The 57671-nt window shown below is 61.3% G+C and carries 45 protein-coding genes, 14 tRNA genes, 1 pseudogene and 1 riboswitch (1 of these 61 running past the window's edge); of the genes and pseudogenes, 31 read left to right on the forward strand and 29 right to left on the reverse strand.

Going from position 1 to position 57671, the window contains the following annotated elements; all coding sequences use genetic code 11:
* Positions 1-8 precede the first annotated feature (8 nt).
* The 7 genes from ACB030_RS09545 to ACB030_RS09575 all read left to right on the forward strand — a co-directional run bounded on the left by ACB030_RS09545 (position 9) and on the right by ACB030_RS09575 (position 7764).
* On the forward strand, positions 9-2615 hold the full coding sequence (locus ACB030_RS09545) for a TonB-dependent receptor plug domain-containing protein (RefSeq protein ID WP_371159351.1): 2607 nt from the start codon (positions 9-11) through the stop codon (positions 2613-2615).
* 103 nt (positions 2616-2718) lie between these two features.
* Positions 2719-3483: a DUF3450 domain-containing protein gene (locus ACB030_RS09550; RefSeq protein ID WP_371159353.1), complete on the forward strand. Its 765-nt coding sequence runs from the start codon at positions 2719-2721 to the stop codon at positions 3481-3483.
* Positions 3480-4853 (forward strand): MotA/TolQ/ExbB proton channel family protein, encoded by a 1374-nt coding sequence (locus ACB030_RS09555; RefSeq protein WP_371159355.1) that lies wholly within the window; start codon positions 3480-3482, stop codon positions 4851-4853. Before ACB030_RS09550 ends, ACB030_RS09555 begins: the two co-directional genes overlap by 4 nt.
* A 10-nt stretch (positions 4854-4863) precedes the next feature.
* Complete coding sequence (locus tag ACB030_RS09560; RefSeq protein ID WP_139439732.1) at positions 4864-5391, forward strand: MotA/TolQ/ExbB proton channel family protein; 528 nt, start codon at positions 4864-4866, stop codon at positions 5389-5391.
* Between the two features lie 66 nt (positions 5392-5457).
* Positions 5458-5865 (forward strand): biopolymer transporter ExbD, encoded by a 408-nt coding sequence (locus ACB030_RS09565; RefSeq protein ID WP_216979403.1) that lies wholly within the window; start codon positions 5458-5460, stop codon positions 5863-5865.
* Between the two features lie 16 nt (positions 5866-5881).
* Complete coding sequence (locus ACB030_RS09570) at positions 5882-6517, forward strand: energy transducer TonB (RefSeq protein ID WP_106887700.1); 636 nt, start codon at positions 5882-5884, stop codon at positions 6515-6517.
* A gap of 11 nt (positions 6518-6528) precedes the next feature.
* Entirely contained in the window at positions 6529-7764 is a 1236-nt protein-coding gene (locus ACB030_RS09575) for a tetratricopeptide repeat protein (RefSeq protein ID WP_371159357.1), read from the forward strand.
* A 303-nt stretch (positions 7765-8067) separates the two neighbouring features.
* Here the strand turns inward: ACB030_RS09575 and ACB030_RS09580 are convergent, their stop codons facing one another.
* Entirely contained in the window at positions 8068-11106 is a 3039-nt protein-coding gene (locus ACB030_RS09580) for a glycosyl hydrolase family 18 protein (RefSeq protein ID WP_371159359.1), read from the reverse strand.
* 113 nt (positions 11107-11219) lie between these two features.
* Positions 11220-11303: riboswitch (cyclic di-GMP riboswitch) on the reverse strand.
* A gap of 295 nt (positions 11304-11598) precedes the next feature.
* Here ACB030_RS09580 and ACB030_RS09585 point away from each other — a divergent pair.
* Entirely contained in the window at positions 11599-13746 is a 2148-nt protein-coding gene (locus ACB030_RS09585; RefSeq protein WP_371159361.1) for an ExeM/NucH family extracellular endonuclease, read from the forward strand.
* Between the two features lie 149 nt (positions 13747-13895).
* Here ACB030_RS09585 and ACB030_RS09590 read toward each other — a convergent pair.
* The 7 genes and pseudogenes from ACB030_RS09590 to gltX form a co-directional block, all read right to left on the reverse strand.
* Positions 13896-13971: transfer RNA gene (locus ACB030_RS09590), tRNA-Ala, on the reverse strand.
* A 40-nt stretch (positions 13972-14011) separates the two neighbouring features.
* Positions 14012-14087, reverse strand: a tRNA-Ala gene (locus ACB030_RS09595).
* Between the two features lie 72 nt (positions 14088-14159).
* Positions 14160-14235, reverse strand: a tRNA-Ala gene (locus ACB030_RS09600).
* Between the two features lie 63 nt (positions 14236-14298).
* Positions 14299-14374, reverse strand: a tRNA-Ala gene (locus tag ACB030_RS09605).
* Positions 14375-14402: 28 nt separating this feature from the next.
* Positions 14403-14478, reverse strand: a tRNA-Ala gene (locus tag ACB030_RS09610).
* A 237-nt stretch (positions 14479-14715) separates the two neighbouring features.
* Positions 14716-14835 (reverse strand): annotated as a pseudogene (locus tag ACB030_RS09615) (glutamyl-tRNA synthetase); the annotation flags it as partial.
* Between the two features lie 9 nt (positions 14836-14844).
* Positions 14845-16260, reverse strand: coding sequence for a glutamate--tRNA ligase (gene gltX, locus ACB030_RS09620; protein WP_371159362.1), 1416 nt, complete (start codon positions 16258-16260; stop codon positions 14845-14847).
* Positions 16261-16511: 251 nt separating this feature from the next.
* Between gltX and ACB030_RS09625 the strand changes: the two genes are divergently transcribed.
* The 3 genes from ACB030_RS09625 to ACB030_RS09635 all read left to right on the forward strand — a co-directional run bounded on the left by ACB030_RS09625 (position 16512) and on the right by ACB030_RS09635 (position 19863).
* On the forward strand, positions 16512-18614 hold the full coding sequence (locus tag ACB030_RS09625) for a methyl-accepting chemotaxis protein (RefSeq protein ID WP_371159364.1): 2103 nt from the start codon (positions 16512-16514) through the stop codon (positions 18612-18614).
* Between the two features lie 99 nt (positions 18615-18713).
* Complete coding sequence (locus tag ACB030_RS09630) at positions 18714-19382, forward strand: LysM-like peptidoglycan-binding domain-containing protein (protein WP_041205123.1); 669 nt, start codon at positions 18714-18716, stop codon at positions 19380-19382.
* Positions 19383-19653: 271 nt separating this feature from the next.
* A complete protein-coding gene (locus tag ACB030_RS09635; RefSeq protein ID WP_005327092.1) occupies positions 19654-19863 on the forward strand; it encodes a cold-shock protein in 210 nt (69 codons plus the stop codon).
* Between the two features lie 434 nt (positions 19864-20297).
* On the opposite strand, the gene ACB030_RS09640 is transcribed toward ACB030_RS09635, so the two are convergent.
* The 8 genes from ACB030_RS09640 to orn form a co-directional block, all read right to left on the reverse strand.
* Positions 20298-20373: transfer RNA gene (locus ACB030_RS09640), tRNA-Gly, on the reverse strand.
* Between the two features lie 24 nt (positions 20374-20397).
* Positions 20398-20473, reverse strand: a tRNA-Gly gene (locus ACB030_RS09645).
* A gap of 38 nt (positions 20474-20511) precedes the next feature.
* Positions 20512-20587: transfer RNA gene (locus tag ACB030_RS09650), tRNA-Gly, on the reverse strand.
* A gap of 25 nt (positions 20588-20612) precedes the next feature.
* A tRNA-Gly gene (locus ACB030_RS09655) sits at positions 20613-20688 on the reverse strand.
* 38 nt (positions 20689-20726) lie between these two features.
* A tRNA-Gly gene (locus ACB030_RS09660) sits at positions 20727-20802 on the reverse strand.
* 29 nt (positions 20803-20831) lie between these two features.
* Positions 20832-20907: transfer RNA gene (locus ACB030_RS09665), tRNA-Gly, on the reverse strand.
* 24 nt (positions 20908-20931) lie between these two features.
* Positions 20932-21007 (reverse strand) — tRNA-Gly (locus ACB030_RS09670).
* A gap of 177 nt (positions 21008-21184) precedes the next feature.
* On the reverse strand, positions 21185-21730 hold the full coding sequence (gene orn, locus ACB030_RS09675; RefSeq protein ID WP_139436732.1) for an oligoribonuclease: 546 nt from the start codon (positions 21728-21730) through the stop codon (positions 21185-21187).
* Positions 21731-21821: 91 nt separating this feature from the next.
* Between orn and rsgA the strand changes: the two genes are divergently transcribed.
* Genes rsgA through ACB030_RS09700 form a run of 5 tightly spaced genes read left to right on the forward strand, consistent with a single transcriptional unit; the run spans position 21822 to position 24694 of the window.
* Positions 21822-22856 carry a small ribosomal subunit biogenesis GTPase RsgA gene (rsgA, locus tag ACB030_RS09680; protein ID WP_371159367.1) on the forward strand — a complete coding sequence of 345 codons (1035 nt, stop codon included), beginning with the start codon at positions 21822-21824 and terminating at the stop codon, positions 22854-22856.
* Between the two features lie 42 nt (positions 22857-22898).
* Positions 22899-23771, forward strand: a complete 873-nt coding sequence (gene asd, locus ACB030_RS09685) for an archaetidylserine decarboxylase (protein ID WP_371159369.1) — start codon at positions 22899-22901, stop codon at positions 23769-23771.
* On the forward strand, positions 23768-24040 hold the full coding sequence (locus ACB030_RS09690) for a VF530 family DNA-binding protein (RefSeq protein ID WP_371159371.1): 273 nt from the start codon (positions 23768-23770) through the stop codon (positions 24038-24040). Before asd ends, ACB030_RS09690 begins: the two co-directional genes overlap by 4 nt.
* Positions 24030-24293 (forward strand): DUF2960 domain-containing protein, encoded by a 264-nt coding sequence (locus ACB030_RS09695; protein ID WP_025325938.1) that lies wholly within the window; start codon positions 24030-24032, stop codon positions 24291-24293. The genes ACB030_RS09690 and ACB030_RS09695 overlap by 11 nt, the downstream gene beginning before the upstream one ends.
* 2 nt (positions 24294-24295) lie before the next feature.
* On the forward strand, positions 24296-24694 hold the full coding sequence (locus ACB030_RS09700; protein WP_371159373.1) for a hypothetical protein: 399 nt from the start codon (positions 24296-24298) through the stop codon (positions 24692-24694).
* Positions 24695-24844: 150 nt separating this feature from the next.
* On the opposite strand, the gene ACB030_RS09705 is transcribed toward ACB030_RS09700, so the two are convergent.
* Entirely contained in the window at positions 24845-25339 is a 495-nt protein-coding gene (locus tag ACB030_RS09705) for a hypothetical protein (RefSeq protein WP_106887711.1), read from the reverse strand.
* A gap of 166 nt (positions 25340-25505) precedes the next feature.
* Here ACB030_RS09705 and ACB030_RS09710 point away from each other — a divergent pair, with 166 nt between their 5' ends.
* On the forward strand, positions 25506-27476 hold the full coding sequence (locus ACB030_RS09710; protein WP_371159375.1) for a putative bifunctional diguanylate cyclase/phosphodiesterase: 1971 nt from the start codon (positions 25506-25508) through the stop codon (positions 27474-27476).
* A 91-nt stretch (positions 27477-27567) separates the two neighbouring features.
* Here the strand turns inward: ACB030_RS09710 and rraB are convergent, their stop codons facing one another.
* On the reverse strand, positions 27568-27903 hold the full coding sequence (gene rraB, locus ACB030_RS09715) for a ribonuclease E inhibitor RraB (RefSeq protein ID WP_025325934.1): 336 nt from the start codon (positions 27901-27903) through the stop codon (positions 27568-27570).
* 613 nt (positions 27904-28516) lie between these two features.
* Between rraB and ACB030_RS09720 the strand changes: the two genes are divergently transcribed.
* Together ACB030_RS09720 and ACB030_RS09725 are read left to right on the forward strand one after the other, a co-directional pair.
* Positions 28517-28592, forward strand: a tRNA-Phe gene (locus ACB030_RS09720).
* Positions 28593-28597: 5 nt separating this feature from the next.
* Positions 28598-28673, forward strand: a tRNA-Asn gene (locus ACB030_RS09725).
* A 64-nt stretch (positions 28674-28737) separates the two neighbouring features.
* Here ACB030_RS09725 and ACB030_RS09730 read toward each other — a convergent pair.
* Positions 28738-28959: a hypothetical protein gene (locus ACB030_RS09730; protein WP_080675078.1), complete on the reverse strand. Its 222-nt coding sequence runs from the start codon at positions 28957-28959 to the stop codon at positions 28738-28740.
* A gap of 522 nt (positions 28960-29481) precedes the next feature.
* Between ACB030_RS09730 and ACB030_RS09735 the strand changes: the two genes are divergently transcribed.
* From ACB030_RS09735 to ACB030_RS09745, 3 genes are all read left to right on the forward strand, one after another.
* Complete coding sequence (locus ACB030_RS09735) at positions 29482-30759, forward strand: alpha/beta hydrolase (protein WP_371159377.1); 1278 nt, start codon at positions 29482-29484, stop codon at positions 30757-30759.
* A 99-nt stretch (positions 30760-30858) separates the two neighbouring features.
* On the forward strand, positions 30859-34422 hold the full coding sequence (locus ACB030_RS09740; RefSeq protein ID WP_371159379.1) for an ATP-binding cassette domain-containing protein: 3564 nt from the start codon (positions 30859-30861) through the stop codon (positions 34420-34422).
* Between the two features lie 156 nt (positions 34423-34578).
* Entirely contained in the window at positions 34579-35367 is a 789-nt protein-coding gene (locus tag ACB030_RS09745; protein WP_371159381.1) for a helix-turn-helix domain-containing protein, read from the forward strand.
* Here ACB030_RS09745 and ACB030_RS09750 read toward each other — a convergent pair.
* From ACB030_RS09750 to ACB030_RS09760, 3 genes are all read right to left on the reverse strand, one after another.
* Positions 35337-35948 carry a LysE family translocator gene (locus tag ACB030_RS09750; protein WP_371159383.1) on the reverse strand — a complete coding sequence of 204 codons (612 nt, stop codon included), beginning with the start codon at positions 35946-35948 and terminating at the stop codon, positions 35337-35339. The genes ACB030_RS09745 and ACB030_RS09750 overlap by 31 nt on opposite strands.
* A 25-nt stretch (positions 35949-35973) precedes the next feature.
* A complete protein-coding gene (locus ACB030_RS09755) occupies positions 35974-36351 on the reverse strand; it encodes a hypothetical protein (protein ID WP_371159384.1) in 378 nt (125 codons plus the stop codon).
* A gap of 301 nt (positions 36352-36652) precedes the next feature.
* The gene (locus tag ACB030_RS09760; RefSeq protein ID WP_205642364.1) at positions 36653-36862 is read right to left on the reverse strand and encodes a YgdI/YgdR family lipoprotein; all 210 of its coding nucleotides are present in this window, start codon (positions 36860-36862) and stop codon (positions 36653-36655) included.
* An 829-nt stretch (positions 36863-37691) separates the two neighbouring features.
* Between ACB030_RS09760 and ACB030_RS09765 the strand changes: the two genes are divergently transcribed.
* The 6 genes from ACB030_RS09765 to ACB030_RS09790 all read left to right on the forward strand — a co-directional run bounded on the left by ACB030_RS09765 (position 37692) and on the right by ACB030_RS09790 (position 45216).
* Positions 37692-40310, forward strand: coding sequence for an SLBB domain-containing protein (locus tag ACB030_RS09765; protein ID WP_371159386.1), 2619 nt, complete (start codon positions 37692-37694; stop codon positions 40308-40310).
* A 48-nt stretch (positions 40311-40358) separates the two neighbouring features.
* The gene (locus ACB030_RS09770) at positions 40359-41318 is read left to right on the forward strand and encodes a Wzz/FepE/Etk N-terminal domain-containing protein (RefSeq protein WP_371159388.1); all 960 of its coding nucleotides are present in this window, start codon (positions 40359-40361) and stop codon (positions 41316-41318) included.
* An 86-nt stretch (positions 41319-41404) separates the two neighbouring features.
* Entirely contained in the window at positions 41405-41671 is a 267-nt protein-coding gene (locus tag ACB030_RS09775) for a hypothetical protein (RefSeq protein WP_371159390.1), read from the forward strand.
* Positions 41672-41771: 100 nt separating this feature from the next.
* The gene (locus tag ACB030_RS09780) at positions 41772-42383 is read left to right on the forward strand and encodes a YjbF family lipoprotein (protein ID WP_371159392.1); all 612 of its coding nucleotides are present in this window, start codon (positions 41772-41774) and stop codon (positions 42381-42383) included.
* Positions 42380-43129 carry a capsule biosynthesis GfcC family protein gene (locus ACB030_RS09785; RefSeq protein WP_371159394.1) on the forward strand — a complete coding sequence of 250 codons (750 nt, stop codon included), beginning with the start codon at positions 42380-42382 and terminating at the stop codon, positions 43127-43129. The genes ACB030_RS09780 and ACB030_RS09785 overlap by 4 nt, the downstream gene beginning before the upstream one ends.
* The gene (locus tag ACB030_RS09790; protein WP_371159396.1) at positions 43129-45216 is read left to right on the forward strand and encodes a YjbH domain-containing protein; all 2088 of its coding nucleotides are present in this window, start codon (positions 43129-43131) and stop codon (positions 45214-45216) included. The genes ACB030_RS09785 and ACB030_RS09790 overlap by 1 nt, the downstream gene beginning before the upstream one ends.
* 88 nt (positions 45217-45304) lie before the next feature.
* Here the strand turns inward: ACB030_RS09790 and ACB030_RS09795 are convergent, their stop codons facing one another.
* From ACB030_RS09795 to trmB, 4 genes are all read right to left on the reverse strand, one after another.
* Positions 45305-46588 carry a rhodanese-like domain-containing protein gene (locus ACB030_RS09795; protein ID WP_371159448.1) on the reverse strand — a complete coding sequence of 428 codons (1284 nt, stop codon included), beginning with the start codon at positions 46586-46588 and terminating at the stop codon, positions 45305-45307.
* 38 nt (positions 46589-46626) lie between these two features.
* Positions 46627-47547: a glutaminase B gene (glsB, locus tag ACB030_RS09800; RefSeq protein WP_205642366.1), complete on the reverse strand. Its 921-nt coding sequence runs from the start codon at positions 47545-47547 to the stop codon at positions 46627-46629.
* Between the two features lie 97 nt (positions 47548-47644).
* A complete protein-coding gene (locus ACB030_RS09805) occupies positions 47645-47977 on the reverse strand; it encodes a YggL family protein (RefSeq protein ID WP_005348158.1) in 333 nt (110 codons plus the stop codon).
* 42 nt (positions 47978-48019) lie between these two features.
* Positions 48020-48733, reverse strand: a complete 714-nt coding sequence (trmB, locus tag ACB030_RS09810; RefSeq protein WP_371159398.1) for a tRNA (guanosine(46)-N7)-methyltransferase TrmB — start codon at positions 48731-48733, stop codon at positions 48020-48022.
* Between the two features lie 277 nt (positions 48734-49010).
* Here trmB and ACB030_RS09815 point away from each other — a divergent pair, with 277 nt between their 5' ends.
* Both ACB030_RS09815 and ACB030_RS09820 read left to right on the forward strand, forming a co-directional pair.
* Positions 49011-50078 (forward strand): M28 family metallopeptidase, encoded by a 1068-nt coding sequence (locus ACB030_RS09815; protein WP_371159400.1) that lies wholly within the window; start codon positions 49011-49013, stop codon positions 50076-50078.
* A 195-nt stretch (positions 50079-50273) separates the two neighbouring features.
* A complete protein-coding gene (locus tag ACB030_RS09820; RefSeq protein WP_371159402.1) occupies positions 50274-51455 on the forward strand; it encodes a PLP-dependent aminotransferase family protein in 1182 nt (393 codons plus the stop codon).
* A 92-nt stretch (positions 51456-51547) separates the two neighbouring features.
* Here the strand turns inward: ACB030_RS09820 and ACB030_RS09825 are convergent, their stop codons facing one another.
* Positions 51548-53098 (reverse strand): EAL domain-containing protein, encoded by a 1551-nt coding sequence (locus ACB030_RS09825; protein ID WP_371159404.1) that lies wholly within the window; start codon positions 53096-53098, stop codon positions 51548-51550.
* Between the two features lie 284 nt (positions 53099-53382).
* Between ACB030_RS09825 and ACB030_RS09830 the strand changes: the two genes are divergently transcribed.
* Complete coding sequence (locus tag ACB030_RS09830) at positions 53383-54288, forward strand: TIGR01777 family oxidoreductase (RefSeq protein WP_371159406.1); 906 nt, start codon at positions 53383-53385, stop codon at positions 54286-54288.
* A gap of 146 nt (positions 54289-54434) precedes the next feature.
* On the opposite strand, the gene ACB030_RS09835 is transcribed toward ACB030_RS09830, so the two are convergent.
* On the reverse strand, positions 54435-56876 hold the full coding sequence (locus ACB030_RS09835; protein ID WP_371159408.1) for an ABC transporter permease: 2442 nt from the start codon (positions 56874-56876) through the stop codon (positions 54435-54437).
* 97 nt (positions 56877-56973) lie between these two features.
* Positions 56974-57671: the 3' portion of an ABC transporter ATP-binding protein gene (locus ACB030_RS09840; RefSeq protein WP_043132953.1), read on the reverse strand. Its footprint extends 28 nt past the window's final position; 698 of the gene's 726 nt are visible here — the last part of the coding sequence; its start codon lies beyond the right edge, outside the window; it ends in the stop codon at positions 56974-56976.

The raw sequence follows: 57671 nt of genomic DNA on the forward strand, positions 1-57671 counted from the left end.
TACTAACGATGCTTAGGAAAAGCAGACTCTCTGCTGCCGTAGCGTTTGCCTTGGCGAGCGCGGCAGTTGTGGCCACCCCTGTCCTGGCCGAAGAGGGCCAGAATGTCGAAAAACTACAGAAAATCAAGGTCACCGGCTCGCGGATCTCCCGGGTCGATGTGGAAGGCTCCACCCCTGTCGTCTCAGTGACCAAGGCCAAGATCGAACAGTCGGGTCAGCAGACCGTCGCCGATTACCTCAAACAGGCCTCTTACAACTCCTTCGGTGGCGTCTCCCCGGCTTCCGGCAGCTCCTATCAGTCCCAATCCACCGTCGGCCTGCGCGGCCTGGGGTCAGAGCGCACCCTGGTTCTGCTGAACGGCAAGCGGGTCGCCGGTTCTCCCACCATGGGTGGCACCTCCATCAACCTCAACACCATCCCCATGGCCGCCGTTGAGCGGGTCGAAGTCAACCTGGACGGCGGCTCCGCCATCTATGGTTCCGACGCCATCGGTGGTGTCATCAACGTGGTGCTCAAGGAGGGCTATGAGGGTCTGACCTTCCAGGGTCGCCTCGGCTCCCCGACCGAAGAGGGTGGCGACGAGAAGAGCGGCTCAGTCGTGGCGGGCGTCAATGGCGAGAAGGGCTCGCTGATGGCGGTCTACGAGCACGACAAGAAGGACGTCATCTACAGCCGTGATCGTGATTATCTGGCCAAGCAGGGCAACGATGCCCCCAGCGCCTACGGCCGCAACGTGGAGGGGATCACCGGCCTCGACGCCAACGGGGATCCCATCTGGAAATACGGCCCCCTGGCCGGTGCCACCAATGCGGACGGCAGTTGCAAGGAGCCCTTCATCGGCTTCGAGGGCGGCTGCAACTTCAACTACGGTCAGGTCGCGGCCACCACGGCCTCCCGCAGCCGTGACACCCTCTACGTGAACGGTCGCTACCACATCAACGACACCGTCGACTTCGTGCCGCAGATCATCGGCTCCCGGGTCGAGAGCTTCGGCCGCTTCGCCCCCGCCGCCGGCGCCTTCGCCATCGATCCGTCCAACCCGAACAACGCCCAGTTCTTCACCGACAACGGCCTGGACGCCGCCGCCACCCAGGGTCTGGGTGAAGCCGCCTACGCCTACTACCGCTTCAGCAACGTCGGTCCCCGTGACAACTATGTCACCGACATGACCGGCAGCCTGAACCTCGGCTTCGAGGGCACTGTCACCACAGAATCCGTGGGCGACATGCAGTGGAACGCCGGTTACATGTACTCCAAGACCGACAACAAGGAGAACGGCACAGGTTACGTGCTGCAATCCGCCGCCCAGCAGGCCATCGCCGACGGCAAGTTCGTCGGAGGCGAGTTCGATCCCAAGAGCACTGCCGCCATGGCCGCCGACACCAGCCGCCGCTCTACCATGGACTTCTACCAGTGGTACGCCGGTGTCCAGTGGGACATGGGTGAGCTGCCGGCCGGTCCGGTCAGCTGGTATGCGGGCGCCGAGTACAACGACTGGGTCTATGCCGACAAGTACGATGCCCAGTCCGAGGCCGGCAACATCATAGGCTCCTCCGGCAACTCCTCCGGCGGGGTGCGCGACGTCACCGCCGCCTACATCGAGTCCCTGGTGCCCATCACGGATCAGATCGAGCTGAACCTGGCCGGTCGCTTCGATGACTACAGCGACTTCGGCAGCGCCTTCTCCCCCAAGGCGAGCCTGCGTTACCAGCCGCTGGACAACCTGATGCTACGCACCTCCTGGTCCCGCTCGTTCCGCGCCCCCAGCCTGAGCGATCTCTACGCGGCTGACTCCTTCTCGGCCGACTGGGCCAAGGACTATGTCTACTGCGAGGCCAACGGCATCTCGGCGGCGGACTGCCCGAACCGCCAGTACGACACCACCCGTACCTCCAACGAGGAGCTGAAGGAAGAGACGGCGGACACCTGGAACTTCGGGGTGGCCTACAGCCCGCTGGATGACCTGAACCTCTCCCTGGACTACTACACCATCAAGATCGAGGACGTGATCCAGCTGAACTCCCTGCAGTCCGTCATCTATGACGAGCTGAACAACGGCGGCTCCAGCAACATCACCCGCAACAGCCAGGGCAAGATCAGCGGTGCCATCGCCCCCATGGTCAACCTGGGGACCCTGAACACCAGCGGTCTGGATCTCAAGCTGGATTACCGCTACGACCTGAACTCCGCCACCATCCGCTATGACCTCGGCGGCACCTACATCCTGGAGTACAAGGAAGGTTTGTATGCCGGTGGCCCCGTCATCGACAAGATTGGCCAGAACGGTCTGCCGCAGATGCGCTTCAGCTCCGGTGTGGGTGTCAACGTGCCCCAGTGGTGGAACATGGATACCTATCTGAGCGCGAACTACATCGACTCCCAGAGCCAGGACTACATCGCCGACACCGGCGAGGAAGTTGGCCACATCGCGTCCCAGACCACCTGGAACCTGAACGTCGGCGTGGATGCGCCCTGGAACGGCAAGATCCAGGTCGGGGTGAAGAACATGTTCAACGCGGGCCCGTCCCTCGAGAGCGATGGCTTCACCTATGACGAGGAGCTCTACGGCATCGACGGCCGCATCTACTACCTCGACTACGCACAGAAGTTCTGATCCACCAGGAAAGTGACGAGCCGGCCCCCTCGGGCCGGCTCTGCCCCATGCCCCAAGGAAGTCACGGAGATAGGGTAATCCTATGAAAAAAAGGACAATTACAATGAAGAAAGCGCTCCTCGGCAGCCTGGTTTCGGCTGCCCTGCTGACCAGCTTCAATCTGAGTGCCGCCTCTGCCGGTCAGGCAGTGGACGCTCAAGCCGCCACCGACAATGCCTCCAAAGTCTCCCAGCAGAAGATCGACAGCTACGCCGAGTCTGCCGAATCCGCCCTGGCCCAGTACAAGGCCGCCCTGCGCCAGGTCGACAGCCTGCGCAGCTACAACGAGCAAGTGGGCAAGATGGTCGACTCCCAGAGTGCCGAGCTGGCCTCGATGCAGCGCCAGATAGCCCAGATCGATCAGACCAGCACCGAGGTGGTGCCCCTGATGCTCAAGATGATCGACTCCCTCGATCAGTTCGTCGCCCTGGACCTGCCGTTCCAGAAGGTCGAGCGGGAGGACCGCGTGGCGGCCCTGACCGACCTGATGAACCGGGCCGATGTCACCATTTCCGAGAAGTACCGCAAGATCCTGGAGGCCTACCAGATCGAGGAGGGCTTCAGCCGCACCATAGAGGCCTACAAGGCCAGTCTGGACAAGGATGGCAGCGAGAAAACCTACGAGTTCCTGCGTGTCGGCCGCATCGCCCTGCTTTACCAGTCCCCGGATGGTAACGAGACAGGCATGTGGAACAAGAAGACTCGTCAGTGGGAAGCCTTGCCCCAGGAGTATCGCAGTGCAGTCGAACAGGGCTTGCGTATCGCCAAGAAGCAGGCACCGCCCGCGCTCATCAAGCTGCCGGTTCAAACTGCGGAGAAAGCATCATGAAAGGAATCAAACTCGCCATTGCCTCCCTGATCGCGGGAGCCACCCTGATCACCCTGCCGGTGACCGCAGCCGAAAAACCGGTGGATCTCAACGCCCTGCTGAACCAGGTCAAGGCCGCCAGCACCAGCGAATCCCAGCTCAACAAGGAGCGGGAGGCCCGCTTCCTGGCTGACAAGAACGAGCAAGGGGCCCTGCTGGCCAAGGCCAAGGCGGAGCTCGCCGCCGAAACTGCCAAGGGCGAACAGCTCAAGGCCACCTTCGATGCCAACGACAAGCAGCTCACCGAGCTGACCGAGACCCTGCGCCAGCGCTCCGGCAACATGGGCGAGATGTTCGGCGTGCTGCGCCAGTTCGCCGGCGAGTTCAAGGGGATCTTCAACGCCTCCGCCCGCCGGGTCGAACACCCGGAGCAGGCGGCCCTGCTGACCCGTTTGGCGGAGAGCAAGGAGCTCCCCTCCAGCGACGATCTGACCGCCTTCTGGACCACCACCCTCGGCCGCATGGTGGACGGTGGCAAGGTGAGCCAGATCCCGGCGACCGTGGTCTACGGCGAGGGCAACCAGGCCGAGAAGACGGTGACCCAGATAGGCGAGTTCAATACCGTCTCCGAGGGCAAGTACCTCACCTTCGTGCCTGAGACCGGCAAGTTCGAGCAGCTCTCCCGTCAGCCCGAGAACGCCGTGCTGGAGCCCGTCGCCAAGTTTGAACAGGGCAACGGCGCCGTCGAGCCCATCTTTATCGACCCGTCCCGCGGGGTGATCCTCTCCCTGCTGGTGCAGTCGCCGACCCTCAAGGAGCGCATCGATCAGGGTGGTTCCGTGGGTTACGTGATCCTGGCGCTGGGGGTCATAGGTACCCTGCTGGCCATCTTCTGCGGCCTGCGTCTGTCGATGATCGGCAGCGCCATGCGCAAGCAGCTGAAATCCGAGCAGATCGTCAAGGGCAATCCCATCGGCGAGATGCTGGGGGCCTATCAGTCCCACCGCGGTGACAACATCGAGGATCTGGAATCCAAGCTCGACGAGATCATTCTGCGCAACGTGCCCAAGTTCGAGAAGGGCATCAGCATCATCAAGCTGATCGCCTCTGTGGCGCCGCTGCTGGGTCTGCTCGGTACAGTCGTGGGGATGATAGCCACCTTCCAGGCCATCACCTTGTTCGGTACCGGCGATCCCAAGCTGATGGCGGGCGGCATCTCCGAGGCCCTGGTCACCACCATGCAGGGTCTGGTGGTCGCCGTGCCCATGCTGTTCCTCTACACCATAGTGCAGACCCAGAGCCGTCGTCTCATCCAGGTGCTGGAAGAGCAGAGCGCCGGTTTCGTCGCCCGTTATCAGGAACGTCTGCACGCCGCCAAAGCCGCAGCCTAAGGAGTCACCCATGTGGTTCTGGTTGATTGAAGAAGTCGAGTCGGTCCGCCGGTTTCTGGGATTGGGGGGCGACGTGCTGGTCGCCCTGTTCTTCCTGACCCTGATGATGTGGGCCCTGCTGCTGGAGCGCTGGTTCTACTTCATGGCGGTCTACCCCAAACAGGTGAAGCAGACCAAGGCGACCTGGCTGGCCCGCAGCGATCACCTCTCCTGGTCCGCCAGGCAGATCCGCCGCGAGCTGGTCTCCCGGGTCGCCATGGCGGTGGACAAGGGGATGCCGGTCATCAAGGTGCTGATCGCCCTCTGTCCGCTGATGGGGCTGCTCGGCACAGTAGTAGGCATGGTGCAGGTGTTTGACACCCTGGCCATCACCGGCACCGGCTCCCCCAGGGCGATGGCCTCGGGGATTTCCAAGGCGACGGTACCGACCATGGCGGGCATGATTGCCGCCCTTTCCGGCCTGTTTTTTGTCAACCAGCTCGATCACAAGGCCAAGTTGGCGGTGCAGAAGCTGGAAGACAACCTGAAACACGGCTGATGCAGGATGCACATCCCCGGCAGGCTCAGGCCCGCCGGGGCACAGAACAAGCAAGGAGTTTCTGCTATGAGAAAACGTTACAGCGACAGCGGTGCCGATGAGGCGGCTATCGATTTGACCCCCATGCTGGACATAGTGTTCATCATGCTGATCTTCTTCATCGTCACCACCTCCTTCGTCAAGGAGTCCGGTGTCGAGATCAACCGTCCCAGTGCCAGCACGGCCGAGACGGTGAAGAAGGGCAATATCATGGTCGCGGTGCGCGAAAACGGTCAGGTCTGGGTCGACAAGCGGGTGGTCGAGGTGGGGGCGGTACGCGCCAACATCGAGCGGCTGCGGGCGGAGAACCCGGAGAGCGCCGTGGTGATCCAGGCCGATACCGAGTCCCGTTCCGGGCTGGTGGTCCAGGTCATGGATCAGATCCGCATGGCCGGTGTCCAGAACATCTCCATCGCGGCGAGCAAGAGCAGCTGATGCCGGAGCGAGCACCATGAGATACCTGATAGCGATAGCGGTCTCCTGTGTGGTGGTGTTCTTCCTGTTTCTGGGAATGAACAAGCTCATCACACCGGATCACCGGGAGCTGACGGAGAGAGAAGACGTCACCATGACCGACTTCATTCGCCTCAAGCCCCAGGAGACCCTGCAAGAGAAACAACGGGAACTGCCCAAACCGCCGCCCCCGAACCGCCCGCCGCCCCCACCCGAGATGGAGGTAGCGAGCACGGACAGGCCCAAGATGGACAGTGCCCCCATGGACATGCCCAAGCTCGACATCCCGGTCAACATCGGCGGCGGCAACGCCCTGGGTGCCTACAGCACCGGCGGCGGCGGTGGCGGCATGGGCGGCAACAACGGCGCCATGCCCATGGCGACCTTCGAGCCCATGATGCCCCGCAAGGCGGCGCTGGCCGGTCTCGCCTCCGGCAAGGTACTGGTGGAGTTCACCGTCACCGAGCGCGGCACCGTCAGCAACATCCGGATCGTCAAGGAAGAGCCCCGCAGCTACGACCTCGGCAAGGAGGCGCGCAAGACCATTGCCAAGTGGACCTTCAAGCCGGCCATGGTGGACGGCAAGCCCCAGGCAAGCCGCATGCAGCAAGAGATCGAGTTCGCGGTCAACTAAGGAAGGTGGCGATGAAAAAGTTACATACCCTGATCCTCGCCCCGGTGGCCATGGCGGTACTGCTCAGTACCGCCGGCTGGGCCGCCGAGCAACCCGCCCTGTCTGATCGCGCCTACCGCGCGGTCAACAAGGCCCAGGCGTTGATCACCGAAAAGAAATACGGCGAGGCCAATGCCAAGCTGCAGGAGGCGCTGTCCGGCGCAGGCGAGCGGGTCTACGACAAGGGGGTCATTTTGCAGACCCTGGGCTTCGTGGCCGCCCAGCAGGAAAAATACAGCCAGGCGACCAGATACTTCGCCGATGCCATCGCCACCGGCGGCCTGCCGCAGCCGGTGGCCCAGCAGGTGCGCTACAACCTGGCCCAGCTCTATATGGCGGAGGGGAACTTCAAGGGCTCCATCAGCACCATGAATGAGTGGTTTGCGAACCTCGGCAAGGACGAAAAGCCGACCCCGCACGCCTACATCACCCTGGCCAACGCCCATGTGCAGCTCAAGCAGTACCGGGAGGCCATACCGGCGGTGGATCAGGCGATCAAGCTCTCCGCGGGCAAGGCGCCGGAGTCCTGGTATCTGCTGAAGATGGCGGCCCACTACGAGCTGAAACAGTACAAGCCGGCCACCGAGGTGCTGACCGCCCTGGTGGACAAGTACCCGGAGAAGAAGAAGTACTGGACCCAGCTCTCCGCCATGCACATGCAGGCGGGCAACGATGCCAAGGCCCTGGCGGCGCTGGAAGGCGCCTACAACCTCGGCATGCTGACCGAGGCGACCGAGTTGCAGCGGCTCGCCAACTACCTGGCCTTCGCCGGTATTCCCCACCGCGCCGCCCGCGTGATGGAGAAGGCGATGAAGGAGGGGACCATCGAGAGCAGCGCGGCCAACTACAAGACGCTGGCCAACTACTGGCATCAGGCCAAGGAGCTGGATCCGGCCATCGACACCCTGGCCAAGTCCTATCAGCTGGCCCCCAGTGCCGAGCTGCAGCTGAAGATGGCGCGCATGATGATCCAGAGCAAGCGCTACAAGGATCTTGTAGCCCTGGCCGCCAAGCCCGCCGCCAATGCCAGCGGCGAGCAGCGGGCGGATCTGAAGTTCCTGACCGGGGTCGCCTACTTCGAGCAGCAAAAGCCGAAGGAGGCGCTCAGCGCCTTCACCCAGGCCGCCCAGAATGGCAACGTCAGTGGTCGCGCCTCCCCCTGGATCAGCTTCCTGAAGGAGCAACAGGGCGGCGCCGTCACTCAATAAACCGGTACGCCATGGGCAGGCATCTGCCCATGGCGACTGCCCATCCACAAGGGGGTCAGCCCCGCAGCTTGCCTGGTGGCAATTGGCCGCTCTTCGGAGCGGTCTTTTTTATGGTCCCCTCCCCCGGTTGTCACGAGCTCCCTTCCTTGTATGAGGCGCAAAAAAATCCGGAGCCTGGGCTCCGGATTGGGTCATTGCCTTTATAGGGGGCTGCCCCCTCACAAGGTCATCAGTAATTGCATACCAGCTTCCAGCTGCCATCGCCCGCTCTGAGCTCGCTGCTGGTACAGCAGCCGGGACAACTCAGTAGTTGCACACCAGCTTCCAGCTGCCATCGCCCGCCTTGGGCTCGCTGCTGGTCCACCAGTTGGCCTGCCACACCGCCTTGCCGTTGGTCATGCGGTCGTTGCCATTGGCGTGATCCCCGCGCGGCCAGGTCGGATAGGCATTGTAGTCCGCCGGGTTGACGTTCTGGCTGGCGCAGCTGGTGCCACCGCTGCCGCCGTCACCACCACTGCTGCCTCCCAGCACCGCCTCGGCCAGGGCCGGGAAGTCGGACTTCAGGCCTATGGTCTGGCTGCCGGCAATCAGGCGCATGCCGCTCGGCACGCCGGCGGCCGGCAGGTAGTAGGTCATGGCCACTTCCACCTCGGTGCCCGGCGCCCAGGCCTTCCAGGCCGGCAGCGTCAGGGCCACCTTGTGGAAGTCCTTCTCATTGGCGATGCCGTCGGAGTTCTGGTTGCCGCCGCTCTCCACCACCTTCAGCCCCATGCCGCTCTGGTCGGTGATGGTGTCGGAGGTGGAGGTGGGCATCAGGAACTCGATGCGGGTGCCGCCCGGTATGGTCTGGGTCGACTTGTTGGTGAGCTTGAGGGTCGGGTTGATCGGGTAGTTGGAGTCCCCTTCCTTGAAGCCGGAGAGGCTCACGCCGATGTCGAGCTGGGCGGCCGGGGCCGGCAGATCGTTCTGCTTCAGGGCCGCCTTGTCGGCCTTGCTGAACTTCTCGTAGGCGAGGCTGGTGAGGGTGCTGCCCATCACGTACTCGTTCTTCGCGGCATCGAAGTCATAGTCTCCCGCCATCTCCCAGAACATGACGCCCCCCAGGCCCCGCTTGACTATGTAGTCGAGCTTGTGACCCATGGACTCTTCATCTTCGGTGGAGAGGAACACCTTCTTCTGCTCGTTCCACAGCCAGGGCGCATGGGCCTTGTCGTCGTAGTAACGCACGTACTGGCCTTGCATCACGTGGGCCGGGTTGTTGGGATCCAGACCCCAGGCCTGGCCGTAGCTCGGCAATGTGGTGATGCCGAGGCTGGCCGCGTGCTCCAGGTTCTTGGCATGCCACATGGGCACGGCGCCGCCGCCTATCTCCTTGCCGTTCTTGTCCAGATCATGCCAGATGTTGTCGATGCCGACCGCCCCGTTGCCGCAGGGGATGGTGCTGCCCCCTGTGCCCGGCTGGCAATCGCTCTGGCTCGGCAGCGCCGCCTTGCCCCCCAGGCCGTGGGTGCCACCGGTGACCCCCTGCCAGCCACGGGTGTAGTAAGGCACCCCTATGTTGATCTTGCCCGCCGCCAGGGCGCCGCGGAAGTAGTGGGCCGCCCAGGCGGAGTTGAGATAGCCGATGCCACCAAACTGGGCCTGGGTGTAGACACCCCACTGGGACAGCTCGGGATCCGCCTTGTTGTCGAACAGGGCGGCGTTGTGGCCGACGAAGTGGTTCCAGGCACCGTGGAAGTCATAGGTCATCAGGTTGACGTAGTCGAGGTACTGGGTGACCTGGAAGTTTTCCATGCCGCGCAGCAGGTAGGCCGAGGCCGGCGAGGCGATGGTCAGCATGTACTTGCGACCGTCCTCGGTCCCGGCGCTGTCGAGCTTGTTGCGCAGGGTCTTCATCAGCACTTCATAGTTCGCAAACAGCTTGCCGCGACACTGGTTAGAGAGCGGGAAGTCATTGGGGTTGCCCGCATCCTTCATGGAGGTGGGGTACTCGTAGTCGATGTCCACCCCATCGAAGCCGTACTGGCGGATGAAGCCCACCGCCGAGTCGGCGAAGGCGTTGATGCCGGCGGTGTTGACCGAGCAGTCGCCCTTGGTGGTGGCGGCGTAGAAGCCGCGGGTATCGGCCCAGCCCCCCACGGAGATCAGGGTCTTCACGTCCGGGTACTGCTTCTTGTACTTGGACAGCAGGTTGAAGTGGCCCTGATAGGCGAACTCGGGATCCATCTCGGCGCCCGGCACCCCGTCCCAGGTCAGCTTGGTGGCGGCGTCATCCACCTTGATGAGGTGGCTCTGCTCGTCTACCGCCGCGAAGGCGTAGTTGATGTGGGTGATCTTGTCCCAGGGGATGTCGCCCACCAGGTAGGCGGGCAAGCCGTTCTTGCCGGTACGCCAGGAGGTGAAATAACCGATGACGCGGCGGCCATGGTCATCCCCCATGCACTCGCTGCCGTCGGCGCGATAGATCTGGCGCACGTCGCAGGAGAGGTTGCCGCCGGTGGGGGGCAGGGCAGCCTCTTCCACCTGCACGTCCACCTGGGCTGACTCGCCAGAGAGACTTGCCTTGTCGGTCGCCACCAGCTTGAGACCGGTCAGCCCCTTGTTCTGGGGCGTCCAGCTCAGTTGCCAGGGGGCGCTGCTGTCTTCGCCCACCTTCTGGCCATTCACGAAGAGCTCGACCTTGGCGACGTCGTCATTGGCGTCGGTCACATTGCCGCTCACGGTGAGGGCGCGGCCCAGGGTCACCCTGGCACCGGCGGCGGGGCTGGCGATGCTCGCCTTGGGCGCCTCGGGCGCCACCACGGCGGCGACCTTGAAGCTCGAATCCGCCTCGCTCAGCACCTTGCCGTCTTTATCCAGCACCCGTGCCTTGAGGGCGTGATTGCCCACGCCGGCGGCCGGCCAGCTGGCACTCCAGGGGGTGGCCGTGGCCGTGGCGACCAGGGTGCCGTCGATGAGGTACTCCACCCGGGTGAGCGCCGTGACCGGGCCGTTCAGGGTCACCGCCAGGGCCAGGCTGGCCCCTTCGCTGACGCTGGCACCCACGGCGGGGGAGCCGATGGCGACCACCATGGCAGGCGGCGGCACCTCGCCGCCATAGGGTTTCCAGGCATCGGCCCAGACGGCGCCGACCCCGGGGGCATAGTGGTAGGGCGACGCGCCGCACCAGCCGGAGTAAGGGAATTCCTTGCATTCATAGAGGGCGCCGGCGTTGCTGACGATGTCGCCAGCCTTGTAGGCGGTGCCGGCCTGATAAGCGGGGTAAGCGGCCTGCGCCCAGGCAGGGACGGCCGCAAGGGCGACCAGCATGGCGAGCCTGCTGGGCCTCAAGATCTGTTGCATATTGTTATCATCCTTGTTTTGTCTTGGCTTTTAAGACCGGGAAAAGCGCAATCGCAACAGGGAACACGGGAGCGACAACAGGCCATGGACGGGCCACAAACCCTCAAGTCACCCTGGGTAACCCCGCTGTCTGGCCCGCTTGGGGCAGATCGGAGGCTTTGCGTCCCGGCATCACTGCCGGTTTGCCCTTTGCCTGGGTTCCGTGAGGAACGGCTCGAGTATAGGAAGCAAGTGGCAACCGCTCAATCTTTATTCTCTAAGGAAAATATGTGAATGCCGGCCGGCTCACACTTCCCCTCAATCGACCAACTAAAAATTAAGTCATCAATATCAATCTGTTAGCCACGTCAAAAAAACGGACTCAGCCTCTTTTGTCTCCCCATAATGTGCGTTGCCTCACTGGTCAGAGCTGCCAGAAATGTGACAATGCGCGCCCTTGGCCAAAGCGCCAAGGCTATGGAAACACTGGCAAAAATAAAAAAAGGAATACCCATGAAAGGAAGACCTACCCTGCTGTCCCTGGCCGTGGGGCTCGCCCTCGCGTCCCCGTCTCTCCATGCCGCCGGCTTCAGCTGCCCGGCCGACAGCGCCCTCACCCCCATCCCCGCCATCCAGGGCAGCGGCGACAAGAGCCCCCTCGTCCCGGCCCATCTGTTCGAAAGCCCCGGGACTGTCAAGGTCAAGGCCCTGGTCTCCGCCCTCGGCGAGAGCCTGAACAGAGGCTTCTATCTGCAGGATCTGCAGGGGGACGGCAACCCCGAGACGTCGGACGGCATCTTCGTCTACCTCAATGACAAGCAGTTCGCCAGCAAGTACCCGGGCATCCAGCCGGGGGCTCTGGTCTGTCTGGAGGCCAGGGTCGAGGAGTTCTACGGTCACACCCAGCTCAAGCCCCTGGTTGACGGCAACGCCCCGCGCCTGGCGGTGCTGGCCCAGGGCGACGCCCCGGCCGCCACGGCGCTGCGGGTGCAGGAAGGGGAAACCCTGGCCCGGGCCCTGGAGCGCCACGAGGGGATGCGGGTGCGCCTCGATGAGGGCAGCGAGCTCAAGGTAAGCCGCAACTTCAGCTACGACTATGCCGCCAAGCGCAACAACCTGGTGCTCGCCCACGGCGCCCCGCTGATGAAGCCGACCCAGCTCCATGTGGCGGGCAGCCCAGAGGCCGTGGCGCTGGCCGAGGCCAACGCCGGCAACCGCGTCTTCCTCGAATCGGACTTCAAGGCCGCCAACGGCAAGCTCCCCTGGCTGCCGGCCTGGGAGCCGGAGCAGGGCTATCTGCGCATCGGTGATGCCCCGGTCAATCTGGAGGCCATGGTGGGCTACAGCTATGACGAATACCGCCTGATCGTGCCCAAGGAGCAGCGCATCACCGCGGGGGATCTGCTGCGCACCGATGAGAACGACCGCCAGGGCGCACCGGCCCGCGCCCATGGCACCGACCTGCGGATCGGCAGCTTCAACGTGCTCAACTACTTCACCAGCCACTCCAGTGTGGGGGGCGCCCTCAACGTGCTCTGCGCGGATCAGGCGGATGCGGACAGCGCCAAGGGCTGCAACCGCGGCGCCAAGAGCCTGGAGGATTTCCAGTTGCAGCGCGCCAAGATCGTCAACGCCATCACCGAGATGGACGCAGACCTCCTCGGCCTGATGGAGATGGAGAACAACGGCTTCGACGAGCACGCAGCCCTGCACGATCTGGTGGAAAGCCTCAACGCCCGCCAGAAAGAGGCGAGCAAGCACTACGCCTTCGTCACCCTGCCCAAGGCCCTGCTCACCAAGGAGCGCTTCTTTGGCGGCGACGCCATCATGGTGGCCATCATCTATCGCCCCGCCCTGCTCGCTCCGAGCGGGGATGCCGAGGTCATCCCCCTGCCTGAGCAGCGCTACACCACGGGCGGCATCGCCAGGAGCGCCGGTCAGCGGGACTCCCTGGTGCAGCGCTTCACCGTGGCGGACAGCAACGCCCCCCTGACTCTGGTGGTCAACCACCTGAAATCCAAGGGATCGGGCTGCTACGAGAACGGGGATGGCAAGACGGAGCCTGCGGATCTGCAGGGCAAGTGCACCGAGTTTCGGGTGAGCGCCGCCAGGGTGCTGGGGGAGGCGGTGAGCAAGATGCCGGGCCAGGTGCTGCTGGTGGGGGACTTCAACTCCTACGCCAAGGAGGATCCCATCCGGGTGCTGACCGACTATGCGCCGGTCGCGGGGGAGCGCCAGATCCGCTCCGCTTTCCACACCTACATCGGCGATAAGCCCTATGAGCAGATGGGCCAGGCGGTGGGCAAGGGTTACGGCCTGGTGGATCTGAACGTCAAGTTCAACCAGGAGAAGGCCATCTCCTACAGCTACGAGGCCGAGCTCGGCACCCTGGACTACGCCCTCGCCAACCCTGCGCTGGCGAGCAAGGTGGTGGCGGTGGCCGACTGGCACATCAACTCCTTCGAGAGCAACCTGTTCGAATATGGCGGCGCCTTCACCGACGATCTGATCAAGTCTGACAACCCCTTCAGCGCCTCCGACCACGACCCCGTCATCGTCGACCTAAAGCTCAAGGAAGCGAGCAAGGGGGGTGGCGGCGCCATGGGGGCACTGCTGCTGGCGCTGTTGCCGCTGGCCTGGCGGCGTCGGCACTCGTCATGATCCGCGCTGAATAACGAAAAAAGCCCGCGACAGCCGCGGGCTTTTTCATTTTGGTCATTTGATTTGTAAATGAAGAGGCAGTTATCATGAAAAAAATAAATGCCTGAACAAACAAAAAGGCCACCGCGATAACGGTGGCCTTAAGTGTTTGGTGGAGCTACGCGGGATCGAACCGCGGACCTCTTGCATGCCATGCAAGCGCTCTCCCAGCTGAGCTATAACCCCAAGTTGTGGCGAATCAAGGTCAAGACCTTCACTCTGAATTTGGTGGAGCTACGCGGGATCGAACCGCGGACCTCTTGCATGCCATGCAAGCGCTCTCCCAGCTGAGCTATAGCCCCAAATTCTTTCTTTATTAGACAACGGGTTCTGGCGGCCTGTTGCCCTGATTCTGGTATTCAAATATCAAATAGTGGTGGAGCTACGCGGGATCGAACCGCGGACCTCTTGCATGCCATGCAAGCGCTCTCCCAGCTGAGCTATAACCCCACAAAGGTCGGCCTGGGTGATACACACCGCACTGCCCTGGGTACTGCATTTCAATCAGGAACCTGGTGGAGCTACGCGGGATCGAACCGCGGACCTCTTGCATGCCATGCAAGCGCTCTCCCAGCTGAGCTATAACCCCTTGGATTCCAGATTGTTCGAGGAGAATTTGGTGGAGCTACGCGGGATCGAACCGCGGACCTCTTGCATGCCATGCAAGCGCTCTCCCAGCTGAGCTATAACCCCAACTCACCTCGGCGCCACCAAAGTTATCTCTGGCAACGGAGGCGCATGATAGGCATCACCCGCTTTGCTGTCAACCCAAAATTTTCGCTGGTTGAAGCGTTTAGTCAAAATTCAGGCAGTTAGCTGTTTTTACCGCCAACTGCGTCGCTATGTCGCTGTTTTATGTCATGAATCTGAGCGCCGCACAAAAGCAAAGGACCCCCTTGCGGGAGTCCTTTTTCAAGCAATGGCAGAGGCTTATTCGGCCGCCATCCGCGCTTCGATATAGGCCAGGGCGCGATCGATGCGAGCCAGCACCCGCTCCTTGCCCACCAGCGCCATCACGGCGTCTATGGCAGGAGATTGACCCAGGCCGGTGAGCCTGAATTACTCGGCCGCCATGCGCGCTTCGATATAGGCCAGGGCGCGATCGATGCGAGCGAGAACACGCTCCTTGCCCACCAGCGCCATCACGGCGTCGATGCCGGGGGACTGACCCAGACCGGTGACGGCCACGCGCAGCGGCATGCCGACCTTGCCCATGCCCTGACCCAGCTCGGCGGCAGTGGCTTCAATCAGCTCGTGCAGCGCTTCGGTGGTCCAGCTATCCAGTGCAGCCAGCTTGGCCTTGGCCAGGGTCAGCGGCTCGGCTGCGACGCCACGCAGATGCTTCTTGGCAGCCGCTTCGTCGATGGCCTCAAAATCTTCGAACAGGTAGCGGCTCTGGGCGGCCATCTCTACCAGGGTGTTGCAGCGTTCGGCCAGCAGGGTGACAACCTCTGGCAGTGATGGGCCATTGCTGGTATCGATCTTCTGGTTTTCCATGTGCCAGGCCAGGTGCTTGGCCACATAGGCCGGATCCAGGCTGCGCATGTAGTGGTTGTTGAGCCACAGCAGCTTGTCGGTGTTGAAGGCGGAGGCGGACTTGGAGATGGCATCCAGGCTGAACAGCTTGATCATCTCGTCCAGGGTGAAGATCTCCTGATCGCCGTGGGACCAGCCCAGACGCACCAGATAGTTCAGCAGGGCTTCCGGCAGGTAGCCGTCGTCCCGGTACTGCATCACGGAGACCGCACCGTGGCGCTTGGAGAGCTTGGCGCCGTCGTCACCCAGGATCATGGAGACGTGGGCAAATTCCGGCACGGGCGCGTTCAGGGCCTTGTAGATGTTGATCTGGCGCGGGGTGTTGTTGATGTGGTCTTCGCCACGCACCACGTGGGTGATCTCCATGTCCCAGTCATCGACCACCACGCAGAAGTTGTAGGTCGGCGCGCCGTCGGTGCGGCGGATGATGAGATCGTCGAGCTCGGTGTTGGCGAACTCGATGCGGCCACGGACGTGGTCATCGAACACCACTGAGCCTTCGGTCGGGTTGCGGAAGCGGATGACGTGGGGCGCATCGGCCGGATGATCATGAGCGTGGTCGCGGCACTTGCCGTCATAGCGGGGCTTCTCGCCGCTCGCCATCTGGCCTTCGCGCAGCGCTTCCAGACGCTCCTTGGAGCAGAAGCACTTGTAGGCACGGCCATCGGCCAGCATCTCGTCGATGATGGCGTTGTAGCGATCGAAGCGCTTGGTCTGGTAGTAGGGGCCCTCATCCCAGTTCAGCTCCAGCCATTCCATGCCCTCAATGATGGCGTCGATCGCCTCCTGAGTGGAACGTTCCAGGTCGGTATCCTCGATACGCAGCACGAACTCGCCGCCCTGGCTCTTTGCGAACAACCAGGAATAGAGTGCGGTACGGGCACCGCCGACATGCAGAAAGCCGGTCGGGCTGGGAGCAAAACGGGTTTTGACTTTCATCTTTAAGCCTTGTGTAGAGGGCCTTGGGCCAATGCGTTAGAAAAAACCGTCGCATTTTAGCACTCAGAATCACGGATGGGAAAACCATGCAATAGCCGGGGCCTAAACAGGTCTTGATTTGGCCGGGGCACCGTTCTTTGAGAGGGATCGCAAAACCTCCCATCATTTTCCGCTTTGCTGGGCAACATTGCTGGAGGAATCTCCCGCCATGCCGATAATTCATACAACTTTCTACGTACAAGGAACACGAGATGCAGTTTCGCTCTATCCAGAATCGCATCCTGGTACTGGCGGGGGTCGCCATGACCACCGCCCTGGTCATCCTGATCCTGCTCAACCAATACTCGAGCAAGCAGTCCCAGCAACTGACCATCAGCTCGAGTCGCGCGGCCCTGCAGCAGGAGGCCTGGCAGAAGGTGAGTGCCAACGCCCGCGCCGAGGCCGCCACCATCACCCAGTTGCTGCAAAAGGGACTCTCCTATACCCAGCAGATGGCCAGCGTCTTCGCCCAACAGCAAGGGGGCAAGCTGCCGCTGGATCGCCAGCAGGCCACGGATCTGCTCAAGGCGCAGCTCGGCCTGGAACCCCAGCTCTACGGCGCCTTCGCGGGCTTCGAGCCGAACGGCTTCGACGGCCAGGACAGCGCCTTCGCAGGCCAGAGCGCCCTTGGCAGCGATGACAAGGGGCGCTTTGTCCCCTACTTCTATCGCGACAAGGAGAACATTGGCTCGGATCTGCTGCTCTCCATCGAGAAGAGCGACCCGGACGAATTCGGCAATCCGGCCAACGACTACTACGCCTGCCCGAAACGGGAGGGGCGCTCCTGCCTCATCGATCCCTTCAAGGTGGACATCAACGGCCAGCAGGTGCTGGTGAGCACCATCACCACCCCCATACTGGTGGGTGGCCAGTTCAAGGGCGTCGCGGCCCTGGATCTGGCGGTGGACTCCATCAGCCGCCAGGCCCAGTCTCTCAACAGCAACATCTATGACGGCAAGGGAGAGACCCTGATCGTCAGCGCCGCCGGCGTCATCACCGGCACCAGCGGGGACCCCAGCCTGCTCGGCAGCCGTGCCGACAAGCTGCTGGGCGACGACTGGCAGCAATACCTCAAGCCCGAGCTGCAGCGCCAGGAGCTCGACGAGGCGTTTCGCATCTCTGTGCCCATCGCGGTGCCGGGCATGGCCCGCAACTGGGCCATCATAGTCACCCTGCCCTACCAGGTGGTGCTGGCGGGGGCCGACGAGCTGGAGAGCCAGCTCACCGAGATGAACCGGGCCGCCATGACCCAGCAGCTCATCGGTGCCCTCATCGTGCTGGTGCTGGCCCTGGCCACCATGCTGGTGATCGCCCGCAGCATCACGGGCCCCATCCGCCAGATGGTCAGCCTGGTGGATGACATCGCCGATGGCGAGGGGGATCTCACCAAGCGCCTGAACACCCGAGCCCAGGACGAGCTGGGAGCTCTGGCCCGCGGCATCAACCGCTTCATCGACAAGTTGCAGGTGCTGCTCGGAGATGTGCAGAAAACCGCAAGCGAAGTCCATCGTCATGCCGGGGATACCGACCGCATCGCCGGCCAGACCGACAGCAACCTGCAGCACCATCAGGCGGAGATGGAGCAGATGCTGACCGCGGTGCAGGAGATGTCCTATGTCAGTCAGGAGGTGGCCACCCACGCCAACAACACCGCCGACTCTGCCAAGCAGGCGCAGGGCGCTGCGGATCAGGGCAAGGTGCGCTTCCAACAGGTGATCCAGTCCATGCACAAGGTGGCGGCCGAGGCGGGCAAGGGGGCCGAGGTGGTCGAGGGGCTGGCCCACGACAGCGAGCAGATCACCAGCATACTCACCGTCATCCAGGGCATCGCCGATCAGACCAACCTACTGGCGCTGAACGCCGCCATCGAGGCGGCCCGGGCCGGCGAGCAGGGGCGCGGCTTTGCGGTGGTGGCGGACGAGGTACGCAAGCTGGCGGGCAACACCCAGCAGGCGGTGCAAAACACCCAGGAGCTGATCGAGAAGATCCGCCACAGCTCGGCCAATGCGGTCAACGCCATCCAGCAGAGCCAGCAGCTGACCCATCAGGCGGTAGGTGAGGCCGATCTGGCGGAGGCGGCCCTCGACAGCATCTTCCAGGCCATCGCCACCATCAACGACATGACCTATCAGATAGCCTCCGCCGCCGAGGAGCAGAGCTCGGTTTCCGAGACGGTCTCAGGCAACCTGTCAAAAACCAACGCACTGGCCAACGACATCGCCCTGGATGCCACCAATACGGCGAAAGCCAGCCAGGCCTTGCGCCAGGCGGCCGAGCGTTTGCAGCAGTTGCTGGGGCAATTTCGTCTCAGCTGATAATTTTCATGCTCAGGGCTCTCCCCCTCGGGGGCGAGTCCGTTTACCATAGGCACTATATTTGCCTGATGGCAGGCAATGTAGTGAGAGGTAAATGCCGTGCCCACCCCGGACCGTCGCCCACGTGGCCATAACAGACGAGCCCAGCAGCGTCGCCAAGACGAATCACAAGGAACCCTGCTCCATCGTATCAATGCAGCGACCCTGCCCCTGCGTCAACGCCTCGGTCAGGGCATGAGCGGCCTTGGTCAGCGCAACAAGGAACCCAGAACCAGTTCATTCAAGCTGGCGAGCCCGCTGCCGCGCAAGCACACCATTGGTCTGCTGGTGCTGGTGCCTCTCTGGCTGTTGCTGCTGGCCTGGGAACCCGCCCCCGCAGCCCCCAAGGCGGCTCCTTCCGGTTCGCTCGCCGTGCCGCTGGCCGTGCCGACCCAGGCACTGACCGTGGGCAACGGGGCCGCAAGCAGTGCGCCGGCTGCGGCCAAACCGGTCGAGGAGAAGGTCGATGGCACCTGGCTGCAGCACGAGGTGCAGGCTGGCGAGACCCTTTACTCCATCTGGCGCAAGTTTGAATTGCCTGGGGCCGAGCTGAGCCGCCTGATCGCCATAGAGGGGCCGGACAGGCCGCTGACCCGGCTGCAATCGGGCAAGTCGGTGTTCATCCTGGTGGACACAGGACGCCGCATCCAGCGGGTCGAGATCCGCTCCTTCGGTCAGGCAAACTACCGCTACGACCGACAGGGTGAAGGGTTCGCCCTCAAGGAATAAAAAAACGGGAGGCCATGGCCTCCCGTTTTTTTGACCAAAAGCATGAAACAAGCCGCTGACTTCCCAATACTTTTAGCTCGCTCAAAAAATGAAAAGTGCCAAATTGACAAGGGATCGGGCTCCAGTACAATCGATTGTGCTTTAGACAGGGATTGTACTGCATGCCACTGGAACACATCGACGTAGTCAGTCATGGGTAGGCCCCTGCATTCTAGGCAAATGCTGCCCAACAAGGCGTTAGTTTCATTTTGTTATAGATAGGACTTACCACATGTCTGACATTCGCACCGGCCAAGTAAAATGGTTCAACGAAACCAAGGGTTTTGGCTTCATCGAGCAATCCCAGGGACCGGACGTTTTCGTTCACTTCTCCTCCATCCAGAGCACTGGTTTCAAGACCCTGGCTGAAGGTCAAAAAGTCCAGTTCACCGTGACCCAGGGCAAGAAAGGCCCGCAGGCTGAGAACGTGACTCTGCTCTAAGCCGCACCCGTGAACTCGCAGGAGGAGCCAAGGCCCCTCCTATTTTTTTGTCTGCCATTCCCCGCCCCGTATCAGGCGAGCTCTTCGCCGCCCTGACCTGCCTCCCCCCTCTCCCAAGCCACCTACGCTCAGCTGCCGCCGCCATAGTCCATGGACCGAGGGCAATGACGGGAAACCGGCACAGGTGCTGACAAGCGGATATGAAAAAGCATCGCGGCGCGATACGGAATCTATTCGAATGGGGATAAGAAAAAGAATGAACGACTAGGACTACGAAGAGAGATTGGAGCGGGAAACGAGACTCGAACTCGCGACCCCAGCCTTGGCAAGCGTGGATCATGCTCTACCAACTGGATGTGGCAGTGATTGTGCTGAGAAATTGGATTCGTGAACTTGGAGGAGAGAGATTGAATTCGAAGGACTCGAAGAGAGATTGGAGCGGGAAACGAGACTCGAACTCGCGACCCCGACCTTGGCAAGGTCGTGCTCTACCAACTGAGCTATTCCCGCAACAGGATGTCTTCTGCAAGTGATTGGAGCGGGAAACGAGACTCGAACTCGCGACCCCGACCTTGGCAAGGTCGTGCTCTACCAACTGAGCTATTCCCGCATCGGAATAATCATCTGCAGTAGCTAACTAATACGTATTGGAGCGGGAAACGAGACTCGAACTCGCGACCCCGACCTTGGCAAGGTCGTGCTCTACCAACTGAGCTATTCCCGCAACAGGATGTCTTCTGCAAGTGATTTGGAGCGGGAAACGAGACTCGAACTCGCGACCCCGACCTTGGCAAGGTCGTGCTCTACCAACTGAGCTATTCCCGCATCGGAATAATCATCTGCAGTAGCTTACTAATACGTATTGGAGCGGGAAACGAGACTCGAACTCGCGACCCCGACCTTGGCAAGGTCGTGCTCTACCAACTGAGCTATTCCCGCTACATGTGTCTTGAGGCTGTGCTGATGATTGGAGCGGGAAACGAGACTCGAACTCGCGACCCCGACCTTGGCAAGGTCGTGCTCTACCAACTGAGCTATTCCCGCATCGGAATATCATCTGCAAACTTTTGGAGCGGGAAACGAGACTCGAACTCGCGACCCCGACCTTGGCAAGGTCGTGCTCTACCAACTGAGCTATTCCCGCAACTGCCTTAAAACGGCCGTACAGCATTTGGTTGCTTGCGCTACTGTACGGGAGCCGAATTATAAGAGCAGTCATTCCAATTGCAAGGGCTTTTTTGTCACTGTGCAGCCGTTCGCTCAAAAGCTGGCCGAACTGCCGATTTTAGCAACCGGGCGACGGCAACCCCTTGCCGGGGACTCAGATTTTGAAGACGTGGCTGCGGTAGAACTGCAGTTCGGCGATGGACTCGCGGATGTCGTCCAGCGCCTGGTGGGAACCGCTCTTGGTGAACTTTTCCAGCAGCTCCGGCTGCCAGCGGCGCACCAGCTCCTTGATGGTGCTGACGTCGACGTTGCGGTAGTGGAAGAAGGCTTCCAGCTCCCCCATGTGCTTGACCATGAAGCGGCGATCCTGGCCAATGCTGTTGCCGCACAGGGGGCTGGTGCGCTCCGGCACCCACTGACGGATGAACTCGAGGGTTTCGGCCACGGCGCGGGCTTCGTCGTGCTCGCTCGCCTTGACCCGGGCCACCAGCCCGCTCTTGGTGTGGGTGTTGACGTTCCACTCGTCCATCTTGGCCAGCTCTTCATCGCTCTGGTGAATGGCGATGACGGGCCCTTGTGCCAGCACGTTCAGATCCTTGTCGGTGATGATGGTGGCAATCTCCAGAACCACGTTCTCTTCGGGGTCCAGCCCCGTCATCTCCATGTCGATCCATACCAGGTTCTGCGCGCTGACTGTCATGATTGCTCTCTCTATTGGGAGGAATGGCGGAATTTTGCCAATTTGCATGTATCATACTGGCTTTGGATCTGTTCATAAACTGGCGAATCGAGTGGCAAAGAAAGCAAAACTCAATCTGGGTCAGCAGAGGCGCGTTCAGGCCAACCGCGAGCGGCGGCTGCAAAAAGATCACACCACTGTGGTGGATGACACCCTGTTTGGCCCGGCCATCGAAGGGGTGGTGATCAGCCGCTTCGGCCAGCATGCGGACGTGGAAGCCGTCGACGGCACCATACACCGCAGCAACCTGAGGCGCAGCAGCATCAACAGCCTGGTGTGCGGTGACAAGGTGGTGTGGCGTCCCGGCCTCAATGCCGCGACCGCCGGGGTCATCGAGGCGGTGCATCCCCGTCACTCCGTGCTGACCAGGCCGGACTTCTACGACGGGGTCAAACCCATCGCCGCCAATATCGACCAGATAGTCATCGTCTCGGCGGTGATGCCCGAGTTCTCCACCAACATAGTCGACCGCTACCTGGTGGCCGCCGAGGATGTGGAGATCGCCCCCCTCATCGTGCTGAACAAGGTCGACATGCTGGACGAGGCGGCCCACACCCGGGTCGAGGGCCAGCTCGCCGCCTACCGCAAGCTCGGCTACCCGGTGATCCTGGTGAGCTGCGAGAGCGGCGAAGGGCTCGATGAGCTGAAAGCCGCCCTGACCGACAAGATCAGCATCTTCGTCGGCCAGTCCGGGGTGGGCAAGTCGTCCCTCACCAACGCCCTGATGCCGGGGCTCGGCGTGCTCACCGGCGAGATCTCCGAAAACTCGGGGCTGGGCACCCACACCACCACCACGGCGCGGCTCTATCACTTCCCGAGCGGCGGCGATCTCATCGACTCCCCCGGGATCCGCGAGTTCGCCCTCTGGCACCTGGAAGCCGATCGCATCACCTGGTGTTTCGTGGAGTTTCGCGACTACCTCGGCAGTTGCAAGTTCCGTGACTGCACCCACAAGGACGATCCCGGCTGCGCCCTGCGGGCGGCGGTCAGCAGTGGCGCCATCAGCCCTGACCGCTTCCACAACTATCACCGCATCCTGGAAACCATGCAGGAAGCCCGCCACGGTCGGCAACAAGCCCGGCTGTGACCCAATCAACCTCCCTCTTTTTAGAAAGAGCAGATGAAGATCATGAGCATCACTGACAACCTGAAAATTGCCGGTCAATACTGCCTGCCCAAACACGCCATCTCCCGCCTGGTCGGCAAGCTTGCCGCCGCCGAGGCTGGCAACCTCACCACCCGGGTGATCGAGGCCTTTATCAAGCAGTACGGCGTCGACATGAGCGAAGCGCTGCACGAAGATCCGGCCCACTACGCGAGCTTCAACGCCTTCTTCACCCGCGAGCTCAAGCCGGGGATCCGCCCCCTGGTCGAGGATGCCATGACCCTGGCCCTGCCGGTGGACGGCACCGTCAGCCAGCTCGGCCCCATCCATCAGGGCCGCATCATCCAGGCCAAGGGCCACGACTACAGCGCCCGCGAGCTGCTGGGCGGCTTCGAGGATCTGGTGGCGCCATTCAAGGATGGGGACTTTGCCACCATCTATCTGGCGCCCAAGGATTATCACCGCATCCACATGCCGCTGGACGGCGTGCTGGAGAGCATGGTGTTCGTGCCGGGGGATCTCTTCTCCGTCAACCCGCTCACCGCCGAGAACGTGCCCAACCTGTTCGCCCGCAACGAGCGGGTGGTTGCCACCTTCCGCACCCCCCACGGCCCCATGGCGCTGGTGCTGGTTGGCGCCACTATCGTCGCCAGCATCGAGACCATCTGGGCCGGCAACATAGCGCCGACCAGACAGAAGGAAGTGGTGCGCTGGGATTACACTGGCGACCAGGCCATCACCCTGCAAAAGGGCGCCGAGATGGGCCTGTTCAAGCTCGGCAGCACCGTGGTCTGCCTGTTTGGCCCGGGCATGCTGGCCGGTTTCGAACCCCACCTGGCCAACGGCGTCACCACCCGCATGGGTCAGCCCTTTGCCAAGCTGGCGGAGCAGGCATGAGTGACCAGTCCAAGCCTGCTAGCTCGCAGAAAAACAACCCGCTGCACGGGCTGACCCTGGAGGCGATCGTCACCGCCCTGGTCGAGCACTACGGCTGGGAACAACTGGGGCAGCAGATCAACATCCGCTGCTTCACCGACGATCCCAGCGTCAAGTCCAGCCTGAAGTTCCTGCGCAAGACCCCCTGGGCGCGAGAGAAGGTAGAGAGTCTCTATCTCTACGTGCAACGCAAACAGGCCAAACAGAAGGAAGACCCCAGTGGCGTTTAAGATTACCTACACCTACAAGAAGCAGGCCAAAGAGATAGGCTACGCCAACGACAAGTTCAACAGCATCTATGACGCCATTGCCGCGGCCGAGGGGCTGGATCTCTCCAGCTTCCACGCCATGGAGGCCCAGCTGGCCCAGGTGTGCCGCCGCGACAAGAAGAGCGTGAAGGACTACAGGGAGAACTACTTCAAGGAGCTGGGCTTCTCCAACGTCGTGATCGAGCGGGACACTCTCGAAGACAAGCAGGAGTGAGCATGCGAACCCTGACTCTGATGGCCGCCTCCCTGCTGCTGGCGGCCTGCAGCACCCAGCCTCCCCAGCTGGTCGGCAACGATCAGGATGCCCACGGCTGCCGTGCCAGCGCCGGTTACCAGTGGTCCCCCCTGCTCGGCCAGTGCGTACGCCTGTTCGAACAGGGGGTGCGCCTGCAATCCCTCGAGGCCACCGAGACCGGCAGCGCCTTCGTGCTGTTCAACGCCGATCAGAGCAAGGCCGAGCTGACCCTGCCAAGCGGCGAGCTGATCCCCCTTGAGCGCCAGGGCGAGGAAGGGAACTGGTCCTGGCAGGGAGGAGCCTACCAGCTCTTCCCCTGGAAGGGTTATGTACTCAAGTCCGGCGAGCGGGCGCTGTTTCACGGTGACAGCGCGCTCTAAACGGCAACCGCTGCCAGTACGACATAACCCCCGGCCCAGCCGGGGGTTATGTTTTTGGCCCAGAGCCGGTTCGGGCTCAAGGCGCTCGCGACCCAAAACAAAAACCCCGTTGCAGGCAACGGGGTTTTCATGCTGTTCGGCAGGGCGGGATCAGTTGCCCAGGGTGGCGAACAGGCTCTGCTCCAGGCTGCCGCGGGAGACGCAGACCGGTGTGATGGAGGGAGCCAGCACGCGCTCGCCGGAGGATTCGACGAAGTAGAGCTGGGTGTTGCCCTTGACGTTGACGGTCGCCACGCTGTTGTTGCCGCTCTGGGTGATGATCAGGTTGATCTGCAGATTGGGGTTGCCCAGTGCGACCTTGGAACCCATGGTGCCGCAATCCAGCCACTCCAGCCCCTCGGCCGCGTTTTCGACGTTGGCGGTCATCAGACCTGAGCCGCGCTGGCTGTTCTCGATGTTCAGACCGTGATCGCCAAACCACTTCTCGGCGCGGGCCCACACCAGATCCACCGGAATTGCCATCTCCTGAGTGTTGTTGGTCGCCTTGGCAACCGGCGGAGTATAGCGGTACTGCTCGCCACCATTGTTGTCACTGGCACAACCCACCATCAACAGGGCCAGGGCGCCCCCCATTATCTTCTTCATGCTGCTTCTCTCGTCCATAAGGCCATAGGCCAACCGGCGGCTATTATGGCGATCACGACACAGACTGTCAGCAGGGATCCACATAAATGGCGGATTCTTAACCCAAGCTTTACAAAACTGACCTGTTATCATAGATTTGCTCGAAGTCTCCCCCGTGAGTGCTCACGTGAATTCTTCACTCTCCCTGGCGCTGCTGCAGCAGATCATCGACCAGTTACCCATGAATATCTTCTGCCGGGATACGGCCGGACGGTACCTGTTTGCCAACAAGGCCTTCGCCCGGGAGGCAGGACTGTTGCAGCCGAGCGACCTCATCGGCAAGACGGACGCCGAGATGCCCTGGGGCGATCTGTTCCGCGAGGAGGACGGGCGCCTGCTGGCCGAGGGCAAACCCCTGCTGCACCAGCAATTGCACTGCCACGGCGGCGCCGGCGCCAACTGGATGGAGATCCACAAGGTGTCGCTCTATGACGAGCAGGGCGACCCCCTCGCCCTCTTCGCCATGGTCAGCGCCATCGACCAGCGCAAGGAGCTGGAGCAGACCTTCCGCCAGCAACAGCTGCTGCAACGCCGCCTGCTGGATGCCATCCCGGATCTCATCCGCCTCGAAGATCACCAGGGCGTACTCATCGACTGCAATCAGGCCTTCCTCGACTTCATGGGCCTGACAGCAAGCGACGCCCTGGGTCGGCGAGTGCCCCCTCGTCTGCCCGTCGAACAGACCCTGGGACAGGGGGAATATTGCGTGGTGGATGCCCAGGGCAAGGGCCGCCACCTGGAGGTCACCCGGGTCGAAGTGCCGGACGACGAGGGCAACTCCCTCGGCATTCTCACCCTGAGCCGTGACATCACAGGGCTGCGCACCACCCAGGCCCAGTTGCAACAGGAGCAGCACTACGACAGCCTGACCGGCCTGCTCAAGCTTTCACACTTCCTGCAGACCAGCCGCCACCTCGGCGCCCGCAAGGCCAGCCTGCTGCTGGTGGATCTGCAACATTTTCGCGAGATCAACGATCGCTTCGGCATCCGGGTCGCCGACCGCCTGCTCAGCCAGGTGGCGCGCCGCCTGCAACGCCTGGCGCCGCCCCAGTCCCTGCTCTGCCGGGTCGCCGCCGATGACTTCGCCCTGCTGCTGCCGGAGCTCCCCCTCTCCCTGGATGAGTGGAGCCGCAACCTGCAACAGGAGCTGATGGCCCCCTACCAGGTCGAGGAGCACAGGATCCAGATCCCGGTCTTCCTCGGCATCGCCCACGGCAAGGCCAAGGAGGCCGAGCGCCTGCTGAGCCACGCGGAAGCCGCTCTGGCCCAGGGCAAGCGCCAGCAGCAGCACTGCACCCTGTTCGACCCCGAGCTGGACGCCAAGCTCAAGCGCCGTCAGCACATCGCCGCCCAGCTGCCGCTGGCCATCAAGTCGGCCGAGCTGACCGCCGTCTACCAGCCCATCATCTGCACCCACAGCAACCGACTGCACGGGGCCGAGCTGCTCTGCCGCTGGCCTCATCCTGAGTTCGGCATGATCTCCCCCGACGAGTTCATTCCCCTGGCGGAAGAGTTGGGCCTCATCGGCCAGCTCGGCCAGCTGATGCTGGAGCTGGGTTGTGCCCAGCTGGCCCACTGGCAGGTGGCGGCCCCGGATCTGGTGCTCTCCATCAACCTGTCACCGCTGCAGTTCCGCGATCCCGAACTCTGCCCGCAGATCTTCGACTGCATCGAGCGCCACGGGCTGGCCCCCTGGCAGCTGGAGCTGGAGATCACCGAAGGGGTGCTGATGGAGAATGCCGACGAGATAGAGAGCAACCTCGCCTGCCTCATCGAGGCGGGCTTCCAGCTCGCCATCGACGACTTCGGCACAGGTTACTGCTCCCTCGCCTACCTGCCCAGGCTGCAGGTGGCCACCCTCAAGCTCGACAGGAGCTTCACCCAGGGGCTGGCCAGCAACCAGGCCACCACCGCCATAGTGCGCTCCGTCATCGGGCTCGGCCATGAACTCGGTATCAGGATCACCGCCGAAGGGGTGGAAACCGTGGAGCAGCAGGCCTGGCTGGCACAGGCGGGCTGCGATCGCCTGCAGGGTTACCTGTTCAGCCGCCCCCTGCCCCCCGCCGAGTTTGCCCGCAGCTACCAGTTGCCCGACTGACTCGCGCACAGCAAAAAGGCCACCGAGGTGGCCTTTTTATTATCTGTCGAGGGCAAGGGCAACATCTTCTCGATGCGCTGACGAGTACACCTTACTCCTGGAAGTAGGTGCCCCAACCGTCGTAGTCCACGCCGTACTTTTCCAGGATAGGCAGCATCTTCTCGATGTCGGCCACTATGGTCTCGATATCCAGCTTGCACTCCACTGTGGCATCGAAGCAGAAGATGGTGGCGCCGTCGTCCAGCTCCATCTCCTCGGCATCTGTCACTTCAAAACCGGCCTTGAACAGGTCGACCGCCGCCTTCTCCAGCAGATCGAAGTCCTGGCAGGCAAAGTGGTGCTCAATCTCGTAGTCCAGACTCGGGTTGCTGCCATCGGCCAGCAGCTCGTTGACAATGGCGGTGGTCTCGTCGCGCCACTCTTGCATGTTGATACTCATATAAACCCCAGGCGGTATTGGATGGATGTCAGCCCCTGCTGGCAGGCACGCTGCGGCCGCGTCGGCCCGGGTCGCCGCCAGGGGGATGGTTGCGGCAAAGCATACCCGCAGAGCGCAACGGGCTCAATGCGGCGAACCAAGATAACTGCCTTGCCCGCTCCCCACCAAAGGGGGGTGTCCGTAAAAAGGTCAAAAAGTGCAATAACCCGCCTTTGACAGGCACAGCCCCCTCCGGCTTGAGGCAAGCAAGACAGATTGCAGGCTCTTTGGGCATCGGTATTTCCCACCCTGGAGGTGCCGATGACAGAGGGTCAGCCCGGGAGCATGACAGAGCTCGCTTGAATGACACCCCCTCAGATGCAAGGCGCCCGCTCATCGGCTCGCCCCTATGATGGGCCTGGGTCATGGTCGTCACTGAGTCATGACGCCCGTCCAGGGGGAATCCGCCCCCCCCTTTTGCCCGGGTTGCCCATGAAAACGGCACGACAGGGCGGAAAAACGGATGAAACAGGGCTGATTGTTCGGTTATCGAGCGAACGATGCCACAATCTGCCCCCGGCGGTTGACACCTCGGCGCAGAAAGGGTTTAATGCGCGCCGTTGCCCAGATAGCTCAGTCGGTAGAGCAGGGGATTGAAAATCCCCGTGTCGGCGGTTCGATTCCGTCTCTGGGCACCAATAATTCCTCCTTAGTTCAGTCGGTAGAACGGCGGACTGTTAATCCGTATGTCGCTGGTTCAAGTCCAGCAGGAGGAGCCAAATTCGAAAGGCCCGCTCATCTGAGCGGGCCTTTCTGCATCTCCCCTTCCCGAAATGTCATCCCCTAATAGCGATTCTCGTCACCGTGCCAGACATGACCGGCAGAACATGCCCGGGCGACCTCGTGACAAGGATCATCGGCATGAGAGCGAAAGAAGTGCTGATCTTGTTGCAGCAGGAGCGAACTCATCGAGTGGCTGATACCGGCCAGAGCCTCGCCAGCGGTCAATCCTGCAACCCGGTGATCTGTGGCCAAATGAGCCAGTACCCTTTCACGACTATTCATGATCGCCTCCCTCTGTGGATCCCGTCGTAAATTGACCATAGCAGCAGGTATCAGACTACCGCAAACCCACGCCAGCAAAGGGCTCCAGGCCGGTCCACCCCTGCCGAAAAAGGGAGACAAATGAAGAGGCCCACCCTGTCGGGTGGGCCTTTCATGACTGCTAGCCGCCGTTACAGGCCGCCAGCAACAGGGTCGCCCCGCAGGTGGCGCTGAATACCAGCAACCCTGCCTGCAGCACGCCCTCAGGATCCGTCTCTTTTCTTCTCTTTCTGAACCTTATCCATCGCGGCTTCATCGAGCCCACCTCATCCTGTTGTGTCCAGCTCCCCTGCCCTCCTCGGCAGGCCGCTCATCTTGATCCCGGTTCAGCTCAAGGTCAATCGGTCCGCAACAATAAAGCGGCCGGGCGCTCGGGAGAGAGCCTCGTCATGGGTCCGCCCAATATCGGGAAAACCGGCGTGACCCGTCTGCCAGCCGGGGCTATGATGAGGCCGATGATTTCCGATCCCAGGGAGACCCCAGATGAGCAGCCCCTTGCACTATGTGCTGGATGGCATCCATTGCGAGCCACACTTCTTCACCGTGCCCCTCAACCACCAGAAACCGGATGACGAGGAGAGCATCACCCTGTTTGGCCGCATCCTCTGTCGCCAGGACAGGCTGGATGACGAGCTGCCCTGGCTGCTCTATCTGCAGGGAGGGCCGGGCTTTGGCGCGCCGCGCCCGACCGCGAGCAGCGGCTGGATCAAACGGGCCCTGCAGGAGTTTCGGGTGCTGCTGCTCGATCAGCGCGGCACCGGCCACTCCACCCCCATCAGCGCCGAAGCGCTGGCAGGGCTCACCCCGGGGGAGCAGGCAGACTACCTCAGCCATTTTCGCGCCGACAGCATAGTGCGGGACGCCGAATACATTCGCGAGATCTTGAGCCCGGATCGACCCTGGAGCCTGCTTGGTCAGAGCTTCGGCGGCTTTTGCAGCCTCACCTATCTCTCCCTGTTCCCGGACAGCCTGCACGAGGTCTACCTCACCGGCGGCGTGGCCCCCCTGGGTCGCAGCGCGGACGAGGTCTACCGCGCCACCTACCAGAGGGTGGCGGACAAGAACCGCGCCTTCTTCGCCCGCTTCCCCCATGCCCAGGCCATCGCCAACCGACTGGCGACCCACCTGCACCGCCACGATGTGCGCCTGCCCAACGGCCAGCGGCTGACGGTGGAGCAGTTGCAGCAGCAGGGGCTGGATCTCGGCGCCAGCGGCGCCTTCGAGGAGCTCTACTACCTGCTGGAAGACGCCTTCATCGGCGAGCGGATCAACCCCGCCTTCCTCTACAAGATGCAGACCATGCAGCCGTTCAACACCAATCCGGTGTTCGCCATTTTGCACGAGTCCATCTATTGCGAGGGGAGCGCCAGCAACTGGGCGGCCGAGCGGGTCAGGGGGGAGTTTCCGGCCTTGGCCTGGGCGCCCGGCAAGGACTTCGCCTTCACCGGCGAGATGATCTTCCCCTGGATGTTCGAGCAATTCCGCGAGTTGATGCCGCTCAAGGAGGCCGCCCACCTGCTGGCCAAGAAGGCCGATTGGGGCCCCCTCTACGACCCGGTGCAACTGGCTAAGAACCCCGTGCCGGTCGCCTGCGCCGTCTATGCCGAAGACATGTACGTGGAGTTCGACTACAGCCGCGATACCCTCAGGGGCCTTGGCAACAGCCGCGCCTGGATCACCAACGAGTACGAGCACAACGGCCTGAGAGTCGACGGCGAGCAGATCCTGGACAGGCTCATCCGCATGAATCGGGGCTGCTGATCCCGCTCGGGCGACGAGCCCGCCATAAAAAGAATATCGAGGGCGGCCCATGAGCCGCCCCGCCCTGTCGGAAGCAACACAAAACAACAAGGACACCCTTTGGATCATCCGGAAACCTCGGCCGGCTGGCTGAGCCGCCTCTTCTATCACTGGACGGGCCCGCTGCAACGCAAGGGGCTGACCGAGCCCCAGGTCGGTCTCGACGATCTCTACCCCCTGCTGCCGGAAGACAGGCGCGACGCACGGGCCGATGCCTTCCTCGCGCTCACCGCCGCTGCGCCGGTGCGCCCCTGGCCCATCATGGCCTTTATCTGGCGCCACTACCGTCGCCGCATCGGCCTGCTCACCCTGCTGCAGCTGATCGGCATGCTGGCCACCCTGGCCAGCCCCTGGCTGCTCAACCACAGCATGACCCAGCTCGGCACTGGGGCCAGCACCGGCCACAAGCTGCTGCTCGCCTTCGCCCTGTTTGCCTCTGTGCTGGCCGCCGGCATGCTGGCGGAGCACTCGTTGCAACTGGCGCTCAAGATGCACGTCCCCATTCGCCGTCTGCTGGCCGAATCCCTGCTCGCCAAGGTGATGAAGCTCGGTGGCAAGAGCTTCGACGACCGCGCCGGCGGCCGGGTACAGAACCTCATCAACCGGGACGTGTGGGACATCACCTGGATATTGGCAGATCCCGCCATGCCGCTCACCATGGCGCTGCAACTGGCGGGCACCATAGCCCTGCTGGTGTGGCAAGTGGGCAGCGCCGGTCTGGTGGGCTTTGCTGTGCTCACCCTGCTGCTGCTGCTCTCCACCCGGGTGGTGCGCCGCATGAACCAGCAGGAGCAGCAGCTCAAGCGCCAGCAGGACGAGCGCAACGGCATACTGGCGGAATACATCAAGAAGCTGCGGCTGGTGCGCCAGAACGGGCTCGGTGCCTTCTTCACCCGGGCGGCCAACGCCAAGCGCCAGCAGGAGCTGGGCGTGCTCGGCCGGGTGCTCAAGCTCGATGCCATCAACAGCTTCCTGATGATGAGCACCCCGCTGCTGGTGACGCTCGCCACCTTCACCACCTATCTGGCCTCGGGCCAGAGCCTGACTCTGCCCCAGGTGTTCACCACCATAGCCCTGTTCGCGGTGCTGCGGATCCCCATGATGCGGCTGCCTTACCTCATCCGCACCCTGATCAACTTCAATACCGGCTTCAACCGGCTGTGCGAGTTCTTGAATGGCCCGGAGCAGCATCGGGATCTCGGCGATCCCAGCCTGCCCGTCGGCAGCCTGCGCCTCGATGCGGTCACCGCCCTGCACCAACAAAAACCTGTGTTGCAGGGGGTCAGTCTGCACATCGAGCCGGGGGAGCTGGTGGGGATCACGGGGGCGACCGGGGCGGGCAAGAGCTGCCTGCTGCACCTGGTCGCCGGTTTTGACAACGGCTTTGAGGGGGCTATCCGCCGCAACGGCCGGGTGGCGCACCTCGGCCACAAACCCTGGCTGATGAACGACAGCATCCGCAACAACATTCTGTTCGGCCAACCCTGGCACGAGGCACGCTACCACTGGGTGCTCGGTGCCTGCGCCCTCACCACGGATCTGGGGCTGCTGAGCCACGGGGATCAGACCCTGGTGGGTGAGCTCGGCACCCGCCTCTCCGGCGGTCAGCAGCAGCGGGTCGCCCTGGCCCGGGCGCTCTATGCAGAGGCCGATCTCCTGCTGCTGGACAACCCCTTGTCTGCGCTGGATCCCATGGTCTCGGCCCAGGTGCTGGAGCAGGGGCTCGCCTTCAAGCCGGGGCCGACCCGGCTGCTGGTGAGCCACGACCCGGATGTGCTGGCCCACTGCGATAGGGTGATCCGCATCGAGCAGGGCCGACTGGTGGAGTTAGGCGCCCACCAGCTGGCGGATCTCATCCAGCACCCGCAGCCCACTCCTCCGGTCCCCCCCCAGGAGGCGGATCAGTTCAGCGAAGAAAAAGTGGTGGAGGGCAAGGTGGACTGGGGGCTGTTTGGCTTCATGTGGCAGCGCCTGGCCGCCCCCGGCGTCATCCTGATCGCCCTGCTGCTCACCCTGGGTCAGGAGGGGCTGCGCATCGCCTCGGATCTCTGGCTCGGCGGCAAGGCCGAGGTGATCGATGTGAACACCCTGCTCGGCATCTATGTGCTGCTGGGGGCGGGATCGCTGGTCTGCATCATGGTGGTGCGGGTCATCAACTACAAACTCGGCCTCAAGCTGGCCTGGACCCTGTTCGACGGCATGCTGGGCCGCATCAGCCGCGCCCCCATGGCCTTCTTCGACAAGGTGCCCCAGGGGCGCATCCTCAACCGCTTCGACCGGGATCTCGGGGAGGCCCAGGAGGTGCTGCTGTCCATGCTGATGGGACTGTTCGGCATGCTGGTCTCTGTGGCTCTGCAGGTGGTGGTCATCGGCATCAACATTCCCCTGCTGCTGCTCATCGCCCCTCTGGTGGGCTGGGCGCTCTACGTGCTGCAACGGCGCTACCGGGCGGTACAGCTCAAGCTGCGGCGCCAGTCCTCGGTGCTGCGCTCGCCGCTCTACATCAGCATCAGCGAGACCATTCGCGGCGCCCCCGCCCTGCGCCTGGCCGGGGCCGAGCGCTTCGCCCTGGATCAGGTGCTGCATCACTATGACAACAACCTGCGCAGCTGGTACACCACCACTTCCATCAACCGCTGGCTCGGCATGCACCAGACCCTGCTCTCCGCCGCCCTAGTGGGGGCAGTGGCACTGATGGTGGCCTTTGGCAACAGCCCGCTGCTGGGAGCTGTGGCCATCACCTACGCCTTTACCGCCTCGGCCATGCTCAACTCCCTGATCCGTACCTTCGCCGAAGTGGAGCAGGTGATGAATGCGGTGGAGCGGGTGCGTGAATACAGCGAGATAGAGAGCGAGCGCCAGGAGGGAGAGGCTCTCGCCATCCTCCATCCGGCGGTGCGCTTCGACAACCTGGGGCTGCGCTACCCGGGCGCCAGCCAATGGGCCCTGCACAGGGTCAACTTCGAGCTGGCCCCCGGCGAGAAGGTGGGCGTGTGCGGGCGTACCGGGGCAGGCAAGAGCTCCCTACTCGGGGTGCTGCAGGCCATGTACCCCGCCTCCCAGGGGGAGATCTATTACGGCGATCAGCCACTCTCTGCCCTGGCGCCGGAGGCGGTGCGGGATCTCTACGACACCGTCTCCCAGATCCCCCTCACCTTCTTTGGCACCCTGCGCGCGAATCTCGCCCCCCTGAGCGAGCAGAGCGACGCCGCGCTGGAGCAGGCGCTGACCCGGGTGGGTCTGGCCGAGCGCTGCGCCGGCCGGCTGGACGAAGATCTCGACAGGCTGCAACTCTCCGCCGGCGAGACCCAACTGCTGGTCATCGCCCGCATACTGCTGTCGCGCCGCCCCCTCATAGTGCTGGACGAAGCCACCTCGGATCTCAGCCACGGCGGCATGCGCAAGATGGCGGAGCTGCTCTATCGCTACCGGCCCGAGGCCAGCTATCTGGTGATCGCCCACCATCTGGAGCCGCTGCTGTCGGTGGACAAAGTCGTGGTGATGGAGGCAGGCACTGTGGTGGAGCAGGGATCCCCGGTCAGCCTGCTGGCCAATCCGGACTCCCGCTTCCACCAGCTGTTCGCCGGTCAGGTAAACCGCCAGGTGGGGGAACTGACGGGCTGAGATCTCTGCGACCTCGCCGACATGAGTAGGGCTGCCCGCGGGCAGCCCTTCCTTTATCGGTAATATCGCAAACAAGCGATTCTCATGTGGATACCAAATAAGCAACAAAGCTGCTATAAAAAGAGCCCGAAACAGTCAGGCTCACAAGGATGTGTCATGTCTCCAAGGATGGAGGTGGTTGCGCGCCAACCACAGCTGGAAGTCGCCCTGATCAGCAGCCAGGGAGGGGGTTATCCTCGCCATACCCACGAGGAATATGTGCTCTCGGCAAACTTGAGCGGCCAGGAACGTATCTGGTTTGACGGCAAGGAGCAGGAGGTGGCGCCGGGCCAGGTGACGCTCTACAACCCGCTGACCATGCAGGCCTCCACCTTTGGGGAAGATACCCGCTTCATCAGCCTGCATCTGTCACAGGAGCGGGTGAAGAGCCTGCTGGACGAGGCGGGACTCCTGTCCGGCCAGTCGTCCCCCGCATTCATGGAGGGAGTACACCAGATCCCGACGTTGTTCGACGCCATTCTGGATCTGCATCGACACCCCTCGGCCAATCAGCGGGAAGAAGCCCTGGTGCGCCTGCTCGCCGCCCTGCAACGCACTAGCGACCCCACGCCGCGATTGCTGCAGGGGCGGCTGCCCCAACTGCTTGATTACATGCGCGACCACCTCAGCCAGGAGATCAGCCTGGATGATCTTTGCCAGGTGGCCTGCTGCTCCAAATTCCATCTGGTTCGCAGCTTTCAGCAGGCGCTGCATGTTCCGCCCATCCACTATTTCAACCAGCTGAGACTGATGGAGGCCCGTCGCCGCCTGCTGCAAGGAGAGAAGCCCTCCCAGATAGCGCTGGCGCTGGGCTTCTATGACCAGAGCCACATGAGCAATGCCTTTCGCCGCGTCATGGGGATCAGTCCGAGCCGCTACGGAGCCCCCGGCACAAACTCGACATAACCCTGATAGATCACGTAACAGGCGAAATAGGCGAAGATCAGCGCCGACGCCAGGTAGGAGAAGCGCACCATCTTCTCCCCCAGCAACCGCCCACCCTGATAGGCAAGGGTGCAGAGCACCAGGGCCCAGAGGATCCCCGCACTGAAGAAGCCGGAGAGGAAGAGCCCGGCATTCAGGGGATCCGCCCCCTGCCTCGCGATGATGGCGCCCCCCACGGCCGCAAACCAGAGGATGGCGGTCGGTGAGGAGAGCGCCAGCACCATGCCGCGACCGAACAGGCGCCAGCGCCCCCCGGACTGCGCAACCCCTTTCAACTCGCCATCCTGTGCCTGCAGCGCCGCGTAGCCCATCTTGATGGTCAACCAGATCAGGGTGACCGAACCAAAGATCCAGAGGCTCCAGCGCACCATTTCAAACTGCAGCAGCACGGCCATGCCCGCCATGGCGAGCATGGCATAGATCAGGTCCCCCACGCAGGTTCCCACCCCGAGCCAGAAGCCGTGGGAAAAGCCGCGGGACATGGCCAGGGTGATCATCGCCATGTTGGCCAGGCCTATGTCCAGACACAGAGAAAGACTCAAAAGAAATCCATTGTAAAACGCCATGTCACACTTTCTCCCAGATGGTTTGATGGTAACGGTCACCCTCTCCCGGCCAGGGCCCTGCTGCCCAAGACGCGGCCAACATCGAGCTCTTTTGACTCTCACCAGCCAGGCTCTCCGACAAGGCACCGAACAGCTGTCCAAGCTCGGGATCCTCTGCCCGCTGGGCCATCTCCGCGAGCAATATCATCAGGGACTCGTACAGACGGCTTTGCTGGGGGCGCGTTCCCTCAAGGTCTCCCTCCAGCTCACGCAGACTGGCAACCAGACTCAGCACGCGGCGGATATCCTCCCGCAGCCTGCCTGGGAGCGCAGGGGGCGGCATCAGCGTCAGCATATGGACAGAGTGCGTCGCCCTGGGGGGCCAAAATTCCATCTTCATCATTTACCTCCATGTAATATGAGGTCATATGACACCATTCATGATGAATTTGTATTGGAAAAAATTGACTTTTTATCCTAGCCAGACAACGGAAACGCCAGCACCACCATGGGATTCAAGTAATAGAATGGAGGATGAAGAAGGCCGACTCAGCCTCGTGTTCTGTGAGGCGCTGCCCTGGCTGGACATGTCGACCAGGGATGGCCTCCCCTCTTGTAACGATGAATAAATGCCTGCCAGAAAATGGCAAGGGCGCCTCCTCCGAGACGCCCTTGCGAATACACCCGGTAGCCAGTCCGGGTCAACGTTCCATGATCTGGGTGATATCGTCCTTCTTGATATGCACTTCCCGCCCCTCTGCATCGTAGTAGCGGTACATGCCCGTGTCTTCATCCAGCGTGGGCTTGCTGTCGGTGGTAATCATCTTCCCGTCCCGGGTGCTCATGATGTATTGAGAGCTGCACGCCACCAGCCCCAGCACGCACACCAGGATCATCATCCGTCGTTTCATCGCCCGTCCTCCTTTTCACACTCACCACTAGGTTCATAAGTGAAGCCTAGCTAGCTCGGGAGGATTCAGGGCCGCGCCACGATGAAAAGAAAATGGAAAATAACATAATAAGTCAACACCCAAGTAAGTACTTTCATTCAAATTCAACAAAAAAAAGATTAAACAAAAAACAAACACACTATCACCACAAAAGAAACCAACTGATTACATTGCGCATCATTTCTCACTCAAAATACTAGAGATTGAGAATCATCCGACGTTCAGACTGAGAATTGTCTGATATATGTTGCAAAAAAATACGCTTTTGATAGATTCCGACACTGAATTCAAATGGCAACATAATTACTAAAACCATCAATGATTCATCTTTTTCGCCCCGTCAGATGCGACACGATCTGTCTGGCGAGCAAGTTTAGTAACAAAGAAATTACATTTCATGCCGATATGTCATTCGGATGCGGTAGCTATGTCTGTTTTACCTCCAGTCCACATGAACACCACGATGAGCCCCTCATTGAGTAACTTCGCAATACTGTGACAGAGCAGCAATTTGATGCTGTTTGTGTGATGCCCTTATGTCGCCAATATATGATGGTCACGACCCATACTGTCCGTACTGATTGCACAGTACGCGAGTCAGTGTGCGTTAAATTACTGCGAACGATAAAACATAAGATATCATCCACAGATATTGCAATGATGGAGCACAATCCTTTTACAGGAAATAGCACATAAAACATCACCCACTTAATTGATGAGTGAACATGATTTACTTTATGTCGACCACTTGTAGCAGTCAAAACAAACACATTGCAAGGCTTTACGTAAAATGAAATTTATAACATCGCCATGGATCTTAGCTGCGATTAGTTTTAATATTTTCGCTGCTCCGCAGATAAGCCCGCAGATGATGGAGCAATTCAAGCGTCTGCCACCTGCAGAACAGCAGGCTCTGGCCAAACAATATGGTGTATCTACTGAACAGCTAAATAGCGCCAGTGCCATTACCCCTGTCACACCATCAGTTCCTGTTGCCGCTCCACGTGAACTGGATTATAGCCAGGTATCCCAGCGCCCCCTGGTTGCCGGAGTGGCACAACCAGGGGATTTACAGCCATTTGGGTATAATGTATTTGCCGGTGAACCCATCCTGGATGCGCCTATTACCGACATGCCAGTTGCTGATGACTATGTAATTGGGCCAGGAGATGAAATTCATGTTCAACTCTACGGTAAAGAAAATGCGGTTTATGATTTGAGTGTCGGCCGGGAAGGTTTTATTGATTTTCCCAGTCTCGGCCCTATCTCTGCCAGCGGATTAACCTTCCAGCAATTCAGACGTGACCTTGAATCCAGGATCAAGGAGCAGATGATTGGTGTAAATTCCTTTATCAGCTTTGGTTCAATGCGTTCCATGCAGGTATTTGTCATGGGAGACGCCTACCGCCCCGGTGCTTATAATGTCAGTGGCATGGCGACCGTGACTCAGGTATTGCAGGCCGCTGGTGGCATAGACACAGTCGGTTCCTTGCGAAAAATCCAGGTGAAACGCGCAGGGCAAAAAGTCATCGATGTGGATCTCTACAAGATGCTTGTATGGGGTGATACCAGCCAAGACATCCGTTTACAGGCCGGAGATACTGTGTTTGTTCCTGCCAAGGGCAGTGAGGTCGCCATCAACGGGCTGGTCAAGCGCCCTGCCATTTACGAGCTGAGAAATTCGGCGCCGTTGGCGGATGTGCTCGCACTGGCTGGCGGCGTAAAAGCCGCCGCGTTGCAAGAGGTCTCCGTAGAGCGCCACACCGATAGCGGTCTCAGGGTATTCAACCTGACATTGGCCAACGCCCATGATCGCCTTTTCAGTATTCGGGACGGGGACAAAATATCGGTCAAACCGAGCAGCACCGAATATAGTCAGGCCATTGTGGTCAAAGGTGCAGTAGTTCGTGATGGTGTCTACAGCTTCTCTCCCGGTACTCGGGTCAGCACTATTTTGCAGAGTGTTGAGCGAGACCTCATTTCGGCTACCGATTTGAGTTACGCTCTGGTGGTCAGAGAGATTGACTCCCAGCGTAATATCAGCGTGATTCAATTCAATTTGGGCAATGCCCTGCAACATCCTGGTGGCAAGGATGATGTCCTGCTGCAGGCCCGGGATCAGGTGCTGGTGTTCCGAAATGATGCCACGGACAGGCTCAGAGAGACTGCTGCGACTAATACAAAAGTAAAAGACCTCGGAACCAAGTCGCAAGAATTGAGCAACGCAGTCATGATGCACACAGATGCATCCACCGGCGCCAATGTCAAAAGTGATGAATTGAATACCGATAGCCAGATCAAGCTCTCCTCCCTCTCCGATAAAACGGCAACAGATGCCGTTGTGGCTGACTCCAGGCAAGCCTTGTTGGCGCCAATCATCGAGCGCTTGAAAGCGCAGTCGACTCAGGGTCAGCCGGTCAAGATCATGGAAGTCAGGGGGGAAGTGAAATACCCGGGCCTCTACCCACTGACCGGCAACAGTCGCATGTCTGACGCCATTCTCGCCGCAGGTGGATTCAATGAGCAGGCCAACATTGTCGAACTGTCCCGCGTCAATGAGCGTGGTGACAGCATCCTGGTCCAGAATGAGCGATTCTCCCTGGACACAGCCAATAGCCCTTACAGTTCGCCCCTCCTACAATCCAAAGACAATATCAACGTCCTGCCCCACCCACAATGGCGGGAAGAGGCAACCGTTCAGGTCTTCGGTGAAGTGAAATTCCCTGGCACTTACACCGTGCGCCGGGGAGAAAGCCTGCATGATCTGATCGAGCGGGTGGGTGGCATTACTGCCTACGCCAATCCCAATGGAGCGATATTTGCTCGTAAAGCTTTGCACCAGCAGGAAGAGCAGCGGCTGGTGATGCTGCGTGATGAGCTTCGCCAAGAAATATCGACCATGACCTTGCGCAGGCAGAGTACCATTACCAACTACAGCAGCTCTCCTGCCGAAGCAATGACGGTTGTGAATCAACTGGAGAACAGCAAGGCCATTGGGCGGATGACCATTGATATGCCAGCACTGCTCTCTGGAGAAAAGCAATCCGATATATTGTTGGAGGATGGCGATAAATTATATATCCCGACCATGCAGAATGTGGTCTCCATTGCAGGCATGGTGCAATTCCCCTCTTCTCATATCTATAAAGAGAACACCAGCATCAATGAATACATCAGTCTTGCCGGTGGAACCAAAAAACAAGCCGATACCGATCGCGTCTATGTGATAAAGGCCAATGGCAGTGTAATACTGCCGAGTGACAGCTGGTTTGGCGGACGCAAGAGTCTCGAGCCGGGTGACACCATCATAGTGCCGGTGGACTCCGATTATCTGGATAACCTGAGCATCATGTCTTCCGCTACACAGATCATGTATCAGTTGGGCGTGGCCTGGTCCGCAATAAAATAATGCCATTGAACGCATCCTTTTATATTCCATAGGACTCACGACATCATAATGGAAGCACAAAAAGCGAATGTCATTTCCTTACCGAGAGATATGTCTCCGGTGAGTGATGAAATAGACCTGCGGGAACTAGTGATTGCATTGTGGCATGGCAAGTGGTGGATCTTTTCCACCACCATCATTGCCACCGGCCTCGCCGTCGCTTTCGCACTCTGGAGCCCCAATATCTATCGTGCCGAGGCCTTGCTGACCCCCTCCCTTGAGCAGCAAGGTGGTGGGCTCTCCGCGCTGGCCTCCCGCTTCGGCGGACTGGCAAGTCTGGCCGGTGTCGATCTTGGCAACAAAGGTGGAGATAAGGCCTCGATAGCCATCGAAGTGGGAAAATCAAGGCTGTTTCTCGGGGATTTCATCCGCCACCACCAGCTGGCTGTCCCTCTGATCGCCGCCACTGGCATGGATAAAACCACCGGCGAGTTGATCATCGACCCTCAGATCTACGATGCCCTGACCCAGAAGTGGGTGCGCGAAGTACCTGCTGGCAAGTCACCCGAGCCCACTGACTGGGAACTGATCAAGGCTTTCAGGGGGCTTGTCTCCCTCAATAGCGATCCCAAGACCGGGTTGTTGACAGTCAGCGTCGACTTTTATTCACCGCTGTTGGCCAAACAGTGGGTGGACTGGTTGATCGATGACCTCAACCACACCATGAAACAACGGGATCAGGAGGAGGCAAAGCGCAATATTTCATATCTGACCGAGCAGTTATCCAAGACCTCCGTCGCCGATATGCAGAAGGTCTTTTATCAACTGATCGAAGAGCAGACCAAGACCTTGATGCTCGCCGAAGTCAATCAGGAATACGTATTTAAGGTACTTGATCCTGCTGTCATAGCCGAAGAGAAAATAAAACCAAAACGGGCACTGATTGTTGTATTGGGTGCACTATTGGGCGGCATGTTGGGAGTGATGATAGTTTTGGTTCGGTTTGCATTCCGTAATGATAAAAGATAATGGATGCAAACTGATCAAAAACGATGGCTTGCCATCATAATAGAGTAGAACGAACGTCGACTATTCTGATTTTATAAGGGAAATATATGAAGAAGAGTGTTTTGATTATGACTGCACTGCTGGCCCTGTCCGGCCAGACCATGGCTGCTGAAACAGTAGCTGCAGGCGCTGGCGCTAGTACCGGTGGCGCTGCTGCCGGTGCCGGTGCTGCTAGCGCTGCTGTCGGTGGCATCACCGCAGGTGCCATTGCTGCTGGCGTAGCTGCTGCTGCTGCCATCGGTGTTGCCGTCTCCGTTGCCAGCAACGACGATGACAACAGCTCCACTTCGACTGTGACTAGCACAGCTCGTTGATATTACGATATAAAGACTGCCTGATGGCAGTCTTTATTTTCATGCCTATCTATTCAGTGATGCTTGCATGCTAACTAAGCGCATTTTCATAGTGCTATCAATGTTGTTGTTTGGCTGTGCAGACAACAACTTTGATAGCTATCAGCAACTTAAATTTCTTCTTTCCGGAAATGAAAAGATAATCATCACCCCAGAAGCAATCAATAAGCTACCTTACGCCAGTGCATTTTTAACAGTCGATAACAGGCCCAGAATATTCGTCGTTCTTGCATTCGCAGACAATAATCGGCTGTCCTGGATCAGCAGTGACAGAGGCATGATTGTGACCGAGTATGGCCGCATCACCAGAACGCTAAAGTTGGAAAATGATCTTGATTACTTTTCAGGCACTATGAATGATCCACTCTCACAATCCTCCATCGCCACAGGAGCGCGGTTCAGTTTTAACGCCGAATGGGCAAAGGATCGCCGCAGCGGGAGAAGTATGCACAGTGTATTCCGACAGCTTGCGGATGAAGACCTGGATATCAACGGTACCATCATTGTGGCCTCCCTCTATGAGGAAACAGTGCAATCAAAAAAAGATGGTCAAACATGGAAGAATTATTACTGGTTGGACAGAAAGTCTGGCCTAGTCAGAAAAACCATTCAAAAGCTTGGCCCTGACAACAGCACCATAGAGATGGTCTTTACCAAGCCTTACGCATCATGAAAAAAATAATACTCTCGTTATTGATATGCTATGTGCCCTTGATTCACGCTGACAGCGTCACGAAAGTCGTCTTCGGTAATGTCAATGGCACCACCATCTCCCTTTCGGATAGCCAGCGTCTTGAACAGCTACTGAATAATACCAAGCTACCTGGCCATATCTATTGGCCTGCCGCCATCATCTCATCCCCCACAGAAGAGCGTGCGGCCCAGCAAGCCAAGGAACGTCTGCTCGGCGATGTGAAATCACTCCAGGTGATATGGATGAGAGAGCATCAAGGTGGCCTGGTCCAAACAACCCAGCAACTGTTGCGAGAGCTGGATCAGCTTGGTGTCACAGGCCGGATTGACATAAAGCTGGATCCCGATCTCAGCAGAATTGAACCTGGCAGCAACCCTCGTTTGACCGGAAATTACTCACTCTATGTTTCCCCTCGGCCATCCCGTTTATATTTGATGGGGCTAATCAATAGCCGCAAGTCATTGCCTCATGAACATGGAAAAGGTTTAGCTGAATATTGGCAGGGCCATAGCTTGTTGGCCGGTGCCAACCCTGGCGAGGTATATCTCATCCAGCCAGATGGCAGCATCCAGTTATCCCCCGTGGCCGTCTGGAATGAATACCATATAGAGCCCATGCCTGGTGCAACACTGTTTGCCGGATTCGATCCAGAATTGCTGCCGGCCAAATTTAAAAACATCAATCTCCGTATTGCCGAAATGATTGCTAATCGGATACCCGAGTAATGCTAACCAGAATCGCCACTCTCTCTATTCTTGTCTCTCCTATCGCTTGCGCCAATACGGATAGTTTCTCCCCTACCTTTCCCACCCAGAGTGACTTTGGTGGCGTAGGTCTGCTCCAGATGCCAACAGCGCGCATGGCCCCAGAAGGTGAGTTCTCGTTTAACTACATGGATAACCAGGAATATCGACGCTGGTCGATTTCCATGCAGCCATTCGACTGGCTGGAAGCCACCCTGAGATACACCGACATTCGCACCCGCCTGTATAGCAATGATGAAAGCTTCAGTGGCGATCAAACCTATAAAGACAAGGGCATGGATGTCAAAGCCAGACTCTGGAATGAATCCACCTGGCGCCCTCAAGTCTCTGTCGGGTTTCGCGATGTCATGGGGACCGGACTCTTTGACAGCGAGTACATCGTTGCCAGCAAGCGCTACCAGAACCTGGATTTCACCCTGGGCATGGCATGGGGAAATATGGGGCAGAGTGGCAACATCAAGAACCCCTTCTGTGAACTTCGCGATGGCTGGTGCCAACGCGACGACGGGTTCTCGGGCAGTGGTGGAAAATTTGAATTTGGCAGTCTGTTCCATGGACCTGCCGCACTCTTTGGCGGGATAGAGTACCAGACGCCTTGGCAACCATTGAGGTTGAAGCTTGAATACGATGGCAATGACTACAGTCACGAGTCGGCGGGTGTCATAACACAAAGCACCCCCATCAATGTGGGTATAGTTTACCAGCCCTATGACGCTCTCGACATGCACCTCAGTTATCAGCGCGGCAATACGCTGATGTGGGGTATGACATTGCATACCAATTTCAACGATCCCTCCTTGTCGCTGCCCAAGCTCATGGATCCCCCAGTTCCGGCCTATCAGACCAGCGAAACTGCCTCTCTGGATAAGGTGGACTGGCAGGATTTGTCCTCCCAGCTTGCCGCCAATGCAGGCTGGCAAGAGGTCTCCCTCTACGGTGATGACGACACCCTTACCCTGCTGGGTGAGCAGACCCGATTCCGGGAGCAGGCTCAGGGCGAGCACAGGGCCACCATGCTCGCCGTCAACGACGTCCCTGCGTCGGTGACGCAGTTGCGGATCATCGAGCAAAAGCAAGGAATGCCGCTGCAGGAAACCCGCGTCGATCTGGACTCCGTGCGCCGTGCCAACAGCGATCTTCCCCTCGGCCAGAAACAGGAAATCGAGGTCAGCCGTCAGTCGCCGACCCAGGTTCAGGGGACAAGGCGCCATGAGGCAGAACCCAGCTCATGGAGCTTCAAGATTGTGCCCAAACTGAGCCAGTCCATAGGAGGCTCAGAGAGCTTTTACATGTACCAGGTTGGGTTGAATGCCAATACCGACTGGTACATGACAGAGCACAACTGGCTGAGCAGCACGCTCTTCTTCAATCTGTTCAACAACTATGACAAGTTCAATTACACGGCCCCTCCGCCCGATGGTGAGGCCCTGCCCCGGGTCAGAACCTGGATCCGGGAATATGTCACCTCCTCGGATGTGCTCCTGAATAACCTTCAGCTCACCCATATGGATAAATATGATGATGACTGGTACGCCCAGGCATATGGCGGCTATCTGGAGATGATGTATGCGGGGGTCGGTGGTGAAACCTTGTATCGCCCCTTCAACCAATCCTGGGCCATAGGGGCAGATATCAACCTGGTAAAACAGCGGGACTGGGAAAACACCCTCCAACTGGCTGACTATCAGGTGGCAACTGGCCATGTCACCACCTACTGGCAGCCGGCGTTTCTCGACAAGGTGACGGCACAGATCTCGGTGGGTCGTTACCTGGCAGGGGATTATGGTGCCACCCTCAACTTCGCCAAGAAATTTGATTCGGGAATAAGCGCCGGTTTCTTTGCAACCTTCACCGATGTGTCGGCAGAGGAGTACGGCGAAGGGAGCTTTACCAAGGGGCTCTACATCACAATCCCGTTCGATCTGATGATGTTCAAGTCCACCATAGACAGCGGCACCATCAGCTGGGTCCCCCTGACCCGGGACGGCGGCCAGATGCTGGCCAGAAAGTACGGGCTCTACAGCCAGAGCAGTGTCGCCTCCTTCTGACATGAAATGACAATCTGTCGCAGATAAAAAAAGCACCTTCCATGAAGGTGCTTTTTTGTTTCTGGCCCTGGGCAACGCATTGGCGTCATCAGCCCTGTGGCTTGCGCTCACCGGTGACTGTGGGGTTCTTGGGATCCATGCTCCACTCGTACCAGCCGCCGTCGTAGACGCTGATCCGCTTCCAGTCCATCAGCCAGGCGTAGAAGAAGGCCTCGGAAGCGCGCCAGCCGGTGCCGCAGTAGAAGGCGGCCTGCTGGGTGGGTGCTATGTCCCACAGGTCCCACATGGCGAGGATCTCGCGGGCCGGTTTCATGGTGCCGTCCGGGTTGTGGAAGTCGCTCATGCTGTTGGCATCCACGCCGCCGTGACCCCACTTGGCCCCCGGGATGTCACCCTTGGGCTTGATGTAGCTGTAGCCTGAGGTGTTGCCGACAAACTCGTCCCAGGTACGCACGCTGACCAGGGCGCTATCGGGCTGCTTGAGCAGCGCCTTGGCTTGGTCCAAGCTGGTGTAATACTCGGGATGGGCCGGAATGGCCACGCCAAACTCCTTCACCGGCTCAAACTTGTTGGCAAGGCCGGTCTCGGTGCGCAGGTGCTGCACGAACCAGGCATCCAGGCCGCCATCCAGCAGGCGCACGTCTTCCACCCCGGCATACATCATCAGGTGAGCGGCACGGGCCGCCGCCATGGTGTTGCGGCCATAGAGGATGACGGTGGTGTCGTGGCGGATGCCGTTCTCCAGCAGCAACTGCTTGAGGGCTTCGTCAGAGACCTTGTTCCACAGCGGCTCCTCTTCCAGGCGGTTGGTATCGATATAACCGGCACCTGGGATGTGGCTCAGCAGATAGGCCTTGGGGGCTCCCCAGTCGACTTCGAAGACCTTCCAGTCCCCCTTGGGGGCGGCCGCCACCGGCTTGCCTTCCTGCAGATCGGCGAGCCAGCGCGGATAGACCAGTTGCTGCCAGCGGGCCAGGTGCTCGCGCGGCGCACTCTGCCAGTCCTGCAGCTCGAACAGCTGCTTGATGCCCTGCTGGCGCAGCAGACGGGCCACCTCGGCCACTTCCCGCGGGGCGCCGTAGAGGGCCACCGGCAGCTCGGCCTTCAGCCCCTTGCTCGCCAGCGCCTTGGGCCACTCGTCGTCACTGTATTTCCACTCGGCGGAGAGGTGCTCGGCGCCGGCCACGTGGCCGCCCTGCTGCTCGCCCTCCATGGGCCAGCCCTGGTAGAAGTAGCTGGGGCGGGTATCCAGGATCACGGCCTGCTTCGCCTTGGCATCGGCCAGGGAGAGAGGAGGCAGTTCGGCGGCCAGGGCGGGCCAGGCACACCAGAGCAGCAAGGCGGCCAGGCCGCTTCGCCACAGTCCAGTCATTCGTTTCATGATGTTGTCTCGATGCATAGTGAACAAAGTTAAAAAATGGAGCGGCCGAGGCGCTCGGCCAGCAGCTCCAGCGCCGCCGTGCCCGCCAGGGAGTTGCCCGCCTTGTTGAGCTCGGGGGACCAGACGCAAACCGTCAGCTCGCCGGGGATCAGCGCCATGATGCCGCCCCCCACGCCGGACTTGCCCGGCATGCCGACCCGGTAGGCGAAGTCGCCTGCCTCGTCGTAGAGGCCGCAGGTGGCGAGCAGGGCGTTGACCTGCTTGGTGGTGCGGGCAGGCAGCAGGGGCGTCGTCTCACCGAGCGGCACGCCGCGGTTGGCCAGATAGATGAAGGCCCGGGCCAGATCGACGCAGCTCATGCGGATGGCACAGGCATTGAAGTAGCTCTGCAACACCTTGTCCACTTCGTTCTCGAAGTTGCCATAGGCCTTCATCAGGTAGGCGATGGCGGCGTTGCGGGCGGCGTGCTGATACTCGGAGCGGGCCACCACCTGGTCCGCCATGATGGCCGGATTGCCGCACAGGCGACGCACCAGTTCCAGAGTGCGTTGGCGCGGGGCCGTGAGCCGGGTCTCCAGCAGATCGCTCACCACCAGGGCACCGGCATTGATGAAGGGGTTGCGGGGAATGCCGTGCTCGAATTCAAGCTGGATCAGCGAGTTGAACGGCTGGCCAGACGGCTCCTTGCCCACCCGGGTCCAGATCTCCTCCTCCTGATAGAGGGTGAGTGCCAGGGTCAGGCTCAGGGCCTTGGAGATGCTCTGGATGGAAAAGGGCTCGAAGGCGTCACCGGCGGTGAACAGCTCCCCCTCCACGGTGCAGACAGCGATCCCGAGTCTGTCCGCCGGCACCTGCGCCAGCGCGGGAATGTAATCGGCCACCTTGCCCTGCCCAAGCAGCGGGCGCACCTCTTCCAGGATGCTGGCCAGTAATTCGGATGACAACACCATCGACGGTTCCATGACGTGAAACGAGGTGAGGCGAGGCTCACCGACAAAAATCCCGCCGGCGGCGGGATTTTCTATCTGCCCGAGAGGCAGTCGGATATCAGGCCGGCTCACCGTACCAGAGATCGAACAGCTCGGTGACCACCACGGCCTCCATCCCCTTGCCTTCCAGCCAGGATTTGACGGCGGCGCGGTCCTCTTCGGTGCACTTGCCCAGTTGCTGGGTGCAGATCATCCCTTCCCAGGCCAGGTGGCCTGAACCGGCGAAGGCCAGCTTGCGGGGTTCAACAACCTCATCGATCATCGCATCGACTACCGCATCGATGGTCTCTTCGGCAGTGCCGACCGGGAAGTTGAAACTGATGTCGAAACCCATTTCCTGGAATTCATCGACGCGCAGTTTCTTACGCAGACGGCGGCTACGATTGGCCATGATAGCTCCTCAAGTTAGTGGATACGGAGTTGACGTGCCAGCTCAGCTGACACGCTTGAAAATCAGATCCCAGACCCCGTGGCCCAGACGATGGCCACGTTGCTCGAATTTGGTCAGCGGGCGCCAGTCGGGACGGGGCACCCAGTTGCCGGTGGCGGAGGTGTTCTCGTAACCCTCGGCGGCGCTCATCACTTCCAGCATGTGCTCGGCGTAGTTTTCCCAGTCGGTGGCCATGTGGAAGACGCCACCGATGGCGAGCTTCTGGCGGATGTCCTGGGCAAAGGCCGGCTGCACTATGCGGCGCTTGTGGTGGCGGCTCTTGTGCCAGGGATCCGGGAAGAAGAGCTGCAGGCAGGAGAGTGAACCGTTCGGGATCATGTGCTCCAGCACTTCCACCGCATCGTGACAGATCACGCGCAGGTTGGTGACACCCGCCTCCTGGGCGGTGCCGAGGCAGGCCCCGACGCCAGGGGAGTGCACCTCTATGCCGATGAAGTTCTTTTCGGGGGCATTCCTGGCCATCTCCACCAGGGAGGCGCCCATGCCGAAGCCGATTTCCAGCACCACAGGGGCTTCGCGGCCAAACAGCGCCACCATGTCCAGGGGTTGTGGTGCGAAATCGATGCCCATGACCGGCCAGAGATCTTCCAGAGCCTTCTCCTGCCCTTTGGTCAGGCGGCCTTCGCGACGGACGAAGCTGCGGATCTTGCGCATGAACTTGCCGTCTTCGTTAAATACATCTTGGGTCACAGGCATAATTGTCTCGTTATTTCATCAATCCGGGTAACAGAACCGGGGTCAATCCGGGTTTAGGCCGACCTGGTTGGTTCGTTATTTCATCAATCGGCAAAAACAGGGGAGCGAATTATCCCAAGATAGGCTCAAGGCGCAAGTGTTTCGCACAACAAATCCCCCCTGACTGATCAATTCCGCCACTGCGGTTGACAAATGCCACCCCCTTCACAGAATCTGCCGGGCGTCAGGTGCATCCTGACACGGAAAAATAAAACCATACACAACAAAGGATTGCAGTATGAAAAGAGCCCTTTTGACCCTCGCCATCTCGGCCCTGCTGGCCGGGTGCAACCCCTCGGACAATGACTCCCAGCCCCCCGCCCCCGCCACCCAGGCCTATGAATACCTGGTGCAGTTGAGCTCGAGTGCCGAGGGGATAGGCGCCAGACCCACGGGCACCGAGGCCGAGACCCGCGCCGCCGCCTGGATCCAGGACCACCTGACCGGCTGGGGCTACGAGGTACAGAACCAGCCCTTCAGCTACACCCGGGGCGGCACCGACAGAAGCTCCCAGAACCTGGTCGCCGAGCTCAAGGGCCAGAGCGACAAGGTGATCCTCATCGGTGCCCACTATGACAGCACCGGTGAGAAAAAGGGATCCGAAGGCGCCACCGACAACGGTGCCGGTGTCGCGGCCCTGCTGGCGGTCGCCGAGGCGCTCAAGGATCAAACCCTGCCCTACACGGTGCGCTTCGCCTTCTTCGGGGCGGAGGAGAACGGCCTCAACGGCTCCAAGGCCTATGCCGCCAGCCTGGATGCCGACGCCATCGCCAAGCTGCTGGCCATGGTGAACTACGACACCATAGCCGGGGGCGACATCGTCTACGTCCACTCCGCCCACTCGGACGTGGCCGAGTACAACTGCGCCGAGCCGAGCCGCTACAGCTTCGATCCCAAGGTGCGCGACCGCCTGCTGGCCATCTCCAAGCAGAGCGCCACCCCGTTCGCCATCCACCCCAGCTACGACGGTTACCCGGAAGGGGAGACCGGCAGCTGGTCGGATCATGCTCCCTTCGCCTGCCTGGGAGTACCCATCGCCTACGTGGAGGCCACCAACTTCACCATCGACGGAGCGGATGGCTATGACGGCTACTCCCAGAGCACCAACCCGGCGCTGTGGGACTGCTACGACGAGGCCAGCAAGAGCGCCTGCGATCGGGACAGCGAGACCCAGTGGGGCAAGATCTGGCACACGGAGCACGACCGCCTCGACAAGATGGCCGAGCTGTTCCCGGGCCGGGTCCAGCAGCAGCTGGGTGCCAACACGGATCTGATGATCCGCTTCCTCAAGGAGCCGGGGATCTGAGCACTGGGCCGATGAACGCCTGGCAGGGGTTTTTGCGCCCCCGGCCAGGGTAGAGACGATAAAATTCGGGCAGGTGCCAAACCTGCCCTTTTTTATGGATTTTTGTGACAGCCATTGCCTCATTTCTGAAATCTGATACAAACGGATAACCTGGCGGTTGAATGGAGCGACCGCCACCTAGTCAGAGAGAACCCTATGCAGCCGTTTTTTGCCCAGCGCTTCGAGAAGGTCGAGCCTTCCTTTATCCGTGAAATCCTGAAAGTCGCCGCCAATCCGGAGATCATCTCCTTCGCCGGCGGCCTGCCCAATCCCCACCTGTTCCCGGTCAAGGCCATAGAGCAAGCCTGCCAGGACGTGCTGCGCGAGCAGGGCGCCGCGGCGCTGCAATACGCCACCACCGAAGGGTTTGCCCCGCTGCGCCAGTACATCGCCGATCGCTACCTGAGCCGCCACGGCATGGAGGTCAACCCGGACAACATCCTCATCACCAGCGGCTCCCAGCAGGCGCTGGATCTGCTGGGCAAGGTGCTGGTGAACGAAGGGCAGGATCTCATCATCGAAGAGCCGGGTTATCTGGGCGCCATCCAGGCGTTCTCCGTCTATCAACCGAACTTCAGGCCCATCACGCTCGGGGAAGAGGGACTGGATCTGGCCGCGCTGGATGCGCTGCTGGAGCAGGGTTCCAGCGCCAGGCTGCTGTACGGCGTGCCGAACTTCCAGAACCCGAGCGGGGTCTCCTACAGCCGTGCCAACCGCGAGGCACTGGCCGAGCGGCTGATGCGCCACGAGCTGCTGATGGTGGAAGACGACCCCTATGGCGAGCTGCGCTTCGAGGGGGAGCATCTGCCCCCCATCGCCAAGCTGGCGCCGAACAATACCGTACTGCTCGGCTCCTTCTCCAAGACTGTGGTGCCCGCCTTCCGTCTGGGCTGGATGCTGGTGCCGGACTGGCTGCGCAAGAAGGTCACCATCGCCAAGCAGGCCACGGATCTGCACAGCAATGCCTTCAGCCAGCAGGTGCTGCACCGCTTCCTGACCGATCACTCCCTCGACGCTCATCTGGAGAAGATCAAGGAAGTCTATGGCCGCCAGCGCGCCGCCATGGAGGCCGCCCTGAGCCGTCACTGCCCGCCCGGCGTCAGCTACACCCGCCCCGAAGGGGGCATGTTCCTCTGGCTGACCCTGCCGCCCAGCGTCAGCGCCATGGCCCTGTTCGACGAGGCGATCAAGGAGAAGGTCGCCTTCGTGCCCGGCGCCCCCTTCTATGTGCGCCCCGAGATCCAGAACACCCTGCGCCTGAGCTTCTCCTGTGTGGATGAGGCCACCACGGAAGAGGGCATCAAGCGCCTCTGCCGCGCCCTGTCGCGCATGCTCTGAGCCCTCTGGGAATGAAAAAAACCAGCGACCTCGGTCGCTGGTTTTTTTATGCCTATTCGTTATCCCACATGGGCGGAGCAGCCCTGCGTCCCTCAGGCTGACGGGGGCTTCTGGGTGGACAGCAGACTGGCAAAGGCCGTCATCGGCATGGGTCTGCCATAGAGGTAGCCCTGCAGGAAGTTCACCCGGCGCTCCTTCAGGTAATCGGCCTGTACCTGGTTCTCCACCCCTTCCGCCACCAGCAGCAGGCCGAGCCGGGTCGCCAGATCGATGACGTTCTCGACTATGTGGCTGGAGAGCGCATCCGAGCCAATCATGCCGACGAAACTCTGATCGATCTTGAGGAAGTCCACCTGGAACTGCTGCAGATAGGTCAGGCTGGAGTGGCCGGTGCCGAAGTCGTCGATGGCGATGAAGACGCCGAGCTGGTGCAGCTCGGCAAAGAGCCGGTCCGTCGTCTCGTCCGCTACTATGAGCTCCCGCTCGGTCAACTCCAGCACCAGCTTGATGGGGTTCGCCTTGAAGGCGTTGATGAAGTCCCGGCAATCGTCCAGCAGGCTCAGATCCTTGCAGTGGCTGGCGGTGATGTTGAAGCCGAAGTGGAACCCTCGCGGCAGACTGTGCACCTTGTCGGCAAACTGCTCGCGCACCTGCGCCATCAGCAACCGGGTCATGGGGACGATGAGGCCACAGTCTTCCGCGAGCGGAATGAAGCGATCCGGCGAGATCATGCCCTGACGGGGATGCTGCCAGCGCATCAGCACCTCGCAGCCGCACCAGTGCGCATCCTCCCCCGTCACCACGGGTTGCAGATAGGGGATGAACTCCTGCTGATCCAGCGCCCGCTTCAGCTCCTGGGTCGGTGAGGTCGAGCGCCCCATCAGCCAGAAGATCCCCACCCCGAACAGCACGCTCAGCAGGGGATAGACTATGATGCCGACCTTGGAGTAGTCCCAGATGTGGGCGCTGTACTCATCGACCGATACCCTGGTCACCACCTTGAACGGATACTTGCTCGAGCTCTCTTCCAGATAGCCCTGGCTGTCCGGGGGAATGAGCCGGTCGGTGAGCTGACTGTCCCGCAGCAGCATCTTCTGACCCACCACCAGCCCGAGGGGGGAGTTGCGGCTCAGCATGTCCAGAATGTTGAGCAGGTAGTAGCCATCGACCCCCACCAGCACGCTGAACCTGCCCATCTCCTCCCGGTAGACGATGAGGGGGCGATTCGGGGTGACGGGATTGCCCTTCATGAGATCCAGCTTGCCACCCACGTAGTCACCCAGCTGGATCTCCCCACTGACCGGGCCATAGAGGGAGGTGCAGTAGATGGTCGTGCCCTCGGCCAGGTTGACGCTGCGCACATCCGGCACTGTCGCCACCTGATCCCGCAGCCCCTGAACCACCTCGAGGCAGGGCTTGTTCAGACTGCCTGCAAGGGCCGATGCCGCCAGCTGGGCGTTGTCCAGGGTGCGGTCAAACATCAGCTTGGCATGTTGCAGCCGCTCCACCGCATCCTGCCGCACTCCGGCAGCGGTCTGCCAGGTGATGACGGCAAGCCCCAGCACCATGGGCAGCAGACCCGCCAGCAGGGCACAGACCAGCCGGACATAGAATTGACGCACCCTTAAACGACGAAATGGCATAACCGTCCTCATGGTCACGGCGAAAAAGCAGGCGAGTTTACCCGCTGCCGCCCGCTTGGCAAGTAATGATGATGCGCTCGGGTGAAATCCGGATGGCGCCCGCTCTGGCCGGCAAGTCCCACTCCCCATCCAGGCCCGCGGCCTTGCGCCGGCGCCAGGCCCCCCTGGCACAAGGCGCACGAAGCGTGCGCCACAGTGAATTTATAATGCTCATAAAAACAGGAGCTTGTCCATCCAGTGCCCAGCCTCTAGAGTAGAGCCAACAGCCATCTGGGAGGCAGGACATGAAGATACTGATCACGGGAGGTACGGGCTTTATCGGCCGCCGCCTGGTGGCACACCTCAAGGTGCAACACGAGGTGGTGGTGCTGACCCGTCAGGGCAGCCGGGCCTATGAGCTGCTTGGCCATGACGTCACTCTGCTGGACAACCTGGACCGGCTGGACCACCTCAACGATGTGGACATCGTCATCAATCTGGCCGGCGAGCCCATCGCCAGTGGCCGCTGGAGCGAATCCCGCAAGCAGTTGCTGTGCAACAGCCGCTGGCTGCTGACCGAACAATTGGTGGATCTCTTCAAGCTCTCCAGCACGCCGCCCAGATTGCTGCTGAACGCCTCCGCCATCGGCTGGTATGGCCGCCAGGGGGATGAGCCCCTGGACGAGCGCTGCCACCATCCCCACGACGAGTTCACCCACCGGCTCTGCCAGCGGTGGGAGCAGCTGGCCCTGCAGGCCCGCAGCCCCCAGACCCGGGTCTGCGTAGTGCGCATCGGCCTGGTGCTCGGCACCGATGGGGGCGCCCTGCCCAGGATGCTGCCTCCCTATCGGCTGGGGCTCGGCGGCCCCATGGGCACGGGCAGCCAGATGATGAGCTGGATCCACGTGCAGGATCTGGTGCGGGCCATGCTGTTCCTGCTCGAGCACGACGAGTGCGAGGGGATCTTCAACGGCACGGCCCCGCAGCCGGTCAGCAATCGCCAGTTCAGCCAGACCCTGGCCCGGACACTGCATCGCCCGCACCTCTTCTTCGTGCCAGCCCAGCTGCTTCGACTGCTGATGGGCGAGGCGGCGGATCTGCTGCTCACCGGCCAGCAGGTCCTGCCCGCACGCCTGCAGGAGGCGGGGTTCCACTTCACCTATCCAGCCCTCCCCGAGGCCCTCGGCAACCTGCTGCAAGCCCCGCGCTGAGCCCCATAAAAACAGCGCCCGGCCAAGGCCGGGCGCTGTTTGAGAGAAGGGGGCAGGATCGATTAGTCATCGGATGCTCGCGTAGCTGGCAACCAAGCATCAGCATCCCCCTTAGTCCGATTACGCCACTTCGTGGCTAATCGACCCTACAGCAGCCCCTGCCCCAGGCCTCTTAGCCGGTCGCTCAGGGTGCCTGCCAGCAGCTGGCGGCGCATGCCCTGACCGGCCAGGGTCACCAGCAGGGCTCCCAGCAAGGGCAGGCCGGCCCAGATGGCCCAATGGAACTGCCACTGGCCATCGAACCACCACCACTGCAGGCCAAAGGAGCAGATCTCCACCACCATGGCGGCGCACAACCCCGCCAGGGCGCCGCTCGCCACCAGCTCCCAGCGCAGCATCTTCTCGAGCAGCGCACTGCCCGCCCCCAGGGTGCGCATCAGCAGCAGCTCCCGGCGCCGATGGGCCATGCTGGCCTGGGTCTGGGTCAGCAGCACCAGCAGGGCGGCCACCGTCACCAGCCCCAGCATCAGCCCCAGCGTCCGGCTCACCTGATCCGAGACCAGGGTCAGCCGCCCAATCAGATCCTCCACGTCGATGAGGCTCACCGTGGGGTGGCGACGGATTAGCTCCACCTCGGCGCTGCGCCCCTCAGGCGGCAGACGATAGCTGCCAAGCCAGGTCTGGGAGAAGGGGGCCAGCACATCCGGCGAGAAGATCATGTAGAAGTTAGGCCGCATGTTGTCCCACTTGATGGACCTCAGGCTGGTCACCCTGGCCTCGAAGCTGCGCCCCTCTATGGTGAAGCTGAGGGCGTCCCCCAGGGCGATGCCGAGCTGGCCCGCCAGCACCTCGTCGACGGAGACCTCCCCCTTGCCGCCGAGCCATTGGCCCGAGGTGACCTGGTTGTCGGGGGGCAGGGTCGCCGTGGTGGTGAAGTTGAGCTCGCGGTTCACCCCCTCCCGGGCCGCATCCTCACCCACCGCCTGACCGGCGATCCGGGTCAGACGCCCACGCACCATGGGGTAGAAGTCCGAGGTGATAGCCCCGGCCTTGTGCAAGTCCGCCAGTATGCCGTCGCGCTCCCCGTCGGCCACATTGACCAGGAAGCGGTTGGGGGCATCCGCAGGCAGGCGGGCGGAAAAATCATCCAGCAGATCGACCCGCGCCGCCCACAGGAGTCCAAACAGCATGAGCGCCAGGGCAAAGCCCGCCAGCTGGAACAGGCCGCTGCCGCGCTCGCGGGAGAGGTGGCTGATGGCCAGACGCAGGGCATGGGGCCCCTTGAGCCGACCACCGAGTCGCAACAGCCCGGAGGCCAGCAGCGCCAGCAGCACCATCAGCAGCCCCATGCCCCCGATGAGCCCGAGCGCCAGCCTGACATCGGCGGTAAAGCCCCAGACCAGGGCGAACAGACCGAGCAGGCCCACGGGCACCGTCAGCCAGGGGGGAATGCCCGCCTCCAGCTCCCGGCGCAGCACCCGCAGCGGCGGCACCTTGAGCAGGCGCAGGAAGGGGATGAAGGCCAGCAGCAGGGTGATGAAGAAGGCGACCGCCAGACCCAGGGCAAAGGGGCGCCAGGAGGGGGGTGGCAGATCAGCTGGCAGCAGATCCCCCAGCAGTTGCAGCGTCAGCCACTGCATGGCGCTCCCCGCCACCAGGCCGATCAGGGCACCTATCAGGGTCAGGGAGGCGAGGAGGGTCCCCATCAGTTGCCAGAGCGTACGCCGCGACGCCCCCAGCGTCTTGAGCAGCGCCACCATGTTGGTCTGGCGCTCGGCGAAGTGGCGCACCGCTATGCCCATGGCCAGGGCCCCCAGCAGCACGCCGGCCAGGGACGCCAGGCGGAAGAAGCGCTCGGCATTGGCCAAGGACTTGCCGACCTGGGAGCCCTGATCGTCGGGCTTGATCAGCTTCTGCCCCGCCGTCAGCTTGGGCTTGAGCCAGCGCTCATAGCGGGCTACCCCCTCCCTGGGCCCCTTGATGAGATAGCGCCACTGCTGGCGGCTGCCCGGCAAGAGGGCGCCGGTTGCCTCGATATCGGCGCTGTGGATCAGCGCCCTTGGCGCCATCTGGAAGGGGCTGAAGCCCTGATCCGGCTCTTGGCCCAGCTCCCCCGCCACCTTCAATCTGGTGTTGCCGACTTCCAGCTCGTCCCCGAGTTTGGCACCGAGCAACTGCATCACCCGGGCGGAGAGCCAGATCTCGCCGGGCGCAGGGGCACGCTGGGGCATCAGCTCCAGCTTGCCATAGAAGGGGAAATCGCTCGGCACGGCGCGAATGGACGCCAGCTGCAGGCCGTCGCCGTGAAACAGCATGCTGTTGAAACTGACCGTGGTCTGGACGAGGAGCCCCTCCTGCTTCGCCTGGGCGAGCCAGGCTTCGGGCGCCGGTGTGGCGGAGCGCAGCACCCGATCCGCCCCGATGAAGTCGCGGCCCGAGGCCTTGAGCCCCGCATCCAGCCGATCCGCCACCAGGGCCACGCTCAGCACGCAGGCCACGCTCAGGGCCAGCGCCAGCACGAACCAGCGCAGCTCCCCGCTGAAGCCTTCCCGGCGCAGCAGCTTTAAACCCAGTCTCCATTGATTCATGACTTGCTCCCCATGCCCGGCGCCTGCGTCAGTCCGGGCAGCAACTTGTCATTGACGCCTTCCCCACACATTAACGTGAACCCCAATCGCCATTGATTCATGACAGCTCCCTGACACGGGGAGCCAAGGTGGCTTCAGATGCTGGCGCATCTGCCTCCAGCCGTCCCGCCGCCATCACCAGCTGCCGCTGGCAGCGCTGGGCCAGCTCATGATCGTGGGTCACCACCACCAGGGTGGTGTTGTGCTCGCGGTTGAGACGAAACAGCAGCTCGATCACCGTCTCTCCCGTCTTGCTGTCGAGGTTGCCGGTCGGCTCGTCCGCCAGCAGCAGGCTGGGGCGGGTCATAAAGGCACGGGCTATGGCGACGCGCTGCTGTTCCCCCCCGGACAGGCGCGGCGGCAGGTGGTGCAGTCGCTCGGCCAGCCCGACCTGGGTGAGCAGCTCGCGGGCCCTGGGCTCACAGTCGGTCTCGCCGCGCAGCTCGGCCGGCAGCATGACGTTCTCCAGGGCGCTCAGGGTGGGCAGCAGCAGGAAGGACTGGAACACGAACCCCACCTGCTCGGCGCGCAATCTGGCCCGCCCCTCCTCGTCCAGCCGGGTCAGGGACTGGCCCAGGATCTCTATCTCGCCGCTGCTCGGCAGGTCGAGTCCGGCCAGCAGGCCGAGCAGGGTGGACTTGCCGGATCCGGAGGCGCCGACCAGAGCCAGCGTCTCGCCGGTATTGACTTGCAGATCGATCCCTTCAAGGATGGTGAGACTTTCCTGGCCGAGGCGAACGGTTTTGCCGAGCCCCC

Source organism: Aeromonas sp. S16(2024), assembly GCF_041403065.1.
Lineage (GTDB): Bacteria > Pseudomonadota > Gammaproteobacteria > Enterobacterales > Aeromonadaceae > Aeromonas.

Coding starts and splice junctions, on each gene's coding strand:
- ACB030_RS09570 (WP_106887700.1), top strand. CDS start 5,882: ATGAGATACCTGATAGCGATAGCGGTCTCCTGTGTGGTGGTGTTCTTC.
- ACB030_RS09690 (WP_371159371.1), top strand. CDS start 23,768: ATGAGTGACCAGTCCAAGCCTGCTAGCTCGCAGAAAAACAACCCGCTG.
- ACB030_RS09705 (WP_106887711.1), bottom strand. CDS start 25,339: ATGAAGAAGATAATGGGGGGCGCCCTGGCCCTGTTGATGGTGGGTTGT.
- ACB030_RS09735 (WP_371159377.1), top strand. CDS start 29,482: ATGAGCAGCCCCTTGCACTATGTGCTGGATGGCATCCATTGCGAGCCA.
- ACB030_RS09565 (WP_216979403.1), top strand. CDS start 5,458: ATGAGAAAACGTTACAGCGACAGCGGTGCCGATGAGGCGGCTATCGAT.
- ACB030_RS09635 (WP_005327092.1), top strand. CDS start 19,654: ATGTCTGACATTCGCACCGGCCAAGTAAAATGGTTCAACGAAACCAAG.
- ACB030_RS09765 (WP_371159386.1), top strand. CDS start 37,692: ATGAAATTTATAACATCGCCATGGATCTTAGCTGCGATTAGTTTTAAT.
- ACB030_RS09760 (WP_205642364.1), bottom strand. CDS start 36,862: ATGAAACGACGGATGATGATCCTGGTGTGCGTGCTGGGGCTGGTGGCG.
- ACB030_RS09785 (WP_371159394.1), top strand. CDS start 42,380: ATGAAAAAAATAATACTCTCGTTATTGATATGCTATGTGCCCTTGATT.
- rraB (WP_025325934.1), bottom strand. CDS start 27,903: ATGCAAGAGTGGCGCGACGAGACCACCGCCATTGTCAACGAGCTGCTG.
- ACB030_RS09815 (WP_371159400.1), top strand. CDS start 49,011: ATGAAAAGAGCCCTTTTGACCCTCGCCATCTCGGCCCTGCTGGCCGGG.
- ACB030_RS09580 (WP_371159359.1), bottom strand. CDS start 11,106: ATGCAACAGATCTTGAGGCCCAGCAGGCTCGCCATGCTGGTCGCCCTT.
- ACB030_RS09745 (WP_371159381.1), top strand. CDS start 34,579: ATGTCTCCAAGGATGGAGGTGGTTGCGCGCCAACCACAGCTGGAAGTC.
- ACB030_RS09545 (WP_371159351.1), top strand. CDS start 9: ATGCTTAGGAAAAGCAGACTCTCTGCTGCCGTAGCGTTTGCCTTGGCG.
- ACB030_RS09820 (WP_371159402.1), top strand. CDS start 50,274: ATGCAGCCGTTTTTTGCCCAGCGCTTCGAGAAGGTCGAGCCTTCCTTT.
- ACB030_RS09755 (WP_371159384.1), bottom strand. CDS start 36,351: ATGAAGATGGAATTTTGGCCCCCCAGGGCGACGCACTCTGTCCATATG.
- ACB030_RS09830 (WP_371159406.1), top strand. CDS start 53,383: ATGAAGATACTGATCACGGGAGGTACGGGCTTTATCGGCCGCCGCCTG.
- ACB030_RS09560 (WP_139439732.1), top strand. CDS start 4,864: ATGTGGTTCTGGTTGATTGAAGAAGTCGAGTCGGTCCGCCGGTTTCTG.
- ACB030_RS09835 (WP_371159408.1), bottom strand. CDS start 56,876: ATGAATCAATGGAGACTGGGTTTAAAGCTGCTGCGCCGGGAAGGCTTC.
- ACB030_RS09585 (WP_371159361.1), top strand. CDS start 11,599: ATGAAAGGAAGACCTACCCTGCTGTCCCTGGCCGTGGGGCTCGCCCTC.
- glsB (WP_205642366.1), bottom strand. CDS start 47,547: ATGGTGTTGTCATCCGAATTACTGGCCAGCATCCTGGAAGAGGTGCGC.
- gltX (WP_371159362.1), bottom strand. CDS start 16,260: ATGAAAGTCAAAACCCGTTTTGCTCCCAGCCCGACCGGCTTTCTGCAT.
- ACB030_RS09770 (WP_371159388.1), top strand. CDS start 40,359: ATGGAAGCACAAAAAGCGAATGTCATTTCCTTACCGAGAGATATGTCT.
- ACB030_RS09550 (WP_371159353.1), top strand. CDS start 2,719: ATGAAGAAAGCGCTCCTCGGCAGCCTGGTTTCGGCTGCCCTGCTGACC.
- ACB030_RS09555 (WP_371159355.1), top strand. CDS start 3,480: ATGAAAGGAATCAAACTCGCCATTGCCTCCCTGATCGCGGGAGCCACC.
- ACB030_RS09825 (WP_371159404.1), bottom strand. CDS start 53,098: ATGCCATTTCGTCGTTTAAGGGTGCGTCAATTCTATGTCCGGCTGGTC.
- ACB030_RS09795 (WP_371159448.1), bottom strand. CDS start 46,588: ATGACTGGACTGTGGCGAAGCGGCCTGGCCGCCTTGCTGCTCTGGTGT.
- ACB030_RS09730 (WP_080675078.1), bottom strand. CDS start 28,959: ATGAATAGTCGTGAAAGGGTACTGGCTCATTTGGCCACAGATCACCGG.
- trmB (WP_371159398.1), bottom strand. CDS start 48,733: ATGCCTGTGACCCAAGATGTATTTAACGAAGACGGCAAGTTCATGCGC.
- orn (WP_139436732.1), bottom strand. CDS start 21,730: ATGACAGTCAGCGCGCAGAACCTGGTATGGATCGACATGGAGATGACG.
- ACB030_RS09805 (WP_005348158.1), bottom strand. CDS start 47,977: ATGGCCAATCGTAGCCGCCGTCTGCGTAAGAAACTGCGCGTCGATGAA.
- asd (WP_371159369.1), top strand. CDS start 22,899: ATGAGCATCACTGACAACCTGAAAATTGCCGGTCAATACTGCCTGCCC.
- ACB030_RS09625 (WP_371159364.1), top strand. CDS start 16,512: ATGCAGTTTCGCTCTATCCAGAATCGCATCCTGGTACTGGCGGGGGTC.
- ACB030_RS09790 (WP_371159396.1), top strand. CDS start 43,129: ATGCTAACCAGAATCGCCACTCTCTCTATTCTTGTCTCTCCTATCGCT.
- ACB030_RS09775 (WP_371159390.1), top strand. CDS start 41,405: ATGAAGAAGAGTGTTTTGATTATGACTGCACTGCTGGCCCTGTCCGGC.
- ACB030_RS09700 (WP_371159373.1), top strand. CDS start 24,296: ATGCGAACCCTGACTCTGATGGCCGCCTCCCTGCTGCTGGCGGCCTGC.
- ACB030_RS09780 (WP_371159392.1), top strand. CDS start 41,772: ATGTTGTTGTTTGGCTGTGCAGACAACAACTTTGATAGCTATCAGCAA.
- ACB030_RS09575 (WP_371159357.1), top strand. CDS start 6,529: ATGAAAAAGTTACATACCCTGATCCTCGCCCCGGTGGCCATGGCGGTA.